Here is a 46,712-nt window from a genome sequence, read left to right as displayed (position 1 = left end):
CGCTCGTACGCCTCCGGGCTGGACTCGGTGAAGGACTCGCCGTAGGCGAAGTCCATCGACACGTCCCGGATCTCCATCGAGGTCCCCGGCACCTTGGAGCCGAAGCGCACCGTGACGCCCTCGTCCGGCTGGACCCGGATGACGACCGCGTTCTGCCCGAGCTCCTCGGTGGCGGTGGTGTCGAACGGCGAGTGCGGGGCCCGCTGGAAGACCACCGCGATCTCGGTGACCCGCCGGCCCAGCCGCTTGCCGGTGCGCAGGTAGAACGGCACCCCCGCCCAGCGGCGGTTGTCGATCTCCAGCTTCACCGCCGCGTAGGTGTCGGTCTTCGACTTCTTGTCGATGCCCTCTTCCTCGAGGTAGCCGATGACCTTCTCGCCGCCCTGCCAGCCGGCCGCGTACTGGCCGCGCACGGTCGAGGCGCCCAGGTCCCCGGGCAGCCGGACCGCGCCGAGGACCTTCTCCTTCTCCGCCGCCAGCGCGTCCGCGTCGAAGGAGGCGGGCTCCTCCATCGCGGTCAGCGCCAGCAGTTGCAGCAGGTGGTTCTGGATGACGTCACGGGCGGCGCCGATCCCGTCGTAGTAGCCGGCCCGGCCGCCGATGCCGATGTCCTCGGCCATGGTGATCTGCACATGGTCCACGAAGGACCGGTTCCACACCGGCTCGAACATCGTGTTGGCGAACCGCAGCGCCAGGATGTTCTGGACGGTCTCCTTGCCCAGGTAGTGGTCGATCCGGAACACCTGTTCCGGGGCGAACACCTCGTGCACGACCTTGTTCAGCTCCTCGGCCGACCTCAGGTCGTGGCCGAACGGCTTCTCGATGACCGCGCGCCGCCAGGAACCGCCCGTCTGCTCGGCCAGACGGTGCTTGCGCAACTGCTGGATGACTACGGGGAACGCCCTCGGCGGCACCGACAGGTAGAACGCGAAGTTCCCGCCCGTGCCCTGCGCCTTGTCCAGCTCCTCCATCCGCTCCCGCAGCCGCTCGAACGCCTCGTCGTCGTCGAAGGCGCCCTGCACGAAGCACATGCCCTGGCTGAGCTGCTGCCAGACCTCCTCCCGGAAGGGGGTCCTGGCGTGCTCCCTGACCGCGTCGTGGACCTCCTTGGCGAAGTCCTCGTCCTGCCACTCGCGGCGGGCGAAGCCGATCAGCGAGAAGCCCGGCGGCAACAGACCCCGGTTGGCGAGGTCGTAGACGGCGGGCATCAGCTTCTTGCGGGACAGGTCGCCGGTGACGCCGAAGATGACGAGCCCGGACGGGCCCGCGATCCGTGGCAGCCGCCGGTCGGCTGGGTCACGCAGCGGATTGCCGCTCCACTGGTTCATCGGTTCGGCCTCCGCATACGGCGGCTCCTTCTCGGCATCGCCCGGGCTTCACCGCCGCGGATGGCGAACTCCCGCGGCGGCACTGTTACTTCGGCGCGCTCCCGACCGAACTCGCCCGGCCGTGTCGCGCTTGATCAGCCTAGGGAACGGCGCCCCGCCCGGCATCCGTCATTCGACGGTCCGTACGAATTCATGACCCTCCGCGCGGACGCCGACGGTCCGCGCGGAAGGCCGTGCCCGGCTGGGTCCGGGTCAGGACTGGTAGTGCTCCACGACGGAGGCCGGGCGCACCCGGGCCTCGTCGGGGTCCTGGCCGAACTCGGTCCTGGCCCGCCGCTGCCGCAACAGGTCCCAGCACTGGTCCAGTTCGCGTTCCAGCTCGCCGAGCCGGCTGTGCTCCTCGGCGCCGCTGATCCGGCCGGCGCTCAGCGCGTCGCGCAGCTCGCGCTCCTGCGCGGCCATCTCCGTGATCCGGTGGAGGATCCGGTTGTCCTGCTCAGCCATGGTCTGTCCCTCCTCGGGTACTGCTGTCCTGGCGGTGCTCAGCCGCGGTTCTCGGCCTGGAACATCCAGCTCTGCTTCTCCAGTTCGGCGGTCAGGCCGATCAGCAGGTCCTGGCTGACGGCGTCCGCCCGCCCGGTGTCCTCGATGCGGGTGCGCATCCGCGCGATCAGGGCGGAGAAGGAGGCGACCAGCGCCTCGACGGCCGCCGTGTCGGCGACCCAGCCGGGCGGGAAGGCGGGCAGGCCGCTGCTCGCGGCGACGGTGCCGGCCAGACCGTCCGGGCTGATGCCCAGCGCGGCGGCGCGTTCGGCGACCTGGTCGGCGTAGTCGCGGGCCAGGGTCACCACCTCGTCCAGCTGCTGGTGGATGGAGCGGAAGCGCGGGCCGTAGAGGTTCCAGTGGGCCTGCTTGGCGAGGAGCGACAGGTCCAGCAGGTCGACCAGGGCCCCCTGGAGGGCGTTCCCGGTCACCTGGCGGTCGTCGTCCGCCAGGGGGCTGGTGATGATGGTCATGGCTGCGCGGCCTTCCCTTCCCGATGCGTGCCGGGCCGCGGGAGGCGACCTGGTCCTGCGAACGGCGGGGAGGTCTACCCGGAGCGGCCCACGGGGCGCTCCGCCGCACTGGCGGGCGCCTGTTGGTACGGCCCATTGTCGAGTCCGGCGCCGTCTGACGGATCGGTCGTTTGACTGGTGCTCCGCGTGGACCCGGCCGCCCAGGGGGCGCCGGGCGCCCCGCGCGGCGGGCGGTTACGGCTTCTCCGGCTCGCCGAGCGCGTCGCGCAGTCGGGCACGGGTGGTGACGGCCGGCTTGGGGAAGACCTGGTACAGGTGGTGGCCCACCGTGCGGGCCGACAGCAGCAGGCGTTCGCCGATCTGGCGGTTGGTGAGGCCGGTCGCCGCCAGCCGGGCGATCTGGAGTTGCTGCGCGGTCAGCCGGCCGGCGCCGTGGCCCGCGGCCCGGCCGCGGCGCACGCCGACCCCGCGCGCCCGCGGTTCGGCGGTGGCGCTCGGCCCACGGGCGGGCGCCGAGCTGTTCCAGGGTCGTGTGAGCTCGGGTCGGTTCCGCGCGGGCCTCGCCCGTGCGCCGCCGACGGCGCAGCCACTCACCGAACTCCAGGTGGACCAGGGCCCGTTCGAAGGGCCACTGTTCGCCCCCGGGGTCGGCCGGCGCGCCCGAACGCCTTGAGCAGGGCGTCCCGCTGGGGACCGGGCGGTTCGCGCACCTCGGGCAGGAGGGACCTGAGCGGGTGCAGGCCCGCGAAGACGAGTTCCCGCTCGCCCTCGTGGCCCGCGCACCGCAGCTCGAAGCGCGTCGCGCCCGGCGCGTCGGGCCGGCCGGGTGTCACCGCTGGGAGCCGATGACGGCGCAGTCGTCCCCCCGGGCGGCCTCCATGGCCTCCCGCAGCCCGGCCGGAGGCGGGGCGATCCTGCGCGTCTCGACGTCCAGCCAGGCGGACAGGCAGTGCGCGACGGCCGCCTCGGCGCCGTCCTCCCGGGAGATCACGTGCCGCATCCGCCAGCGGGAGCCGTCGGCGCTGAGGCCCACCATCTCGCACGAGACCTCGACCCGCTCGGCGAGATAGACCTCGCGCCGGTAGTCGATCTGCTCGCTCAGCACGATGGGCGCGAAACCCGTCTTCCGCAGCATGCGTACGTCCCAGCCCGCGGACATCAGGTGGTGCATCCGGGCGGTGCCCGCGTACTCCAGGTAGCGCGTGTTGCGCAGGTGGCCGTTGAAGTCGGTGTCGTCCCAGCGGACCTCGAAGGACTTGGTGAAGATTCGGGACATGGTGGGGGATCCGTTTCCGTTCGGGATGGTCGATGCCGTCCCGGGGATCACGGGCGGCGGCCACCCGGTGCCGCGGCGGGCCGCGTCCGTCCGTCGAGGAGCGGCGTGCGTCGCTCGTCACGGCGCTGGAGAACGCGGCGCGCACCGCGCGGGGCGGCCGTGCGTCCCCGGCCGCTCATCGGGCTCCGAACACGCCGTGGGAGGGACCCCGGGCACACGTGTGTCGAATGGTCCGGCACCGGGTGGTCCGGAGAGTGTATCCGGAACCGACGGGTCCCGTTCCGGGTGCGTCCGCAGGCCCGTTCGCACACCCCCCGCCCCGTCGACGTCCCGTCACCGCTCCGCCGGCGCGGAGGCCTTCCCGGTGCCCGCGCCGACGCTCCCGTGCGCGGAGGGCGGCGGGGATCCCTCGGGCAGTCGCCACACGTCGGGGTGGGCGGCGGCCAGGTCGCGGGCGGCGGCCCGGCAGGCGGCGACGAAGTCGGCCACCGCTCCGGAGTCGTCGTCCCCGCGCCACATGACGCTCATCCGGTTGAACAGCCCGGGCATCGGTACGTGGACCACCTGGGGGTGGCCGGCGAACCGGAACGACGACGGGACCGCCGACACCCCCAGTCCGGCCGCCACGAGATCGGCCACGGCGGAGGGCGCGGTCGGTATCGCGGTGAGTTCGGTGCGGGCGGCGAGCGCGGCGGTCCGCAACTGCTCCCAGCAGTGGCGGCGTTCGCGCAGCGGGAACAGGAAGGGTTCACCGGCCAGGTCGCGCAGCGTGATCTGCGCCGCCCGGGCCCTGGGGTGCGACCGGCCGAGCAGCGCGCTGGTGCACTCCTCCACCAGGGTCTCGCTCGCGCACCCGTCCTCCGTGGACTCGTCCCAGGTGAGCACCGCGTCGACGCGTCCCTCGGCGAGTGCCGCCGTCTCGTCGCCGTCGTCGAGGCCGGTCACCGACACCTGGACGTCGGGGCGGGTGCCGCGGAACCTCCGCAGGGCCTCGGCGAGCAGGCTTCCGGGCGGGCCGGGCAGCGGGGCGGAGACGGTCAGCACCACACCGCCTCCCGCGGCCGCCGACCGGGCTGCGTGCACGATGCGCCGGTTCTGCGCCAGCGCCCGTTCGGCGTGCGGGACGATCAGCCGCCCCGCCCCGGTGAGGACGGCGCCACGGGGTGTGCGCTCGAACAGCGCCACCCCGAGCAGGCGTTCCAGTTGCTGCACCTGCCGGCTGAGCGCCGACTGGGCGACCCGGAGCCGGTCCGCCGCGTGCCGGAAGTGCCCCTCCTCGGCGACGGCGAGGAACGCCCTCAGCAACCGGAGTTCGATGTCGGGCTCCGGGCGGGCCGCCGGTGGGCCCGGTTCAGGTGTGTGCACGGCGGGAAACTCCTCCGCGGTCGGGCCGCTGGGCGCGGCGGGACGACGTCCGCCCCGCGATGTCGGGACGGGGACACCCCGGCTTGCCGTCGGGACGGGGGCGCCCGGGCCTGCCGTGGCGACGGGCGCACCCCGGTATGCCGTGGCGACGGGGACACTCCGGTATGCCGTGGCGGCATCGGGTGATGACGAAACGGTCTTGGACCGCACGGGATTCCCTCTGTTCACATGGTCGGGCGACAGATCGGAAGCGAGGAACGAAGTGACGTCCCTTTCTGGCAACATCACCGCCCCCGTGCTGACGGACCCCGACACCCAGGGCGCGGTGAACTTCCTGGGCGGCCTGGTGCGGATGCGGGCCCGGGCCGCGCAGACCGCGGGAGCATACGCGCTGCTGGAGCACAGCGGCGAGCGCGGTTACATGTCTCCACTGCACCTGCACGAGAACGACGAGGAGACGTTCCTCGTCCTCGAGGGCACGCTGCGGGTCGAGGTGGGCGACGAGGTGCGCAGTGTGGGTTCGGGCGCGCTGGCCCTGCTGCCCAGGGGCCTGGCGCACGGCTTCGTCGTGACCTCGCCCCAGGCGCGATTCCTGACGCTGCACACCCCCGGAGGCGGTTTCGACGAGTTCGTGGCCGAAGTCGGCGTGCCGTTCGTGAACGGTGAGCCGCCGCAGGCCGGTCCCGGTCCCGACCCCGAGGAGCTCACCCGCGTCGCGGCCGCCCACGGCATCCGGATCGTCGGCCCGCCGCTGCTTCCCTGAGCGTTCGCCTTCCCTCCCCGCTGGCCCGCGAGAACCACGGGCCCGCCCCTGAGGCGGCTCGCGCACCACGCCGGCCCGGACGTGTCCGGCCCCGGCACGACGGGGCCGGTGTGCGCGAGCCGCCGCGCCGTGTTCCGGCGCGGCACACGCCCGCCCCCGCGAGGGCCCACCCAGGTGTTCAACCGGGGGAGCAGGTGTGCGTGAAAGGGCAGCAAGGATGCACCACCGGCCACGATGGGGCCGATCCGCGCCGGGGCGGGCCGCCGGGACGGCAGTATGAATGCGGCGGGTAGTGGATGACCCGCCCGGAGGGGAACCCGGTGCAGCAGCCGGCCGTTCCCCTCCCCTCCACTCTCCCCGTCCCGGGTCCGTCAAGGCCCCGGTGACACTCGATACGGCGGTTTTTCGCGCGGCTTTCCCGCCGCCCCGACCGGCCGAACACACCTCACCTGAGCACGTGGCCCGGGACGACGCGCGTTCGCGCCGCCCGCTACGTGCCTCCCGGGCCTCGGCACGGCCCGTACACCCCCAGTAGCATGCGCAGCGTCATCCACACAAAGGGAGTGAACGGCTGTGCCCATCAAATCAGCCACCGCCACGGTCCGGTCGCGCTATGCCGAGCAAGCGGCGGCGGATCTGGCCGAGAACCGCCGCCGGCAGAGCGAACTGACGCGTCAGCTGGAGGCCCTTCAGCAGGAGGAGGCGCTGCTGCTGAACATCCTGAGCATCGCCGAGCACCCTGCCGCGGTCCCGGAGCCTGCACACGTGCCGCAGCAGGCCCAGAACGAACCCGCCCTGGAACCGGCCGCCGCGCCCTCCGCCGTCACGCCGTCGCCTGCTGCCGACGGCACCCCGGCCGAGCGCCCGGCGCGGACCGAGGAGGGCGGGACCGCGCGCCCCAGGTCCACCGGGAGCAAGCGGGCCGCCAAGAGCGCCGCGGGGAACACCGGCAAGAAGGCCGCGAAGAACACCGGGAAGACGGAGGGGCGGCAGGTTCTGCTCCGTGACCTCCTCCTGGACCTGCTGAGCGGGCACAGCGAGCCGCGCCTCGCGGCGGAGCTGCGCGAGGAACTGCTGGAGAAGCACCCGGACCGCGAACCCACCCCCCAGGTCGTGCGCAACACCCTGGAGGCCCTGGTGGCCAAGGGGCGCATCCAGCGGCACAAGCAGAGCAGGTCGGTCATGTACACCGTGGTGGAGCCGGGGGAGGGGGAGGCGTCGGGCGCGCTGTCCGGCGCCTCGGTCGCCACCGCCTGAACCGGCGGTACGGGGGCGGCCCCGTGCGGCCGCGGCAGGCGTGTTCACACCTGACGCCGTGTAGGTGAGAGCGCATTCGACGTGACCGCGACCGGAGGCGGGTGCGGGCCGTCCCGGCACGGCCCGCACCCGCCTCCGGCGCGCATGGGCGTCCGACCGGTCGATCGACGAGGTGGATGACGCGGGGTCACTCGCGCGCCCCGTGCCCGCGCCCGTACCCGTGCGGGCGGCGCGCCCCGCCGTGACCGCCGCCGGCTCCCTCGCCCTTCCGGGCCGGCGCGCCCCGCCGTCACCGCCACCGGTACCCTCGCCCTTCCGGGCCGCCCGGCGGCGGCCGGGTGGACCAGGGCCGCGGGGGTTCCCTGGCCGGGGCCGCGGGGTCCCTTGGCCGGGGCCGGGTGGTGTGCGACGACTGACGTCCTCGCCGAGCAGGTTTCTGACGGCCCAATGGGGACATATGAGGAGCAACTCATCTACCATTCTTGCTTTCTAACGTGTCGCTGCGGCGCGTGATCAAGCACGTTAGTAAGGTGTCCTCCATGAGTTCGCCAGCCTCCTCCAGCGACCGCGAGAAGGTCGTCTCCAAACTGCCGGGATGGCTCCGGCAGAACCTCAAAGTGAGAGCCGCCCAGCACGGCATCGAGATCCAGGCCGCCGTGGAACAGGGCATCGACGCCTGGCTCGCCCTGGCCTCCACCCCCGCCACCGTCGACACCGCCGGAGCGGACTCCTTCTCCACCTTCCTGCCCGAGGGGCAGTGGGAGAGGTTCCGGGACGTGACCGCCGACCGGCGGGTCTCGCTCATCCAGGGCCTCGCGCAGTCGGTCCGGTTGTGGCTCGACACCACGCCCGCGCCGGACATCGAGCGGCCCGCCGTCACCCGCCGGATCGTCGTCTGCAACCAGAAGGGCGGCGTCGGAAAGACCGCCATCGCCGCCGGCGTCGGCGAGGCCCTGGCGGAGGACCCGGGCTCGCTGTACCCCGTGCGGATCGCCAAGGCGCTCTCCACCGCGCTGCGGGCCAGCGACCAGACCGGCGGCACGGGCACCGGCACGGAGAGCGACTACCTCGACGTGGAGAGCCTGCCCGGCCTCGGGCTGCGGGTGCTCCTGGTCGACTTCGACCCGCAGTGCCACCTGACCAACCAGCTCGGCGCGACCCCGCTGCCGATGAACGGCGACAGCCTCACCAACCACATGGCGGGCGACCCCAAGGGCGATCTGCGCGACCTGATCGTCTCCATCGACGACGACACCTTCGGCGGCCGCCTCCACCTGCTGCCCGCCTGCCACGACGCCTTCCTCCTCGACGTCCGGCTCTCGGCCGTGCGCGCCCGGGAGGCCGCGCTGGAGCGGGCCCTGCTGCCGCTGGAGAACGACTACGACGTCATCCTCGTCGACTGCCCGCCCAGCCTGGGCCTGAGCATGGACGCGGCCGCCTACTACGGCCGGCGGCGCGAGGGCGAGCGGCCCGGCCAGTCCGGCGCGCTGATCGTGGTGCAGGCCGAGGACAGCTCCGCCGACGCCTACGACCTGCTCACCAACCAGATCGAGGACCTCAGGGGCGACCTCGCCCTCGACCTCGACTACCTGGGCATCGTCGTCAACCTCTACGACGGCCGCCGGGGTTACATCGCGACGTCGTCGCTCCAGGGCTGGGTCGACATAAAAGACCCCCGCGTGGTCGGACTCATCAGCGACCTCAAGGAACAGAAGGAGGCCGTCCGCATGAAGCAGCCCCTCCTGTCGTACGCCCCCTCCTCGCAGCAGGCCGTGGGCATGCGGGCCCTCGCACGGGAGATCTCATGAGCAAGGCCGACCAGCTCGGGACGGGCCGTTTCGGCGCCACCGCACGACCGGTCAGCGCACGCCGGGCGGCGATCGGAGCGGCGACCGGCGTGCCCACGGAGGGCATCGCCCCGCCCACCCGGCTCCCCCTGGACCGTATCAGCGCGAACCCGGACAACCCGCGCACCAGCCTGGGCGATCTCGCCGAACTCGCCGGGAGCCTGCGGGAACACGGCCAGAAGCAGGCCATCACGGTGATGAACCGGGACGCCTACGTCAGGGCCAACCCGGACCGCGAACCGGAGCTGGCGGCCGACGCCACCCATGTCGTCGTGGACGGCAGCAGCCGGCTGGCGGCGGCCCGCGAGGCGGGGCTGACCCACCTCAACGTGATGGTGGACGACGACCAGGGGGCCGACGCGGAGGCCATCCTGGAGTCCGCCCTCGTCGCCAACGTGCACCGCCAGGAACTGGAACCCCTCGACGAGGCCCGGGCGCTCCAGCGCCTCCTGGCCATCCACGGGACCCAGACCCGGCTGGCGAAGCGGCTGCACAAGTCGCAGGGCTGGGTGTCGCAGCGCCTCGCCCTGCTCAACCTCGCGCCCGCGTTGCAGGAGCGCATCGGCGAGGAACGCATCGACCTGCTGCGCGCCGTGGGGAACAAGCCCGTCGAGGAGCAGGAGACGGCCCTCGAGGCGCTCAAGCGGGAGCACGCCCGCGCGGAGGCGGAGAAGGCGGAGCGGCGCAGGGAGCGGCAGGCGGCGGCGTCCGCCGAGCGGGACCCGGCCCCCTCCTCCGACACGCCCGGCTCTCCTCTCCTTCGGCAGGGACCGGCCGGGGAGGCCGACGAGCACGCCGGGACCGGGCAGCCGCAGAGCGCCACGCGGCAGCCGGACGGCCCGCCGGACCCGGACGGCGGGACGGACCCGGACGGCGATGCCGCCGCGGACGGCGGTGCGGCTGGGAACAACGGGATCGCCGCGGACAGCGGAGCGGCTGCGAACACCGCGACCGCCGCGGACAGCGGGACGGACTCGGACAGCCGGACGGACCCGGCCGGCCTGACGGCCGGTGCCACCGGGGCCGCGGTGGCCGGCGGGACGGACCCGGACAGCCGCTCGGACGCGGACAGCGCCGGAGAGCTGGACGGAGCGGTCCGGCCGTCCGGCTCGGCCGAGCCGGACGGCGCCGGGGCACAGCAGGGCCCTACGCACGCGAACGGCGCCGAGGGACCCGGCGACGGGTCGGAGCCGGTCGGCGGTGCCCAGGAGCCGGCCAACACGCCGGGACCGGCGGACGGCGACGCCCAGGAGAGGGACGGGGAGGAGACGGACGGTCAGTCGCCGGCTGGTTCATCGGCGCGCCTCGCTCCGGTCCCTGCCACGCCCCCCGCCGCTGCCCCCGCGACGGCCCCCTCCTCCGCCGTTCCCACCGCCCCGCTGACCGCGCCGTCGCCGTCCGCGGCCCCCGTGGCGGCTGCCCTGGCGGAAGGCGTCCCGGTGCCCCGGGCCGCGGCGGCCGAGGCGGAGAGGGAGCAGGCAGGGACCGACGCGTACGCCCCGCCCAGGCTCCCGTACGACGACGGGGTCTTCCTCGCCCACCATCTGATCCGCAAGATGCCCGACGCCGCGTTCGACAAGATGCTGGACCTGCTCAACGAGCACCAGTGGAAGCGGGACTCGGAGCGCGAGGAGAGCATCTGACCGACACAGGGCACGGGTCCAGGGACCGAAAGCTTTTGGGTCCCTGCCCGGTCCAAGACCGACCACAGGGCGTTCTCCCTGGTCAGAGCCCTTCTACTGATACGGTCAGGGACCGGAGGGACCGGACATCGAAATGGACTCCAGCACTCCGTACCGATTTCGGGGACCGGCGGGGGCGGGATGCCCCACTTGCCCCTCAGCAGGGTGAAGAAGGCCCGATTCACCCACCTGATCCCTCCCACCCAGGGACCAAGGGACTCAAGGGACCGAGAAAACTGATAGAAACGGCACGCGGAGGGACTACGGGACTCCTGAGGCCGGTGAGCTCTACACTCTTATTCCAACTACAGTCCCTTCGGTCCCTGACAGGGCGTCACTACCCAGCCGGGCCGCCGGGAGTGACCGAAGACGAGATGTGACGAGGACGATTCGCGTGCCGCGCCATGGTGAGATCAGCGAACGCACCGCTGCGGGCGGCCCCGTGCCGCCGCGCTCGGTCGCTCGGTGGTGCGCTGCTCAGGGCTGGCCGGTTCACCCCCTGGCCCCGGGCCGGAAGACCCCCGCGGCCAACTGCCCGGACTGCCGTCGGGTCCGGCACTCCCCGGCGGACTGCCCGTGCCTGCCCGCCGGGCGTCCCTGCCATGGTTTCCACGCGGCCACGACGGACGTGCGGCTCATCGACCGCTGGTGGTCGGCGACTCCCTCGGCGGGGGTGGGCGTCTCCTGCGGCCCGGCGGACCTGGTCGTCATCGACGTCGACGCCCACACGGCTCAGGTGCCGGACCGCGGCCGCCTGCTGCCGGGCATCCCCATCCCCGAGCAGGTGACCCTCGACGGGCTGGCGTCCGGCTTCGACACCCTGGCGCTGCTGGCCGCCTTCCGGGGCCGGCCGGACCCCGCGCGGGACGAGGACACGCTGCGGGTCCGTACGCCCTCCGGCGGACTGCACATCTGGTACCGCAACCCCGATCCGGCCACCCGGCTGCGCTGTTCCACCGGCTCGGGGCGCACGGCGGCCCTGGCCTGGCAGGTGGACGTCCGCGCGGACGGCGGTTACATCGTGGCGCCCACCACCCGCACGGCGCAGGGCGTGTACCGCGCGATGGGCTCCGCCCGGACGCCCGCCGCCCTGCCCGAGTGGCTGCGGGACGAACTCGTCCGCACCGGCCACCTCGTCACCGCCGCCACCCCCGCCGTGCCCGCGGGTCCGCCCGGACCCGCGGGAGCCGCCGGACCCCGGCCGCACCCCGGTCCCTCCTCCCGGACGGGGGAACCGGCGTCGGGCGGACCGGCGGGGCCGGCAGCGCGCCGCCGGGCCCGTCCCGGGGCGGCGCACCGGATCCTCGACCCCTTGATCGCCCAGGTCGCCCGCTGCGCCGACGCGCCCGAGGGCACCGCGTTCACGGAGAAGCTCAACCGGGCCGCCTACACCGCGGGCGGACTGGTCGCGGCCGGGCACCTCGACCACGCCGGGGTCCGCGACCGGCTGGTGCGCATCGCGCACCACGCCCGGCCCTGGCAGCCGGTCCGCAACGAGGCGATCGTCGACGATGCCCTCGCCGTGGGGTCCGCCCGCCCGCTCCACCTCGAAGGACGTTCATGAGCAGCGCCGAGAGCACGCCGCGGTTCGACCCCCAGGCCGCCGCTCAGCAGATGCTCGACCTGCAGATGCTCGAGCAGACGGTCGAACAGCCGAGCGTGCCCGCCCTGGTGCCCCCGCAGGCCTCCCCGGACGCCACGGCGGCCGCGTCCCGTACCCTGACCGCGGCCGGACCCGCGCCGACGGCTCCCCTGCCGCCCTCGCTCTCCGACCGCGGCAACGCGCGGCTGTTCGTACGGATGCACCGCGACCAGTTCCGGCACGTGGAGGGCCTGGGCTGGTTCGTGTGGGACGGGTACCGCTGGAAGCGCAGCGGCGGGGAGAAGGCCGCGCTGTGGGCCGCGGGCGAGATGGCCGAGGACATGCCCGACAGCGACCCGCGCGGCGTGTTCAGCGAGCGGGAGATCGCCCACCACAAGCGGCGCACCCTCTCGACCGCCGGGATGAAGGCGCTGCTGACCCAGGCCAAGGCGTCCCCGGACCTGTCCGTGGACCCCGACGAGCTGGACGGCGACCCGTACGCCCTGTGCACCCCGGCCGGCGTCGTGGACCTGCACAACGGTCACATGCGCAAGGCGGACCCGACCCGGGACTTCCACTCCCGCGCCACCAGCGTCGCCCCGCAGCGCATGGAGACGCCGCGCTGGCACACGTTCCTCGCGGACACCTTCGGCGACGACGCCGAGGGCCGGGAGATGATCGACTTCCTGCACCTGATGCTGGGCTACTCCATCACCGGCGACGTGGGCGCCCAGGTGCTGCCGTTCCTGCACGGCGAGGGCAAGAACGGCAAGTCCGTGCTGCTGGACACGATGATCCAGATCCTCGGCGACTACGCGGACGCGGCCCCGCCCGGCTTCCTGATGGACCGCGGCGCCTTCTCCGAGCACTCCACGGAGCTGACCGAGCTGCACGGGCGGCGGCTGGTGGTGTGCAGCGAGCTGAAGCCCAACGACAAGTTCGACGAGGCCCGGGTGCGGCTGCTGACCGGCGGCGACAAGATCAAGGCGCGGCGGATGCGGCAGGACTACTTCTCCTTCACGCCCACCCACCACCTGTGGCTGCTCGGCAACCACCGGCCGGAGGTGTCCACGGGCGGTTTCGCGTTCTGGCGCCGCATCCGCCTGCTGCCCTTCACCCGGACCGTGCCCGCCGAGCGCCGGATCGACAACCTCGCCTTCGAACTCGTCCGCGACGAGGGTCCCGGCATCCTCCAGTGGCTGATCACGGGCGCCCAGCGCTACCTCGCCACCCGGGACCCGCTCGAAGGGCCCGACCGGGTGCGCATCGCGACCACCGCCTACGCCACCACCGAGGACCACATCGGCCGGTTCCTCGCCGAGTGCTGCACCCGCGACGCCGAGAACGCGCGCGAGCTGCGGGTCGAACAGGGCCTGCTCTACACGGAGTACAGCTCCTGGTGCCACGCGGGCGAGGGAATCCGGCCCGCCACCCCGCGCACCTTCGCCAACCGGGTGCGACAGGAGGTCGGAGTGGCCTCGCCGGCCGACATGATCAAGTCCAACGGACGCAAGTACTACCCGGGCATCGCCCTGATGGAACAGGCATGATGACAGCCGGATTCGGGCACTCCCTGGCATGCGGCCTACACCACCGCCCGCATGCGCTCTACGATGGAAGCCAGGCCCGGCATGCGGCGGCCCCCACAGGACGGCCCGCCACTGGCCGGTGCGCAGGCCACAGTGACACGCACAGAAGCCGGGCCACGTCCCCGACAGCGGGGGCCGAGCCGACGAAGGAGGGGCTGCAGCCATGAGTTCGCTGTTGACCGAGAGCGACCTCATCCACGAGGAAGAGGTGGTGTGGCTGGAGAACCCGGAAAACCTCGACTACGTCCGTCAGGCTCTCGACAAGACCAAGCGCCGCAACACCAAGCCGCCCTACGCCCGGGACGGCCGGATGGTGGGCTACGCCCTCCTCGACGACGAGGCCGCCCCCGACCCCGACAGCGGCCTGTACAAGCGGCGGGTCTTCTTCCTGCTGCCGCACGACCGCGACAGCCTGCCCAACGGCCTGTACCGGGAGGGCGCTCCGGGAGAGGCCATCGACCCGCGGACCATCCAGCCCGGCAAGCCCGGCGCGAAGACGCCGCGCTCGCAGCGCGGCCCGGTGGCGATGGCGTCCTCGACGCCCTGACGGCTTCCGGACCACGCCCCGGTCCCCCGCGACATCCCCACGCGCCGCTCCGGTCCTCCGGGCGGCGCGTTCCGCCGCCCGGAGGACCGCGGAACGCGCCGGGAGACCGAGGACGATGACGGAAAGCCGACGCGCCGAGGGAGACCGGGGACGGCGCCGCGAAGCCGAGGACGGCGGCGGAAAGCCGGGAGCCGGGACGGCGGCGAAAACCCGGGGACGGTGACAGAAGACCGGAGACGGTGACGCAGGACCGGCAAGGCCACGGTAGCCGGGCGTCCGGCGCCCCGGCCGCCGCTACCCGGCGTCGGACTCCTGGATCTCGTCGATGTGGTTCTCCACCCAGTGGCGGAGCCCGGCCAGCGGCTCGGCCACGCTGCGGCCGAGTTCCGTGAGCTCGTACTCGACGGTGCAGCGGTACCGCCGGGTAGATGGTCCGGTCGACGAACCCCCTGCCCTCCAGCCGGCGCAGCGTGTTCGTCAGGACCTTGGGGCTGACTCCCTCCAGTCGGCGCTGGAGCGCGCCGAAACGCTGCGGCCCCGGCGTGGTGCCGTTCCTGCTCCAGCCCCGGCTGGAGGAAGTGGGCGCCAAGCACACCGGTGCGAGCCCGTGGAAGAGCCATGCCGTCACCGACGGCCGACTGGTCACCGGGCAGAACCCGGCCAGCGCCGCCTCCGTCGCCGAGACGTTGATCGCGGTCGTCGACGCCGGGCACTGAGCGTCCGGCAGCCGTACGGCACGGCTGGGAACCCGCGTCCTGCGTCCCGCTCGGACGCCGAACCGGAGCGCAGAACGGACCGGGACGGTGGACGGACCGGAACGGACGACGGACCGGGACGGACGACGGACGGGATCGGGTCAGCGGCGGGCCGGGCCGCTGCCGATGGGCAGGCGGTACAGCACGTACGGCTTGCGCCTGAGATCCGTGCCGCCGTTGTAGGCGGCCTGCCGGTTGAGCTGGTTGGCGACCACGTAGAGGTTGCGGTCGTAGCCGATGGAGAAGGTGTCGGGCCAGATCAGCCGGTCGTCGCGCACCAGCGTGCGGTAGGTGCCGTCGGGGTCGCGGCGCACGATGGCGTTGCGCTCGATGTCGCCCGCGTAGATCCGGCCGGCGCGGTCGGTCTCCAGGCCGTCGGACATGCCCTTGACGCCCAGGTCGTGCACCCGCACACGGGTCTCGCGGGAGCGGGTGAGGTCCTTGGTGCGGACCGCGTACAGCTTCCGGCTGGAGAGCGGGCAGTAGTACAGCCACTCGCCGTCGGGGCTCAGTGCGATGCCGTCGGAGCCGATGTCGATGGGTGTCCCGGCGGAGGAGCCGTCCGGCCGGTTCAGCATGGGCCGGCCCTCGACGACGGGCACGAAGTCCGGGGCGGGCAGGGTGGACGGGTCGTCGTTCAGGCGCCGCCACGACTCGCCGCTGGCCAGGTGCACGACGATGATGCCGTTGGGACCGTCGGGCGTGGCGTCGGTGAGGTAGGCGTAGCCGCGGGTCAGGTCGAAGCGCACGTCGTTGACGAAGCTGCGCGGGCCGGCCACCGAGGCGGGCAGCACGATGGTGCGCACCACCTTGTCCGTGGCCAGGTCGACGGCGACCAGCTTGGGGCCGCCGTAGGGGGCGTCGGCCCACTCGATGCGGCCGGTGTCCACGACCCACAGCCGCTCAGCGGCATCGACGACCACGCTCTGCACGCCGAGGAAGTGGCGGCGCGGGTCAGCGGTGTCGGGCTCGTTGATCTCACGGCTCGGGTAGGCGACGGCCTCGCCGTCACGGATCTCGGCCACCGAGAAGGGCACGTCGTCGCCCCAGCGGGGGAAGTTGACGAAGATCCGGCCCGAGCGGGAGACCGTCACACCCGTGGGCATCGCGCCGTCGAAGGCGGCGACGGCCTCCAGCCGCGGCGCGCGCTCGTCGGCGCCCGGCCGCGTGCGGGCCTGGGCCGGCGCCGCGCCCACCGCGAGGGCCGCGCCCACGGCGAGCGGCAGGGCCAGGACCGTACGCCGGCCCGGACCTGCGGGGACCGGTGCGGAATCGGGGGTACGCATGGGGAGGGGCTCCCGTCTCTTCTGGGTCATGTGGCGGCACGCGCGGTGCGGCTCGCCCGCGCGGCGAAGGCGCCACGGGTCTCAATCTGACGACCAGTCCACCCCACCGCCGGGCACGTGTGCTTCCGTCGAATGACTGACCTCCCCGGAGCTGAGTCGACTGACGGATGTGACGGCGCGCGGGTTTCCGGAGGATCTGCGGCAGCAGCACGACCCGGCCCACCGGTCCGGTGCGGCGGCGCGCAGCACTGCGGGCGGACGCCGTGCCGGGGCGGCGGGAGGACGGGAAGAACCGGGAGGATTGATGAGAACACCCTCGCTGACACCGGTGTCCGACGTGTGGGACTGGCAGCGCGAGGCCGCCTGCCGGGGCATGTCCAGCTCCGTCTTCTTCACCGCGACCGGCGCCCGGGGCGCCCGGCGCAGGGAGGCGGAGCGGCGGGCGCAACAGATCTGCCTGGCCTGTCCGGTGCGGCAGCGCTGCGCCGAGTTCGCCCTGGCCACACGGGAGACGTACGGGATCTGGGGCGGTCTGACCGAGGCCGACCGCTCGAACCGGCCGGACCGCCGCCGCCCCCGCCCGCCGGTGGCCGAGGCGCCGGCACCGCTGTCGTGAGCCGGTGCCGCACGCCTCCCGGTCCCCGCGCGCCCCACGGGCCCAAGGGACCCAAGGGACCCAAGGGACCGGGGTTTCACCCTGCGGCCAGTTCGCACCAGACGACCTTGCCCCGGTTGCCCTGCCTGGCCAGCGGCTGCCACCCCCACAGGTCGGCGCACGCCTTTACCAGCGCCAGCCCCCGCCCGTCCTCCAGGTCCGCGGCCTGCTCCAGCGGCACCGGCGGCTCCGGCGGCGTGGGGTCCGCGTCCCACGCCCCGATCCGCAGCACCCCGCCCGCCCAGCGCACCCGCAGGGCGGCCGGGCCCTTGGTGTGCCGTACGGCGTTGGAGACCAGCTCGGTCGCGAGGAGTTCGGCCGTGTCGACCAGACCGATCAACCCGTGCATGGTGAGGATCAGACGGAGGGTGCGGCGGCTGACGGTGACGGCCCGGGGGTCGTTGGGGATGTACAGGCAGTATTCCCAGGATTCGTGCGCTGCGGTCTCGGACATGCGTCAACTCCGGTCGGTGAACGGGGGGATGGACAGGGTTCGCGGCCCTGGCGGGCGGTGGCATCGCCGCGTCCGTCATGGCAGGACGGAGCGGTGCGCTTCCGGGGTCCGGGAGTGCCGCAACGTGTGCGTCGCGCTACTGACGGTAGGGGCCAAGTTTGGTCCTCTGCAAGCTGTTGCGTAACCTGCCCCTCGAACGAGGCACAGCTGCAATGCCGTTGGACCGAGGAGAGGCCATGCCACGTAGGAAGCAGGCGAACGCACGGCAGGAGCGCCTCGGTGCCGAACTGCGCAAGCTGCGTGAGGCGGCAGGTCTCAGCGGCCGGGCAGCCGCAGAACTGATCGGGACGGACTCGGCGCGGGTGAGCCAGATGGAAGCCGGTCTCGCGGGTGTCAGCGAGACCCGCCTGCGCCAGATCGCAGCTCACTACTCCTGCACGGACCAGGAGTTGATCGACGCCCTGGCAGCCGTGGTCACCGACCGGACGCGCGGCTGGTGGGAGGAGTACCGAGGCCTACTTCCCACATCGTTCCTCGACCTGTCCGAGCTCGAACACCATGCGACGTTCCGATGGGACGTGGACTTCCTGCACGTCCCGGGTCTTCTGCAGACGGAGGAGTACGCACGGGCGCTGTTCTCACGCCGGGTTCCCGAGCTCCCGGAGCGGGATCTCGATCTGCGTGTCAGCCACCGGATGCAGCGGCGCGTCATCCTCACGGGCAACCGCCCCGTTCCGTACGAAACCCTGGTCCACGAGGCGGCCCTCCGCATCAGAGTCGGTGGCCGCGCAGCTTCGCGAGCCCAGCTCCTCCGCATCCTCGAACTCTCCGAGGCGGACCACGTGACCGTTCGCGTGATCCCCTTTGAACTGGAGGAGTTCGGCGACATCACGGCGGCGATGGTGTACGCCGGGGGCAGCGTGCCGAAACTGGACACCGTCGTACGTGACGGTCCCCACGGCACGGTCTTCATCGACGCCGAGGCCCAACTCGGCGTCTTTCGCACACTCTTTCGTAGAGTAGAGGCCGCATCACTCGAACCCGAACGCTCGCGTGACTTCATCCACAGGCTGGCAAAGGAACTGTGAGGCCTCCGGTGAACACTCCCGACAACTGGCAGAAGTCCTCCTACTCAGGCAGCGGCGACGGCAACGCCTGCGTCGAGGTCGCCGACCGCCGCTCCCGCATAGCGGTCCGCGACTCCAAGGCTCCCGCCCGGGCCGCCCTCTCCTTCCCGGCCGCCGCCTTCACCGCCTTCGTCGACGGCCTCAAGGCGGACGCCCCGCACGGGTCCCGCGGGCCGGACCGCGGGTGTGCCGCCTAGCCTTCACCCGTGACCCAGCAGCCCAACTAGCCTTCACCCGTGACCCAGCAGCCCAACGGCCCGGCCCACCCGAAGCGCCACGACCACCCGGACCGCCACGACCACCCGGACCGCCACGACCACCCGGACCCGTACGACCTCGGCGGCGAACTCCACGACGCCATCGGCCTGATCGCCCGGCGGCTGCGGCACAGCCGGACGCCGGGCGAGCTGTCGTTGCCGGAACGCTCGGCGTTGTCACGGCTGGACCGCGCGGGGCCGGCCTCGGCGGCCGAACTGGCCCGGGCCGACCAGGTCACCGCGCAGGCCATGGGAACCGTCGTCAACGGCCTTCAGGCGCGCGGGTTCGTCGAGCGCCGGCCCGACCCCCACGACGGCAGGCGGATCATCCTGTCGCTCACCGGGGCCGGCCGGGAGGTGCCGCGGCGCAGGCGCGGGGCCCGCGGCCGGCAACTGGCCACGGCGCTCACCGAGCGGTTCACAGCGGAGGAGTTGCGGACCCTGGCAGCGGCGGCGCCACTGCTGGAGCGGCTGGGCGAAACCCTCTGACGCCCCCGGGCGGGGCCCGGCGCGCCCGGGTCGCCGCGAGGCGGCGACGCACGGGGCGTGCCGGGCCCCGGGTGGACCAGAGCCCCGGCACGCCGCCGGCTGCCCCGACGCTCCCGGGGCGTCCCGCCCCGCCGGGCGGTTTCCGGCGAGGGCTGTCCCGGTGCGGTCACGCGCGCCGGCGTCCACTGGCCTCCCCTGGATTGACTACCGTCCGTCTTCCTACGGACACGGGGAGGTCGGGCAGTGTCCCGCGGCGCGCGGCCGTGCGTCGGCCGTGACCGATCCTGCCGCGGGGACGCCGTGGCGCCATCCGTCATTCGACCGACGGCGTCGGCCGCCCGGTCGCGCAGTCGTTCTGCCGATGCCTGCCGGGGAGCCGGCGGCGCATCGTTGCCGGTGACGCCGGCGCGGGAGCGATCACGTGGGCGGCCAGGGGCCGTTGCCGATCCGTTGCCCATGAACGGCGGCGGAGCGGGCAGACGCGAACAGTTGAGGAAGCGGCCCGGCACGACACGCACGGACGCGAGTGGCGGCGCGATGCGCCGGGCCCGCCCGGCGTACCCGCCGACGACACACCTTGGGACGACGATGATCACGGCGCCTATCGGCGATCGACTGCGGGAACTGCGCGTCGCGGACGGCCTCAGTCTGCGCGCCCTGGCCGCCCGGACCGGCCTCTCCCCCGCCCTGCTCAGTCAGGTGGAACGCGGCGTCACCGACCCGAGCCTGGCCACCCTGCGCCGCCTGGCCGACGCCCACCGCGTCCCGCTCGCCGGCCTCTTCGCCCCCGGATCACCGCGGACCCGCGCGGCCTCCTGTCCCACCGCCGCCACTCCCGGCGTCCCCCACGAACGCCTCACGCCCGCCGACTCCGGCCTCGGGGTGTTCCGTACCGCCCTGCGCCCCGGGGAGACCACCGGCCACGCCTCCACCGGCTGCGCCGCCACCGCGTGCGTCTACGTCCTCACCGGCACGCTCACCGCCGACCTCGACGGCGCCGCCCGGACACTGCGCGCCGGGGAAGCCCTCACCGTCGCACCCGGAGTTCCCCGCCGTTATCTCAACGGCACCGACACCACCGTCGAATTCCTGATCATCACCGGTCCGTCCATGACGTGACGACAGGCGCCCCGGGCAGGGGCGCCGCCGCGGCTTCCGGAACGGAAAGTGGCCGACATCAGCCCCTGCCGTCCGTTTATCGGTACGACCGCGCCGAATTACGGGAAAGGGGCTCCCGGTCATGCCGGCGCCGAAGTGTTCACCGATCTGCACGATCGGGCACTCACTCTGCCCATTCCCTCCCTCGACCCTGCGAACTCCCAGGTCAGCCCCGGTAAATCGAGGGGCAATCATCCCTTCGCGCAGACTTTTCCGTGGTTGGCCATCCCGGCTGTGTATAGTCTGACTGCACGCCGGACGCAGATCCTGTTCGCTCATCAGCGTTCATTTTCCGCCCGCCGTGCCATGGAGGAGAACGCAGCGGACGACGTGGTCCGTACCACCACGTGCAGACATCGATTCTCACTTGTCCGTGGGTTCGAAATCCCGGACCGAATATCTCTCCGCACGGCCGGGTCGTCGCCAGAGAACTGGCGGATTCCCACATTCCGAGGAGGCGGCGAGTGCAAGGACTGTACAGCGACATTCAGTCGATTCCCGGGAGAGCGGCGGGCAGGGCCCGCACCGGCGAGGACACCGGCGCCCGCGCCGGTCTCGACGCCGCCCCGGGCCCCGGCGCTCCGGCCGGCCCCGGCCGCGGCAGGCCCGTCGCCGGCCGGCTCCTCGACGAACGGGGACGGCACCGCTTCACCGACAGCGCGCTTCTCGGCCGGGACCGCGAACTGCGCGCGGTGGACCGCTTCCTGACCCGGATGTGCGAGGGCGCCGACGTCCTCGTCCTGTCCGGCGACATAGGCGTGGGCAAGTCCGCCCTCCTCCAGGAAGCCGCCCGGGCGGCGCGGCGGGACGGTTTCGTGGTCGTGGAGGCCAGGGGGCGCCGGACCGAGGCCGACCTGACCGGAGCCGGGCTGACCCAGGTGCTGCTGCGACTGGACGCGGCCGTCCACGGACCGTCGCGCTGCTCGGCCGACCAGAACGGCCGGCTGAGCCGGCTCGTGGCCACCGACGACGGTCCGCACGCGGCGAGCGCGGCGGCCCACGAGGCGCTCACCGCGATCTGCGCTCCCGGCACCCCCGTGCTGCTGACCCTGGACGACTCCCAGTGGTTCGACACCCAGTCGCTGAAGGCGCTCGTACTGGCGCTGCGACGGATGGCCGGACACCGGGTGGGGCTGCTCGTGGCGGCCCGCGCCGGCAGCGCGCGGTCGGCGGAGCTGCCGCTGCTCTCCCTCGGACCGCTGGACGCCGAGGCGGCCGAACGGCTGCTGCGCCGCACCGCCCGTTTCCTCGCGCCCCCTCTGTTCCGGCGGGTGCTGACCGAGGCCGCGGGGAACCCGGCCGGAATCATCGGGATCGCCCGCGGCCTCGACTCCCAGGAGGTTCCGCCCGCCGCGCTGCTCGCGCCCCGGCTCCCGCTCGGCGAGCCGCTGCGGGAGAAGGTCGCCGGGCTGCTGGACGGCGTTCCGGACGCCGCACGGGACTTCCTGCTGCTGGCAGCCGAGGCGCACACCGACCGGATGGACGTGCTACGCGAAGCGGCCCGGCTCGCCGGGCTGCCCGTGGACGGCCCGGCCGGCGCCGAATGGACCGGTCTGGTCACGGTGCGGGGCGAACGACTCCGCTTCCGGCACCCGTTGCTGCGCTCGGCGGTGCACTGGAGCGCCTCGTTCGCGCAGCGGCGGCGGGCGCACCTGGCCCTGGCCGGGGCGCTGACCGGCGACCCGTACCACCGCGCCCTGCACACCGCGGCCGTGTCCGGGCGGCCGGACGAGGCCACGGCCGCCGCGCTGGAGGAGGGCGTCGCCGACGACCTGCCCCAGGCCGCGACCGTCCTGGAACTGGCCGCCGACCTGAGCCCCGAGCGGCACGACCAGGTCAGACGCCTCGTCCTGGCGGCCCGGGCGGCCGAGCGGCGCGGACAGACCGGCGTGCTGCGCCGTCTGGTGGGCCGGATCACGGACCTGCCCGTCGACCCCGACCTCACCGCGGCCGCCACCGCGCTGGAGGCTCGGGTCGCCTACCAGAGCGACGGCGTGCCCACCCACGCCCTGTCCCTGCTGATGCGGTCGGCCTCCTCCCGCAACACCGAGTGGCCACCGCCCTTCCTGCCACTGACCAGCGCCATCTCCTCGGCGCTGTGCGAGCCGGCGCTGAACCGGGCGCTCACTCCGAAGCTGGAGGCGATGCTCGCCGAGAACCCGGCCCGGCAGCGGTGCGCCTACCTGCTCTCCGCGCTGTGCTGGGCCGACCGCCCCACCTACGCCCCGGCGGGCCGGGCGCTGCTGGACCTGTCCTTGCGGGACCGGCCGGAGCACGAGGTGGACGACCCCTCCCGGGAGGCCGCGCTGGCGGTCGTCGCGATGGCGCTCGACGACCCCGCCGCCGCGCACACCCTCGGCAGCCGCGCCCTGGAGCCGCTGGTGGCCCGCGGCCACTTCGGCACCGCCCGCCAGGTCCTGGCGTTCCTCCAGATGGCGCACGTCCACCTCGGCGACCGGACGGCCGTGCTGAGCGACGCCGACCTGGGGCTGCACTGGGCCCGCACCGCCGACGACACGCGCGCCAGGCTGGTGTTCGAGGCGGGCGTCGCCCAGGTCCAGGCGTGGGAGGGCGAGCAGGACGGCCACCGGACGCTGACGGACGGCATCCTGTCCTTCGCGCTCCCCCGCCGGCTCACCCTGCTCGCGGCGCGGGCCCGCTGGTCGCGGGGGCTGATGTCGTTGGCCCACGGCCGGCCGGAGGAGGCTTACGAGGAACTGCGCATGCTGTGGCACGCCGACGGAGACGCCCGCCATCCGTTCGTGGCCCGCTGGGCGTTGGGCGACGTGGTCGCCGCGGCGGTCGCGTCGGGGCGTGACAACGATGTCCGCCCGTACATGGAGCAGGTCGCGCGGGAGGACCGGCAGAACCGCTCGGCACCGCTGGAGCACCTGGTGGCCCGGTCCCGGGCGCTGCTGTCCGAGGACGGCGAGGAGGCCGACGGGCACTTCACCCGGGCGCTCTCGCTGGGCGGCGAGGAGACGCGGTTCGAACGGGCGCGGACGCACCTGGCCTACGGCGAGTGGCTGCGCCGGCAACGGCGCGTCCTGGAGGCCCGGGTCCAGTTGCAGCGGGCCCGCGACATCTTCGCGGCGATCGGCGCGGGCATCTGGTCCCGCCGTGCCGCCTCCGAGCTGCTCGCGGCGGGAGAGGCCGCGCCCAGCGCGCACCCGGCGTGGGCGGAGCAGTTCCGGCTGACCCCGCGGGAGGCGGAGGTGGCGCGGCTGGCGGCCTCCGGGCTGACGAACCAGAAGATCGGCTGGCAGCTCGGGCTCACCCACCGGACGGTGGCGAGCCATCTCTCCCGGGTCTTCGTCAAGATCGGGATCGGCTCGCGCAAGCAGCTTCCGTCGGTCCTGCGGGCCTGACCCCGGCCCAGCGCCCGCCCCGGGGGCCGGCCGGCCCGAGGACGAAGGCCGCGCCGGAGACGTGCAGGACGCCCTCAGCGGGCGCATCACCACAGGTGAGAAGATGTGACGGGGCGCGGAGACGGGCCGTTGGCCTGTCGGTGTCCTGGCCTGGCGAGGTCTCGGCGCCCTGGTCCCCCGGCCGGACGGCCGCCAGGAACCCTGCCGTCGAACTCCCGCCCGCCCCGCGACGCCGTGCACGCTCCGCTCCCCCGGCCCCTTCGCGCCCAAGGGGAGCCGCACTCGCCGCACCGGGCCCTGGCCCGGGTACGTCCGACTCAGGGCCCGGCACTCCCCCGGCCCCTTCGAGCGGGGAACCCCCGGAGCACGCACCGGACACCGCGGGACCCGCCCCTCCCCCGGGCGGATCGCCGCCGCCGAGCCGCGCGTGTGCGGGCTGGTGGTGCCGCGGAGCGGGCAGGAACCGGCCGGCGGTCTCGACGCCCTGACGGGCCGGCAGTCGCGGATCGTGCGCCTGGCGGCGACCGGGCTGACCAACCGGCAGATCGCCGAGCGTCTGCTGCTGTCCGCCCGCACCGTCGGCTTCCACCTCCACCAGGCGTTTCCCCAGCTCGGCGTCACCGACCGCGCCCAGCCGCGCGACGCCCTGACCCGTCTCGAGGACGCCTGACGCGTCACCGGGGCGGGACGAGGTCCGCGCGACTCGGTCCGGGGCCGGCCAGCCCCCCAGCTCCGGGCGGCCAGTCCCGCGCGGGTCGGCCCGAGCGGGTCGGCCCCGGACCGGTCAGTCCCGTGCGGGTCATCCCCGGGCAGCCCCGGACCGGTCAGTCCCGCGCCGGTCGGCCCGGAGCGGGTCGGCCCCGGACCGGTCGTGTCCGGGCGGTCAGGTCCGGCGGTCGGTCCCCCGTCGGTCAGTCCCGGGCCGGGCGGTGGGCGGGGCGGTCGGTGACGCGCAGACGCCGGGCGACATGGGACGGCATCAGGGGCGCGTGCTCGCCGAGGGTGTCCAGGAAGGAGGAGGTGACCGGGTCCGGGCTGGTGCGGGTGTATCCGGTCAGCTTCCGGCGCAGGGGCGGGTCAGGGCGCAGGAACGCTCCCCCGAAGTGCGGCGGGATGGTGTTGGCGGGCACCAGGGTGGGTCCGAGCCCGGCCGCGGCGTACCCGATGGCGGAGGGTGCCTGTTCGGTGCGGACCGCGATGCGGGGCCGGAAACCGGCGGTCGTACAGGCCCGTTCGAGGATGTCGGAGAGGCCGCTGTCAGGGGTGAAGTGCACCCACTCCCGCTCCGCGAGGTCGGACAGCCGTACGTTCGGGGCCCGGTCCGAGGCGGCCAGCGGATCGTCGGCGTGCGTGACGACCAGGAATTCCTCGGCGCCGACGTGCCGCGCGGTGCCCTCCCAGTCGTCCGGCAGCGGGCCCACGGCGACGTCGGCCTGGCCGGCCCTCATGGCCTGCGCCAGCTCGTCGCCCCGGCGGTGCTCGAACAGCCGGATGCGTACCCCCGGGTGCTCCCGCCGCCACAGGCCGAGGACCGTGGGCAGCACACCCGAGCTGACCGAGTAGAGCGTCGCCAGGTGCAGTTCGCCGGTGGAGACGCCGGCGGCGCGGCGGGCGGAGACGGTGGCCCGGCCGGCCTCGGCCAGCGCCGCCCGCGCGTGCGGCAGCATCGAGCGGCCGGCCGGGGTGAGCCGTACGCCCCGCGGCAGCCGCTCCAACAGCGGTCCGCCGACCTCCCGTTCCAGTGCCTGGAACTGGTGGGAGAGCCCGGGCTGGGTGACGTTGAGGCTCTCGGCGGCCCGGGTGAACGACCCCTCGTCCACGATGGCCACCAGGTATTCGAGCTGTCGCAGCGTTGCCATGCGCTCAGCATATAGAAAGGATGCCAAAGAGTTCTTGGACTTATGGGTGGTCGCGGGAGCACGATGAACGCGTGCCGGGGAGCGGACGACCCGAACGGGGCCGAAAGCGCCGTGGTTCCGGCCATGCGTGACGGAAGAACCGCAGCTCAGGCTGTTCGCACCCAAGGAGTCGTCGTGTCCCCCTCCCCCACCCCTTCCGGGTCGGCCATCACCGTGGGCAACATCGCCCTCTCCTTCCACCGCGCCGCCGCCGCGATCACGCGCCGCGTGCTGGAGGCCCACGGTCACCGGGTGAACAGCGTGGAGGCACCGCACGAACAGCTCTTCGGGCTCCAGGAGCAGGGCGAGATCGACGTCCTGGTCTCCGCGTGGCTTCCCTCCAGCCACGACACGTATCTCTCCCGCTACCGGGACCAGGTTCGGGTGCTCACACCCCACTACCATCCGTACTGCGTGTGGGCGGTGCCGCCCTACGTACCCGAGGACGAGGTGCGGGAGGTCGCCGACCTGGCGCGGCCGGAGGTGGCCGAGCGGATGACGACGGCCGTCGACGGCATCAACCCGGGCGCCGGCATCAGCCGCTTCTCCGCCCGGATGGTCCGGGAGTACGGCCTGGACGAGCTCGGTTACACCTTCACCCCGGGCAGCGAGCCGGGCTTCCTCTCCCGGGTCGAGCGCGGCATCGCCGCACGGGAGTGGTTCGTCGTCCCGCTGTGGCGCCCGCAGTACCTCAACCGCCTGTACGGTCTGCGCCCGCTGACGGAGCCCCAGGGCCTGCTGGGCACCGTGGACGACGCCAGCCCGGTGATCAGGCTGGACGCACTGGACCGCATCCGCCCCGAGGCGGTCGCCCAGTTGGACGAGCTGCGTCTGGGCAACGAAGGTGTCGAGGAGATCGACGTCATGATCAACGTGGACGGTCTCACCCCCCTCAAGGCCGCCGACCGCTACCTCGCCGCTCACGGTCGGGCACTGCTCGTCTGACCCGGTCCCGTGACGACACGGACGACACACCCACAACCTGTACACCCACACCCCGTACACTCGCACACTCGCGACACCGCACACCTGATCCAACGTGTGCAACGGCTTTCACACCGAGCAACTGACAAGGAAACCGGAGTTCTTCCCATGAGCAAGACCACCATGCGCGCCGTCGGCTACCGCAAGAGCCTCCCGATCAGCGACGAGGAGAGCCTGGTCGACCTGGAGCTGCCCGTCCCCGAGCCCGGCCCGCACGACCTGCTGGTGAAGGTGGAGGCCGTCGCGGTCAACCCGGTCGACTACAAGATCCGGCAGAACGGCGACCCGGGCGGTGAGCCGAGGGTCCTCGGCTGGGACGCGGCCGGCACCGTCGTCGCGGTCGGCGAGAGGGTCGAGAAGTTCAAGGCCGGTGACGACGTGTACTACGCCGGCGCCCTGAACCGGGCCGGCGCCAACTCCGAGTACCACACGGTCGACGAGCGCATCGTCGCCCTGAAGCCCGCGAGCCTTTCCTTCACCGAGGCCGCCGCCCTGCCGCTGACCTCGCTCACCGCCTGGGAGGGCCTGTTCGAGAGGATGGGCCTCGAGAACGGCGGGCTGAACCAGGACGGCGCGCTGCTCATCACGGCCGCGGCCGGCGGAGTCGGTTCCATCACCGCCCAGTTGGCCCGCGCCCTGACCAGCCTGACCGTCATCGGCACCGCCTCCCGTCCGGAGACCGTCGAGTTCGCCGGCCGCATGGGTGTGCAGCACATCGTGGACCACCGCAAGCCGCTGGTGCCCCAGCTCGCCGAGGTGGCCCCGAACGGCCTGACACACGTGTTCAGCACCACCAACACCGACCGCAACCTCGGCGACTACGCCGAGGCGCTGCGGCCCTTCGGCCAGATCGTCGCCATCGACGACTTCGACTCCCTGCCCATCGGTGTGCTGAAGGCCAAGAGCATCTCCTACCACTGGGAGTTCATGTTCACCCGCTCCATGTTCCAGACCCCCGACCAGGAGCGGCAGCACCACATCCTGACCCAGGTCGCCCGGCTGGTGGACGCGGGCATCCTCACCACCACCGCCACCCGGGACCTCGGCCCGGTCAACGCGGCCAACATCCGTGAGGCGCACCGCATCCTGGAGTCCGGCACCGCCATCGGCAAGATCACCCTCACCGGCTTCTGATCCCGCCCCTCCACTCGGACCGCCCGATCCACCCCCCACCGGCGGGCCCCGGCACGACGACCGGGGCCCGCCGTCCGTCCGCGCCCGTGCCGAGGACCGGGGGGCGGCGGACCGGCGGGGCGACTGCGTCATGAGGCAGGGAATGTGCCCTCGAGTGCGGTGGACGCGCCATACGACCGGGAGACGCAAGCCCGGCTTCCGCGCATGGTTCAGGATGCTGACCACGACACGGTCGGCCACGCGCACGGCCGGATCCACGGCACTTGCGACGGAACGGAATGCCGCACTCACGGGCGGAAGGCGTCTCGGACTCACGGTGCCGCCTCGGACTCACGGTGCGGACCAGCATGGCCGCCGCACCGCCGGGAGGGGCGCACCCGGTCACCGGGAGAGCGGCCGACCCCCGCCGGCCCGGCGGCGGTTCCTCCGGCGCCGCACCCGGCCCCGCCACCGACCCGGCCGGCCTCCCCGCCACGATGCCGGTGCCTGCGGGCCCGGCGTCCGGAGCCGTCCTCGCGCACCGGACGACGACCACCGCTTCGCCGACGATCACCGCTTCGCCGACGACCACCGCTTCGCCGACGACCACCGCTTCGCCGACGATCACCGCTTCGCCGCCGGGGCCCTCGCTCCGGCCAGGGAACGCCGGCAGAGGAGGCCGCCCGCACCGGGGCCGCCCGAACCAGGGGGCCGGAAACCGGTCTCTGCCCGTCCCGGCACCGAACCAGGTCGAATGACCGATGTCAGCGTCACGTCCGATACGTAAGTTGGTCCGTGCCTCCCGTTTGACACAGACCCGACAGGTTTTGTCCCGTTCTGCCCGTCTGGCGGAGGGTCCGCCGGCAGCCGACACACGGACCGGCACCGCAACACCTCGAGGGTGGCACCGTCTCACCGCCGTACCCGGAGAAAGCCCATGACAACGACCTCCCTTCCCCGTCCCGAGACGTCCGTCGTCCGGGACCGGCCCCGAGCCGGCGACACGAACACCGGTGAGCGTTCCGCGGGAGCCCGGCCTCCGCGGGGCCGGGACGCCGTGCTCGGCGCCCTGCTCGACACCCTCGACCGAGCCCTGGAGCACGACGGCCGCGCGGTCGTCGTCCAGGGCGAGGCCGGCGTCGGCAAGTCGGCCTTGCTGCGGTGGACGACCGGCCAGGCCCGCCGCGAGGGCTGGCGGGTACTGCGGGTCACCGGCGCGAACGGGGGCGCGCGGCGTGGTTTCGCCGCGCTGGGACAGCTCGTCCGCCCCGTCCTCGACACCCCCGTCGGTCTGTCGGCCCCGCTGCGCACCGCCCTGCTGCGGGCGCTGGAGGGCGAGGGCCGCCCCGAGGACACCCTGCTCGCCTGCGCGGCACTGCGCCAGGGGCTGGCCGCGCTCGCCCAGGCCCGGCCCCTGCTGGTGACGGCCGACGACTGCCAGTGGCTGGACCCGGCCGCGGTCCGGGCGCTCGCCTACCTCGCCAACCGCCTCACCGGAACCCGCATCGCCCTGCTCGCCGCGGCGGGCGCCGGGGGCCCCGGCCCCTTCGAGGGCTGGGAGGCGAGCACGGTCGAACTCACCGGCCTGGACGAGGAGTCCGCGCGGCTGCTGCTCGCCGATCACTTCCCCGGACTGGCCCCGACGGTCCGCTCCGCGGTGCTCTGGACCGCGGAGGGCAACCCGCTTGCCCTGATCGACCTGCCGCACGCGCTGACGCCGGCGCAGCGCGACGGCCGGGCGCCGCTGCCCGACCCGCTGCCGGCGGGGCCCACGCTGGACGCCGTCCTGGGCCCCCGCTTCTGCGGGCTGCCCGACGACACCCGTGCCCTGCTCGCCGTCCTCGCCACGGCCGACGGGGAACTGACCGCCCGGGACGTCGGCTGGGCGGCGGACGACCTGCTGGGCGTGGGACTCGAAGCGCTCGGACCGGCCGAGGAGGCCGGCCTCGTCACCGGTGACCGCCTGCCGCGCTTCACCCGGCGCGTTCACCGCTGCCTGGCCTACTCCACCGCGCCCGCCGCCGCCCGGGGGCACGCGCACTCCGCCTGGGCGGACTTCGGCGCCACCGGCCCGGCGCCGTCCGTCCTCCGGCCGGCGGCCGACAACGTTGCCAACGACGACGAGGCGGGCGACCGGATCGGCCGGCTGGACGCACTGGCCCAGACCGCCATCGCCCGGGCCGATTACGGTGCGGCGATACGCGCCCTGCAGCGGGCGGGCGAGCTCAGTGTCCCGCCCGCCGAACGGGTCGGCCGCTTCACGGCGGCGGCCGCCACGGCTCTGCGGTGCGGTCGGCCCCACCTGGCGCTCGCCCTGACCCGGGACCTGGACGCCCACGACCGGCCCGAGACCGCCCGCACCCTCCGGGTGGTGCGGGCCTCCGCCGGATTCGACACCGCGTTCGCCGCCGAGGACGGTCACCGGGCACTCGCCGCCGCGCTGGTCCCCGGACCGGTGCTGGGCCCGGAGGGGCGCGACTGGGCCGCTTTCCAGCTGGCCACGCTCAGCTCGCTCACCCACCGGCCCGAACCCGCCCGTACGGCCCTGAACTGGCTGGACGAGGACGGCAGGGACGACGAGCCGCTGCGCGTCGCCATCACCGCCCACCTCGACCCGGTCGGCCGCGCCGACGAGATCCGGCGGCGGCTGCGCGCACTGGCCGACACGACGGTGCGCTCCCCCGACGTCTTCGGCGCCAAGGGGCTGGCCTGGCTGGCCGACGCGGCCTGGCGCGTCGACGAGACGGCCCTCGCCAACCGTCTGGTGGCCACCGTTCTGCGGCGCGCGGGCGCGGACGAACGGACCGCGGTGCGGCACTGCCGGTCGTTGCAGGCCGCGCTGATGACGGCCGGCGGACGCTGGGCGGAACTCCACGAGACGGTTCCGGACCTGATCCGCGAGGCGGACGACGAGGGACTGACGGGATCCGCGATCGACCTGAAGTCCCAGTTGCTGATGGTCTGCGCGTACCAGGGCCGCCGGGACCAGGCTGGCCCGCTGCTGCGGGAGGTCCGCCGGTGGGCGCGGGAACACGGTTCGGCGCACCACACGCACCTGGCCGAACACGCCGCGCACCTGCTGGCCCTGGCCGGCCGCGAGCCCTCCGCGCACGAGGGGACCCGGCTGCTGCTGCCCGCCGCCGATCCGGTGCGGGACCTCGTCGCCCGGCACGCCTACGTCGACGTGCTGCGCACCGCGCTGGACCAGGGCGACCTGCGGGAGGCACGCGCGCAGGACGCCCGGGCGGCACGCAGCGGACTCGGCTCCTTCTCCTGCGACATGGCGCTGCCGGTCCGGCACGGCAGGGCATTGCTGGCCGCGCACACCGAGGCCCAGGACACCGCCGAACGGTTCCACGAGGCGCACGAGGCCGCGACCGCCTCCGCCCGCCCCTTCGACCGGGCCCGTCTGGCGCTGGACTACGGAACCTGGCTGCGCCGGCAGCGGGACACCACGGCGGCCCGCACCCGACTGCGGTCGGCCTACGACGGGTTCACCCGGCTCGGCGCCCTGCCGTGGCGGGACCGGGCCCGGGCGGAACTGCGGGCGGTGGGTGTGAGCGTGCGGGAGTACGGACCGGACGCCCAGCCCGCGGCCGAACTGCTCCTGCTGTCGGCGCAGGAACACCGCATCGCCCGCCTCGCCGCCTCGGGACTGTCCAACCGGGAGATCGCCGACCGGCTCTACATCTCGCCCCGCACGGTGGCCTCGCACCTGTACAAGGTGTTCCCGCGGCTGGGCATCAGTTCGCGCCAGGAACTGGACCGGGCGCTGCAGGAAATGGGTGATGGCGCATGACGGGGAAGACGACTGCCGGGACGGCCGCGGCCGCGGGGCCGGCGGCGGAACGCGGGGCACGCCAACCGCGCGAGCGTACGCGTCTGACACCCGTGCCGGCCCCGGCCGGAGCGGTGCGGATACACGCCCTGCGGCCGCACGGCGGACGGGACGGCGTCCCCGAGCCGGCTCCCGTCACGATCGCGGTGACGGCGAGCGACCTGCTCACCCTGGAGGGCGCCAGGGCCTGTCTCGGCGCGGCCGAGGGGGTGGAGGTGGTGCCGTGGGAGGAACGGGAGCACGCACAGCTCGCCCTCGTCATCGCGCACGAGGTCACCGCGCGCACCCTGGCCCGCGTCGGCGAGGTCTCCGGCGCCTCGGACGGAGGAAGTCCGCCGGTCCTCCTGGTGGCGGACGACATCGGCGAGCGGCAGTTGCTCGAGGCGGTCGACCGGGGCGTCGTGGGAATCCTGCTGCGCGCCGAGGTCGGCTACGCGGACATCCTGCGCGCCGTCCACAGCTCGCTGGACGGCGAGTCGCCCATGCCGCCCGCGATGGTCCGCTCCCTGGTCGACAGGTTGCAGTCCCTGCAGGCGGCGGGCCGGCCGGAGCCGGGTGCCGCCCTCACCTCCCGGGAGGTGGACGTGCTCGGGCTGCTGGCCGACGGGTTGAGCACGGCCGAAGTCGCCGACCGGCTCAACTACTCGGAGCGGACGATAAAGAACGTGCTCCACGACGTCATCGTGCGGCTGAAACTCCGCAACCGCACCCAGGCCGTGGCGTACGCCATCCGCAGCGGCGCCCTGTGACCGGTCGCCCTGTGACCGGTCGCCCTGTGACCGGTCGCCCTGTGACCGGTCCCCCGCCCCGGCTCCGACCGCGTCCGGCGGGCCGGGCGGCGATCCACGCCGGGCCGCCTCCTTCTCCCCGATGGTCCGGCTCGCCTCCGGGGACTCGCGAACACATCGCGGCGGGGGCGGCCGAGTTCCCGGCGGCGGGACCCCCCGGCCGGCCGTGACCGGCGCTCGGCCGTAGGCCACGCGCCGTGAAGCGACTCGGCCGCCGTGCCCCGCAACCGTGACCACTCCCCTCCCCCACCCCTTCGCCCCGCCCCGGCCACGCCGCCGGCCCCCTCCCCTACCCCACCCCGTCCACGTCGCCCGTTCCCTCCCCCCACCTCACCTGGCCTCGCCGCCGGCCCTCCTCCGCCTCACCGCCGGCCCTCCTCCGCCTCACCGCCGGCCCTCCTCCGCCTCACCGCCGGCCCCCTGCCTCACCTCGCCCCGCCACACGGCCGGTCCCCTCCCCCACCCCTCACCCCGGCCCGACTACACCGCCGGCCCCACCTCCCATTTCGCCCGGTCACGCCGCCGGCCCCTCCCCCACCTCGCCCCCGTCACGCCGCTTGACCCCTCCCCCACCTCGCCCGACCCCGACCACGTCGCCGACCCCTCCCCCACCTGACCCGGTTACGCCGAGCGTGGCGTCGGCGAACCCGACCCGACCACCCGGCGCCGCCTCGTCGGCGCCCCTCCCGCAGGACAGCGGCATCCGGTTGAACCCCGGCCCGTCCCGGTCTCGTGCAGCCGATGTCCTGTCGTGCGGGACCGCACGAGCGGAGGAACCCGGAAGATGTCTGCCGACACCGTCAACGACCCGGTGGTGTGGCTCCCGTACGAGCCGAAGGAGCTGGACGACCTGCCCGAGGGGCTCACCTGTCTCTACTGGGACGGCACCGACGTGTACCCCAGCGCTCCCGAGGAGGTCCGCTTCCTGACCGGTTTCCCGGGGACGAAGGGGTACGTTTCCCTGATCGACGCGCTCTCGCGCACCCGCGACCTGGACGTGCTCCAGGTGCTCAGTTCCGGCTACGACTACCTGCTCCCGCGTCTGGACCTGCTGCCGCCCGGCGCCCGGCTGTGCACCGGGCGCGGGGTGCACGCGGGCCCCACCGCCGAACTGGCGCTCGGCCTGCTCATCGCCTCCGCCCGCGACATACCGGGCTTCGCGCGCGCCCAGCGCGAGCAGCGGTGGGCGCCGCGCAGCCTCACCACCCTGGGCGGCAAGCGAGTCCTGGTGGTGGGGCAGGGACCGGTGGGGGCCCTGCTCGCCGACCGGCTGGAGGTGTTCGGCTGCACCGTGGTGCGGCTGGCCCGCACCTTCCGCTCCGCCTCGGGCGTCGTGGTCCACGGCGCCGACGCCCTGCCGGATCTGCTGACGACCGTGGACGCCGTCGTCCTGTGCGCGCCGGCCACCGACGAGACGTACCGGATGTTCGACGCGGCGGCGCTCGCCCTCCTGCCCGACGGCGCGATCCTCGTCAACGTCGGCAGGGGCGAACTCGTCGACACCGACGCCCTGACGGCCGAGGTGGCCGCCGGCCGGGTGCGGGCCGCCCTCGACGTCACCGACCCCGAGCCGCTGCCCGTCGGCCATGCGCTGTGGCGACTGCCCGGCGCGCTGCTGACACCGCACGTCGGGGCGTTCACCGACGCCTTCGAGGAAGCCTCCCGGAGCTTCCTGATCCGGCAGCTGCACCACTACGCGCGGGGCGAGGCCCTGCCGAACACGGTACTGACGGCGCCCGGGCGCACCAGGCACTGACCGCTTCCGGGTGCCGCCCCACGGCCACGGTCACCGCCGCGGTGCGGGCGTTTTCGCCATGCGGATGCCGCGGGGCGCTCCACCGGCATCCGCGTCCGCGGGACTGACTCCGCCGCCGCGGTCACCGCGTTCCTCGCCGGTCCCTCCCCCGCGCACCCGTACAGAAAGAAGAAGGCGCCTGGGTGCGATCGACGCCGCCGACCTGCGGGAGGGCCACCGCCTCCCGGAGGTCGGCGCCGCCATCGGCAAGACCGCCCTCGCCGGCTTCCGAACCCGCCCGGCCTGCCCCGACGGGACACACGTTTCTCAACATGTTTCCCGTCGTGGCCATCTGCGCACACCGCGCCGTCGTTGAGACACGTATTCCTTGAGTACTCTCGGAAACGCAGCGTCCGGACCGCGGCACACCTGTCAGGTGGGTGGCCAACCCCGGCCGGACCGAGGGCTGTCGAAAGGCCGCAGGCGGTGCGGGGGAACCCGGGAACCGGGCCGGGCCGGATGAGCGGCAGCACACTGAGGAGGATGGGCCGTGGCACGCACGACACTGACCGTGGGCCAGGACGGTGAGTATCCAACCATCGCGTCGGCCCTGGCACGTGCGCGTGCGGGAGCGGTGATCCGGGTCGGCCCGGGCTCGTACGCCGAGAGCCTGACCGTACGGGCCCAGGTCAGCATCGTGGCCGACGGCCCGCCGGGTTCGGTGGAGATCGCCCCGCGTACCGGCAGTGCGCTCACCCTGGCCGCGGACGCGGTCCTGCTGACGGATCTCGTGCTGCGCGGCGGCGAGGACGACCTGCCCGTGGTGGACGCCGTGCGCGGCCAGGTCGCCCTGGACGGCTGCCAGGTGATCGGCACGGGCTGGACGGCGCTGCTCAGCCGGAACACCGGTTCCCTTGCGATGCGGGGCTGCCGGGTCAGCAACCCGACCGGAGCGGGCGTCGTCGAGACCGGCTCGGCCGGAAGTGTCCTGGAGGACTGCGTCCTGGAGGATCTGGGCACGTCCGCGGTGGTCGTCAGCGAGGGCGGCCGGGTCGTCGTACGCGCGTGCGTGCTGCGTGACGCCCGGGGCAACGGGGTGCTGGCGAACGGCCACTCCACCGGCTCGGTCGACGACTGCGAGATCCACTCCACCGGCAAGCCCGGCATCGCCCTGGAGGGCGCCACCAGCGTCGCCGTCAACCGGACCACCTTGGACGACTGCGCCCTCGGCGTCTACCTGGCGTCGTCCGCGCTGACGGAACTGACCCGGGTCCGGGTACGCGGCGCCACCGGGCACGGCTTCGCGGTGGCGAGCCGCAGTGATCCCCGGCTGACCGGCTGCGTCACCGAACGCACCTCAGGCAGCGGCCTGTTCGTCACCGACCGGGCGCGTGGCCGGTACACCGGTTGCGTCTTCACCGACGCCGAGCAGCCTGCCGTACAGATCGGGCAGTCCGCCGCGCCCGTCCTCAGAGACACCAGGGTGACCGGCGGCCAGGCCGCCGGAGTGCTGCTCTCCGAGGAGTCCCAGGCGGAGATCGACGGACTGAGCGTCCAGGGCGCCCGCGGGCCCGGGGTGGTGGTGCGTGCGAACGCCCAGCCGCTGCTGCGCAGGCTGCGGATCTCGGACGGCAACGGCACCGGCATCCTGGTCCAGGACGGCGGCCGTGGCCGGTTCGAGGACTGCGAGGTGCACGGCGGCTCCGGACCCGCGCTCCGCGTCGAGCAGGGCGGACGCCCCCAGTTCACCGGCAGCGCCTTCCGGTCCGCGGGCCGCGCGGGCGTGTCCGTGGGCGCGGGCGGCAGCGTGTCGCTGCGCGACAGCGAGGTGGCGGGCAGCTCCGGTTCGGGCGTGGCGGTGGACGACGGCGGCGAAGCCGGCCTGGTGCGGGTCCGGGTCACCGGCTCTAGGGCACACGGCGTCCTGGTCACCGCGGGCGGCAGGGCCACGCTGCGGGACTGCGTCTGCACCGGCAACACCGGGGACGGCATCCGCCTGGACGGCGCCGAACCGATCACGGTGAGCGGCTGCACCGTCCACTCCAACCAGGGCGCGGGACTGCGTCACACCAAGTCCGGCCCGACCCTCACGGTCGAGCGCCTGGAGAGCTCCGACAACGGTCTGCCCGACGCCTGGCAGACGCAGTCGCCTGCCGACGGAGCACACCGTCCCGAGGGCGCGGCCACCGAGAGCGGGGCGGGCTCAGCCGCCGCCCCGCCGGAGGGCCCGTTCGCCGAGCTGGACGCCCTGGTGGGTCTGGCCGGCGTCAAACAACAGGTCAACACCCTGGTGAGTCTGGGGCGCCTGACCCAGCGCCGCGCCCAGCTCGGCATCCCCGCCCCGCCGATGAGCCGGCACCTCGTCTTCGCCGGCCCACCCGGAACCGGCAAGACCACGGTGGCCCGCCTGTACGGCTCCATCCTCGCCGACCTCGACATGCTGCCGTCCGGGCACATCGTCGAAGTGTCCCGCTCCGACCTGGTCGCCCAGGTGATCGGCGGCACCGCCATCAAGACCACGGAGGCGTTCCGCAAGGCGCTCGGCGGTGTGCTGTTCATCGACGAGGCCTACACCCTGCTCTCCGACAGCAAGGGTTCGGGCGCCGACTTCGGCCAGGAAGCCATCGACACCCTGGTCAAGCTCATCGAGGACCACCGGGACGAGGCCGTCGTCATCGTCGCCGGATACTCCAAGGAGATGGAGGACTTCCTCAGCGCCAACCCCGGTCTGGCGTCGCGCTTCACCCGCACCATCGAGTTCGAGAACTACTCGACCGACGAACTCGTCACCATCACCGAGAACATGTGCGCCGACCACAGCTACGTTCTCGCCCCCCTCACCCGGCAGGCGCTGCACCTGCACTTCTCCCGGATGCGGCGGGACGCCACCTTCGGCAACGGCCGCGCCGCGCGCCGGGTGTTCGAGGAGATGGTGGACCGGCAGTCCTTCCGGCTGGCGTCCATGCCCGAGGCGGGCGAGACCGACCTGACCCTGATGCTCCCCGAAGACGTCGGAGACGACGAGGCCGCCCAGGTCCGGTCCGGGTCGGCCCAGTCCGTCGAGAACTCCGACGCGCTCGCCCGGATTCGCGCCATGACCGGCCTGGAAGCCGTCAAGCGCGAGGTCGGCGGCATCGTGGACCTGCTCTCCGCCTACCGGCAGCGGGCGGCGGTCGGCCTGCCCACCCCGAGGATCAGCCACCACCTGGTCTTCTCGGGTCCGCCCGGCACCGGCAAGACGACCGTCGCCCGGCTCTACGCGGAGCTGCTGCGATCCTTCGGCATCCTGCCGCGTGGACAGCTCGTGGAGGTGGCCCGCGCCGATCTGGTGGGGCGCTACATCGGTCACACCGCCCAGCTCACCACGGACGCCTTCGAACGGGCCATCGGCGGTGTGCTGTTCATCGACGAGGCGTACACCCTGGTCCCGGAGCACTCCCCCCAGGACTTCGGCCGTGAGGCCGTGGACACCTTGCTGAAGCTGATGGAGGACCACCGCGACGAGGTGGTCGTCATCGTCGCCGGCTACCCGGACGAGATGGCTCGCTTCCTCGATTCCAACCCCGGTCTGGCATCCCGCTTCACCCGCCGGATCGAGTTCGAGAACTACTCGACGGACGAGTTGCTGTCGATCGTCGCCGAACAGGCCGCCGCCGCCGAGTACGAGTGCGCGCCGGAAACCCTGGCGGCCCTGCGCGGATATCTGGACGCACTCCCCCGGTCCCGCTCGTTCGGCAACGCGCGGCTGGCCAGGCAGCTCGTCGAGCAGATGATGACTCGCCAGGCGGGCCGCCTGGGCACCATGACGGACCCCGACCGGGAGGCACTGACCACATTGCTGCCGCAGGACCTCCCGTTCTCCCTGGAAGGGTCTCCGAACCCGGCCTGAACGGGGCCGGCCGGTGGCGGCACGTCCCCCGCGCCACCACCGGCCGAGAGGGACATCGGGACCCCGCGAGCTATTACGCCGTAATAATGCGAAGCCGGTCGGTCGAGCGACCGACCGGTCGCTGACGGCTGCCTGGGCCGGCTTGGGGACCGTCTCGATCGGCGGTCCGGCTCACTGGTGCAGGTGAGTCAGAACCCCTTCGTTCACGAGATAGGGGCGTTCGCGGGGCAGCAGTCGCCGTGCGGCGTCGAGCTCTCCGTCCCGTACATGCGCGTGAACGGTGTGGGCCAGCGGTGTGACGTCGGTGATGGAGACGATCCACTCGTCGGCGTAGCGGCGTGCGGCTTCGCCGGCGAGGCCGAGCTGGAGCGATCGGTGGGCAAGTGGCTGGAGGTGCAGATCGCGTTCGGGGTCCCACTGCACCCGGGCCGGAGCCCGCTTCACATCGCGCTTCCACGTGGCGTGGTCGGCATGGAGGCCCTGCTCGTAGTGGGACAGGCAGGAGTGTGCCAGTGCCCACTCGAAGCCTTCACGGGAGATCTCGACGGCGAGTACGGTCTCCTGTCCTTCTTTGGTGCCCCACCCGCAGCGGTACATCATCCACAGGAACGACGGCTTGATCCATGTCATCCGGTTCCGCCGCCACACCTCCGGGAAACGGCCCTTCTGGGCGGCCGGCACGCCGATCTCAGGGGCGTACGCCTGGTAGACGGTGACCGTGGAAGCCGTGTGCAGGGCTCGAATCTGGTATTTGGGTTCTGCCACGGGGACCAGGGTGAACGCACCGGTTCATGTGCGCCATCGAATTACCACGGCGGCGGGCCGGCGAGCCTGCGGGAGCAGATGAGGGTGACGAAGTTCGGTGCCTGGTTTGTGGCAGGTGGCCCGCCGGGCGGCGCGGTCGGACGCCCGCCCCTTCGCCGTACATGGCGTCTGGACTCGCAACACGCTCACCGGTGTGGCGCGAGTTCTTCGACCGGCTTGCCGAGATGTCGGTGCGAGAGACCGCAGAAGGCGCGATGAGCCGCGGCCCCGCGACCTGCTTGGGGGGGGGCACACCGCAAGAACCCGCGCGGCCGACGTCATGTCACTGCTGCCGCCAGCCGAACACGCGGGTCGGCCCGTTACCAGCGCACTGCGGTGAAGTCGACGGGTCGGGGCCGGAGCTCTCGGGTACGCGCTGTCAGCCGTCGCAGCCGCCGTGCCATGTCGTCGCCGGGGAGTCGACGACGGTCGCCATGGCCCGGCAGCAGCCACTCAAAACGCAGCCGGTCAGCGGTCCGGGCCATAGAGGCGGCCAACTCCCCGATGGAGTACCAGGTGACAGTCTCGGTCACCTCGATGTCCGCTGTCGTGCGCGACCAGTAGAAGCTGTCGCCGCTGAAGCAGTACCGCTCGTCAGCGAGGTAGAGCACGCTGCCCCGCGTGTGTCCGGGGAACGGAAAGACGGTCACCCCGTCGGCGATCTCTGCCGGGTCGGTGCCACGGAGCACACGGTCGGCGTCCGGAGCTGCGTCAAGGTCACCCTCATGGATCCACAGCCGGGCGCCGAAGCGGTCGGCGTAGCGACGGCCGTGCGCGGCATGGTCGCGGTGGGTGAGCAGGACATCGGTGACACGGCCCAGCGCCTCGTAGCGCGTGGCCAACGAAGTGCTCCAGCGCGGCGTGTCCACCATCATCGCGGTGCCGTCGGGGCGGCGTAACAGGTAGGAATTGGCTCCCGCGGTGTGCGTGGAGTTGTGCCCGCACAAGTACACGGTGTCGTCCAGGGCCATGGGAAAGGGGTCCAATGCTGTATCCAGCGGCCCGGCCGGGGGACGGATCGACCGAGTGGGACAGGCATGCGCGGCAGCATGGAGCTGCCGGAGCTCGGATTGGCCAGTTGGCTGGCGCAGGACGACCGAGCGGCCGCCGACCTCACCGACCAGGCCGGGCGCGAGCTGCCGGGCGACGTCGCAGTTCATACAGCGCTCGTCCACATGCCAGCCGCCATCGATTCGTCCATCGCCCATGGCCTGCTCCCCTCCGCACTGCGCCCGCCGACCGGCCGCTCATCATCAGGGATATCCCGCGCGGCGCGAGAAAAGGAAGAGAGCCTGGATCTTGTGCTTGCGGCATCGCGCTGCTCTGAGAGTCCGCCTCGGCTCGGACGGATCGGTGGGAGCACGGAGCACCGGCATCCGCACACCGGCCTCGCCCGTCGCACACCGTTCTTCCAGACGCGGGCAGGAGCGGCACGTCTCCGGTCGCCGCAAGTCACTTGACCGATGCGGACGCTGGACGGATGGAGGAGCCTGACGGAAAAGGGGGTCCGGCAGCCGCCGGAAGCACTCCCCTCACCGTGGAACGGAAGAAGGGCTCACTGTCGTGGTCGGTTCGCAGGACGTGGAGGATGTCGACCTGCTGGTCGTCGGGGGCGGCAAGGCAGGCAAGACGCTGGCCATGGACACCGCCCGCGCCGGGCAGCGCGTGGTGATGGTGGAGCGGGGCATGATCGGCGGCACCTGTATCAACGTCGCGTGCATCCCCACGAAGTCGCTGGTCACCAGCGCACGGCTGCTGCGCAGGGCGACGGGTGCCGAGGCACTGGGGCTGCGGCTGGGGCAGCCCGAGGTGGACCTGGAGCTGCTGCGCTCCCACAAGGAGGATGTCGTCTCGGGCATGGTGGAGGTCAACCTCCGCCAGTTCCTCGACAGTGGCATGGACCTGGCGATGGGGACCGCGCGCTTCATCGGGGAGCGCACCGTCGAGATCGCCCTCAACGACGGCGGCCGCCGCGTGGTGCGGGGCCGGGACGTGGTGATCAACACGGGTACGGTCCCACGGATCGCGCCGATCACCGGGCTCGCCGAGGCCAAGCCGCTCACCAGCGAGTCCATCATGGACCTGCATCACATCCCGCGGAGCCTGGTGGTCATCGGCGGGGGTTACGTCGGGCTGGAGTTCGCCCAGATGTTCGCTGCCTTCGGCAGCCGGGTCACCGTCCTGGAGAGCGGAGGGCGACTGCTGCCGCGGGAGGACGCCGACGTCGCCGAGGTCCTGCTCGGGCATCTGCTCGAGGACGGCGTGGAACTGCTCACCGAGGTGACGGTGAAGGAGGTCTCGCGTCAGGACGGCAAGGTCGCGGTGCTGCTGGGCGACGGCCGGACCCTGACCGCGGACGACGTGCTGGCCGCCACAGGGCGTACGCCGGTCACCGAGGGGCTCGGCCTGGACGCGGCGGGGGTGCGGATCACCGAGAAGGGGTTCGTAGCGGTCGACGACCGACTGGCCACCAGCGCACCGCGCACCTGGGCGGTGGGCGACGTGGCGGGCAGCCCCCAGTTCACCCATGTCTCCCTGGACGACTACCGCATCGTGAAGGCCAACATCGCGGGAGGCAACCGCAGCACCAGCGGCCGGCTCGTCCCGTGGAACCTCTTCACCGACCCCGAGCTGGCCCGCGTGGGACTCACCGAGGACGAGGCCCGCCGGGCAGGACACCGCATCAGGGTCGCCAGACTGCCCGTGGCGGCCATTCCGCGGGCACGGACCCTGCGGGACACCCGGGGCGTGTGGAAGGCCGTCGTGGACCGTGACAGCGAGCAGATCCTCGGTGTGGCCCTGCTCGGCCCGGAGGCGGCAGAGGTCGTCACCGTCGTCCAGACAGCCATGCTGGCCGGCCTGCCGTACAACGCACTGAGGGACGGAATGATCGCCCATCCCACGATGGCCGAGGGGCTGAACGCGTTGTTCACCGCCTGGCTGGACTGACGGTCCCTGGAAAAGCCCCTCCAGGGACCGAAGCTGTGAGGGACTGACGGATCCGACTCGGGCGGCTCCCTTCGGTCCCTGCACAAGCTTGGGTCCCTGGAGGGACTGAGAGCCGCTCCCGGCTCTTGCCCCTGCCCTCAAGGCTGCTCCCGGCCTCGACAGGGCCTGAGAGGGGCCAGGGACTCGCCGCAGGGGCGGAAGCAGGGTCTGCGAGCTTTCGGTCCCTGAGCCTCAGTCCCTGGTGTTTTTGCAGGTCAGAGGCTTGCGGAGCTTTCATGAGGGACCGGAGGGACTGAAATCGCCAATTATGACGTGCTCAAGTACTTGTTTGTATGCGCGCGTGCATATGAACACACAAGAAGAATTCTGCTTATAAATAGGAGGTTGGGTCCCTACAGTCCCTTGTTCTCTGGGTAATAAGCCTCTGACCTGCGAAAATGGCTCAGGGACCGAAGCGGGACCCAGACCCTGTCGGCCCCTGTCTTTTGGTCCCTGGTCTCTGTAAGTCCCTGGGGACCGTGCGTTTTCCGCCCTCGACGGCCGCCGAGGGCCACTGGCTCCGCGCTCCCGTTCCGATCCCTGTTGGTCCCTACCCCGTTTCGGTCCCTGCGCAACGGCTTGTCCCCCATCCCGCCCTGTCCCAGGTCCGGAGCACCAGTCCCTGTGGTCCGTTCCGTGTTCCGGCTTTTGGGTCCCTCAGTCCCTGTCCCCCAGCTTCTGGTGCTCGCGGAGTCTTTTCACGCGCTCTCCGCACTCACTCGGGATCCCAGTCACTCGGGTCCCTCCGTCCCTGCGGGGGCACCGCTTCGCCAGGAGGGCCGGACCGGTCGCTTCGGTAGATTGGGCGAGGTGAACACACTCCCCCCGCATGTGCGTCGCGCCCGGCGTCCCGCGCACAAGGAACTCAGGCTGGCCTCGATCATCGAGGCGGCTCGGTCCCTCGCCCTGCACAAGGGAGTGCGTGAGGTGACGCTGACCGACATCGCGGCCGAGGCGGGCCTCGCGAAGTCTGCCGTTCTGCGGTACGTCGAGACACGGGAGGAGATCTTCCTGCGCTTGACGGCAGAGGGCTGGTCCCAATGGGCCACTGCCGTCGGTCAGTCCCTGGGGGACAGGACCGACGGCACCGTCGAGGAGCTGGCCGAGCTCCTCTGCCGGACCTTGGTCGATCAGCCGCTCTTCTGCGATCTGCTCGCGCATGTGGCGCTCAATCTCGAACGGCATGTGTCCATGGAAGCCGTGCTCGGCTACAAGCTGGCCACCCTCGACGCGCTCAACGACCTGACCGAGATCTGCGGGCGCTTCCTCCCCGAGCTGCCCCAGCCGGCTGCTCGGGAACTCATCGGAGACCTCAGTCTGCTGGCGGGCGCGCTGTGGCAGATCGCCACTCCCCCGCCCGCACTGGCCCGTCTCTACGCGGAGGAGCCGAAGCTCGCCCATATGAAGGTGGACCTGCTGCCCCGCCTCACCACCGCGGCCCGTGCCCTGGCGACGGGTCTGGTGACCGGGGGTATTACGGCGTAATACCCCCGGAGTTCCGGTGTGCGGGGAAGGGCTCCCCGCCCCCTACGGCCGCCGGGGGACCGGCAGCCGTAGCAGTTGTCCAGGAGCTTCCAGGCCGTCGCGAGATCCTCCCTGCCCCGCCCCGCCCCGCGCCAGAGCACCGGCATGAAGAAACCGGCAGGTCAAGCGGCTATTACGCCGTAATACCCGGGAGCCCGGAGGACTGCCCGGCCGGCTCGCGCTTACGGTGTTTCACATTGTGTGAAACACCTCCCGTGCAGCACACTCTCCTGCATGGCAAAGCGCAGGCAGACGGCTGACCGCTCCACAAAACCGCTGGTCAAGACGCCCATCCGGATCGGTCCTCTGGATGCGAAAGCGTTGATCGCCGAGTTGCGGCAGCTCCACGAGGCCGCGGGAGACCCGGACGTGGAGCGCATGCCCGAGGACGAGGAGATCTACGCGGCTCTCCTCTACGCGGAGAAGCACGCCTCCGCACTGCGGCGCGGTACTCCGGAAGCGCAGTGTTCCGCCGCCCTCCACCGGGTGCGGTTGTGGGAGTACCTGAGAGAGCAGACCGACCTCCATCAGCTCCGGGCCGTGACCGACGCACGCGGAGCGGGTGTCCCCTGGGCCCGGCTCGCGCCCGCCCTGGCCGTCGCGGCCCCGAGCGCTGCGTACAACAAGGCGAAGCGCTTGCAGGCGGTCACACTGACCGATGACACCCCGGCGGCGCGCCCGGTGCGCCGAACCCCCGAAGCGGTTCTGGAGGCCGAGCGCCGCAGAGCCCTGGAGGCGGAGGCGGAACGGCGCCGGCAGGAGGCCGCGGAACGAAGCCACCGGCTGCTGCTTCCCGTCGCGCGAAGGCTCCTGGAACAAAGGAGCGCGCTGGTGCTGGACGAGGACGCCGAGTACTGGCTGGACGAGATCTCCGCCGTACTCCCCGACTGTGCCACCCCCACCCAGATGGTCAGTCTCGACCGCTATCTGGGTGCCGCCGTACGGTCCCTGCGAAAGCTCGAACAGCGAACGGCCTCCCCCGTCACCACGAACAGGGAAGCTCATGCGGCCTATCTGGCGGCAGCCGCGCTGCAGAACGAGGAGGGGGGCCATGAGCCGCCTTCCCCGAGCCGGGGGTCGCGATCTATTACGGCGTAATAGAGCAACCCCGGTAAACGAAAAAGGGCCGGGTCGACGCCTCATGCGTCGACCCGGCCCTTTTCGACAGCGCGTCCCCTGGAGGATGTCGCGTCCTGGTCCCGACGGAGCTGGTCAGTCGGTGCCGAACTCCATCGCGGCACGGTCCAGCATCTCGTCGTCGCCGGACACCTCGCCGCGGGAGGCGATGGCCTCGGCGCCGCCCTCCGGCATGGTGCCGATCAGTCCGGTCGCTGCCGCCTGGGCAGCCCCGATCGCGGGATTGGCGGTGCCGATCAGACCGATCGCGGCGTACTGCTCCAGCTTGGCGCGCGAGTCGGCGATGTCGAGGTTGCGCATGGTGAGCTGACCGATCCGGTCCACCGGGCCGAACGCCGAGTCCTCGGTGCGCTCCATGGACAGCTTGTCCGGGTGGTAGCTGAACGCCGGACCCTTGGTGTCGAGGATCGAGTAGTCCTCACCGCGCCGCAGCCGCAGTGTGACCTCACCGGTGATGGCCGCGCCGACCCAGCGCTGAAGCGACTCGCGCACCATCAGCGCCTGCGGGTCGAGCCAGCGGCCCTCGTACATCAGCCGGCCCAGCCGCCGTCCCTCGTTGTGGTACTGGGCGAGGGTGTCCTCGTTGTGGATGGCGTTGACCAGGCGCTCGTACGCCGCGTGCAGCAGCGCCATACCGGGGGCCTCGTAGATGCCGCGGCTCTTGGCCTCGATGATCCGGTTCTCGATCTGGTCGGACATGCCCATGCCGTGCCGGCCGCCGATGGCGTTGGCCTCCATCACCAGATCGACGGGGGAGGCGAACTCCTTGCCGTTGATGGTCACCGGGCGGCCCTGCTCGAAGCCGATCGTGACGTCCTCGGTGGCGATCTCGACCTCGGGGTCCCAGAACCGCACGCCCATGATCGGCTCAACGGTCTCCACCCCGGTGTCCAGGTGCTCCAGGGTCTTGGCCTCGTGGGTGGCGCCCCAGATGTTGGCGTCGGTGGAGTACGCCTTCTCCGTGCTGTCGCGGTAGGGCAGGTCGTGGGCGAGGAGCCACTCCGACATTTCCTTGCGGCCGCCGAGCTCGGTCACGAAGTCCGCGTCCAGCCAGGGCTTGTAGATCCGCAGCTGCGGGTTGGCGAGCAGACCGTAGCGGTAGAACCGCTCGATGTCGTTGCCCTTGAAGGTCGACCCGTCGCCCCAGATCTGCACGTTGTCCTCGAGCATCGCCCGGACCAGGAGGGTTCCCGTGACGGCGCGGCCGAGCGGCGTGGTGTTGAAGTAGGAGCGTCCGCCCGAGCGGATGTGGAAGGCCCCGCAGGTGAGCGCGGCCAGGCCCTCCTCGACGAGTGCCGCGCGGCAGTCGACCAGGCGCGCGACCTCGGCGCCGTAGCTCTTGGCGCGGCCGGGCACCGAGGCGATGTCGGGCTCGTCGTACTGGCCGATGTCGGCGGTGTAGGTGCACGGGATGGCGCCCTTGTCGCGCATCCATGCGACGGCGACAGAGGTGTCGAGGCCGCCCGAGAAGGCGATGCCGACGCGCTCGCCGGCCGGAAGGGAGGTAAGGACCTTGGACATAGAAAGAGTATGCAGAACAACGCATGGTCATGCAAAGTGGGATGCGGATTTTGTGTCGTCGGATTCGCCGTCCGGCACCGCCCGGCCACGCGTCGCCCATGAGGAACCGCCCGCGATCTATTACGCCGTAATAGATCGCGGGCGGTTCCTCCGCGTTTCTTCCGGTCAGGCCAGCCGGCCGCCGCCGTCCACGTGGAGGACGGTGCCGGTGACATAGGGGTTGCCCATGGCGAACAGGACGGCGTCGACGAGGTCGTCCGCGGTGCCGACGCGACGGGCGGGGTTCTTGCCGGCCACCTCCCGCAGGAAGCCCTCCTTGTTCACACCGAGCTTGTCCCAGGCGCCGCTGTCGACGATGCCGGGCGAGACGGCGTTCACGCGCAGCGGGGCGATCTCCACGGCGAGCGCCTGGACGAGGAAGGCAAGGGCTCCGTTGGTGGTGGCCATCACGGTGCGCTCGGGAGCCGGACGCCAGGCGGCGACACCGGAGAAGAAGGTGAAGGAGCCACCTTCGTTGGCCTGGCCGGACAGGTGCTTGGCCAGGAACAGCGGGCCGGTCACCTTGGCCGCCATGGCCCGCTGGACGTCTTCGGGCTCGAGGGTGGCCAGCGGACCGTTGGCGGGCACCGCGGCCAGCGAGACGAGGTGGTCGAACCGGCCGACCCGCTCGGCGAGGGCCGCGATCGAGCTCT

The 46,712-nt window shown here is 72.7% G+C and carries 37 protein-coding genes and 1 pseudogene (1 of these 38 cut by a window edge); 23 read left to right on the top strand and 15 right to left on the bottom strand.

The features are described from left to right. From zwf to ACF061_RS13675, 6 genes are all read right to left on the bottom strand, one after another. A partial coding sequence (gene zwf / locus ACF061_RS13700; RefSeq protein WP_392267030.1) for a glucose-6-phosphate dehydrogenase occupies positions 1 to 1,328 on the bottom strand: 1,328 nt, incomplete at its 3' end. Positions 1,329 to 1,580: 252 nt separating this feature from the next. Then, positions 1,581 to 1,832, bottom strand: coding sequence for a DUF2630 family protein (locus tag ACF061_RS13695; RefSeq protein WP_392267029.1), 252 nt, complete (start codon positions 1,830 to 1,832; stop codon positions 1,581 to 1,583). 38 nt (positions 1,833 to 1,870) lie between these two features. Continuing rightward, on the bottom strand, positions 1,871 to 2,344 hold the full coding sequence (locus tag ACF061_RS13690) for a Dps family protein (protein WP_392267028.1): 474 nt from the start codon (positions 2,342 to 2,344) through the stop codon (positions 1,871 to 1,873). Between the two features lie 234 nt (positions 2,345 to 2,578). Further along, positions 2,579 to 2,803 carry a helix-turn-helix transcriptional regulator gene (locus ACF061_RS13685; RefSeq protein ID WP_392267027.1) on the bottom strand — a complete coding sequence of 75 codons (225 nt, stop codon included), beginning with the start codon at positions 2,801 to 2,803 and terminating at the stop codon, positions 2,579 to 2,581. A 370-nt stretch (positions 2,804 to 3,173) separates the two neighbouring features. Beyond that, a complete protein-coding gene (locus ACF061_RS13680) occupies positions 3,174 to 3,620 on the bottom strand; it encodes an acyl-CoA thioesterase (RefSeq protein ID WP_392267026.1) in 447 nt (148 codons plus the stop codon). 333 nt (positions 3,621 to 3,953) lie between these two features. After that, positions 3,954 to 4,985 (bottom strand): LysR family transcriptional regulator, encoded by a 1,032-nt coding sequence (locus ACF061_RS13675; RefSeq protein WP_392267025.1) that lies wholly within the window; start codon positions 4,983 to 4,985, stop codon positions 3,954 to 3,956. A gap of 262 nt (positions 4,986 to 5,247) precedes the next feature. Between ACF061_RS13675 and ACF061_RS13670 the strand changes: the two genes are divergently transcribed. The 7 genes from ACF061_RS13670 to ACF061_RS13640 all read left to right on the top strand — a co-directional run bounded on the left by ACF061_RS13670 (position 5,248) and on the right by ACF061_RS13640 (position 14,252). Next, positions 5,248 to 5,748, top strand: a complete 501-nt coding sequence (locus ACF061_RS13670; protein ID WP_392267024.1) for a cupin domain-containing protein — start codon at positions 5,248 to 5,250, stop codon at positions 5,746 to 5,748. A 573-nt stretch (positions 5,749 to 6,321) separates the two neighbouring features. Then, positions 6,322 to 7,005, top strand: coding sequence for a hypothetical protein (locus ACF061_RS13665; RefSeq protein WP_392267023.1), 684 nt, complete (start codon positions 6,322 to 6,324; stop codon positions 7,003 to 7,005). Positions 7,006 to 7,544: 539 nt separating this feature from the next. Then, on the top strand, positions 7,545 to 8,813 hold the full coding sequence (locus tag ACF061_RS13660) for a ParA family protein (RefSeq protein ID WP_392267022.1): 1,269 nt from the start codon (positions 7,545 to 7,547) through the stop codon (positions 8,811 to 8,813). Continuing rightward, a complete protein-coding gene (locus ACF061_RS13655; protein WP_392267021.1) occupies positions 8,810 to 10,495 on the top strand; it encodes a ParB/RepB/Spo0J family partition protein in 1,686 nt (561 codons plus the stop codon). The genes ACF061_RS13660 and ACF061_RS13655 overlap by 4 nt, the downstream gene beginning before the upstream one ends. A gap of 481 nt (positions 10,496 to 10,976) precedes the next feature. Then, entirely contained in the window at positions 10,977 to 12,098 is a 1,122-nt protein-coding gene (locus ACF061_RS13650; RefSeq protein WP_392267049.1) for a bifunctional DNA primase/polymerase, read from the top strand. Beyond that, positions 12,095 to 13,666: a phage/plasmid primase, P4 family gene (locus tag ACF061_RS13645; protein WP_392267020.1), complete on the top strand. Its 1,572-nt coding sequence runs from the start codon at positions 12,095 to 12,097 to the stop codon at positions 13,664 to 13,666. Before ACF061_RS13650 ends, ACF061_RS13645 begins: the two co-directional genes overlap by 4 nt. Before the next feature lie 202 nt (positions 13,667 to 13,868). Beyond that, on the top strand, positions 13,869 to 14,252 hold the full coding sequence (locus ACF061_RS13640) for a DUF6009 family protein (protein WP_392267019.1): 384 nt from the start codon (positions 13,869 to 13,871) through the stop codon (positions 14,250 to 14,252). A 294-nt stretch (positions 14,253 to 14,546) separates the two neighbouring features. Here ACF061_RS13640 and ACF061_RS13635 read toward each other — a convergent pair whose 3' ends face one another. The 3 genes and pseudogenes from ACF061_RS13635 to ACF061_RS13625 form a co-directional block, all read right to left on the bottom strand. Next, positions 14,547 to 14,624, bottom strand: coding sequence for a hypothetical protein (locus ACF061_RS13635; RefSeq protein WP_392267048.1), 78 nt, complete (start codon positions 14,622 to 14,624; stop codon positions 14,547 to 14,549). 97 nt (positions 14,625 to 14,721) lie between these two features. Next, positions 14,722 to 14,847: pseudogene (locus ACF061_RS13630) on the bottom strand (hypothetical protein); the annotation flags it as partial. Between the two features lie 261 nt (positions 14,848 to 15,108). Beyond that, positions 15,109 to 16,293, bottom strand: coding sequence for an L-dopachrome tautomerase-related protein (locus ACF061_RS13625; protein WP_392267018.1), 1,185 nt, complete (start codon positions 16,291 to 16,293; stop codon positions 15,109 to 15,111). A gap of 304 nt (positions 16,294 to 16,597) precedes the next feature. On the opposite strand from ACF061_RS13625, the gene ACF061_RS13620 reads away from it, so the two are divergent. Continuing rightward, complete coding sequence (locus ACF061_RS13620; protein ID WP_392267017.1) at positions 16,598 to 16,909, top strand: WhiB family transcriptional regulator; 312 nt, start codon at positions 16,598 to 16,600, stop codon at positions 16,907 to 16,909. A 76-nt stretch (positions 16,910 to 16,985) separates the two neighbouring features. On the opposite strand, the gene ACF061_RS13615 is transcribed toward ACF061_RS13620, so the two are convergent. Next, positions 16,986 to 17,402: an ATP-binding protein gene (locus ACF061_RS13615; protein ID WP_392267016.1), complete on the bottom strand. Its 417-nt coding sequence runs from the start codon at positions 17,400 to 17,402 to the stop codon at positions 16,986 to 16,988. Positions 17,403 to 17,638: 236 nt separating this feature from the next. Between ACF061_RS13615 and ACF061_RS13610 the strand changes: the two genes are divergently transcribed. From ACF061_RS13610 to ACF061_RS13585, 6 genes are all read left to right on the top strand, one after another. After that, positions 17,639 to 18,490, top strand: a complete 852-nt coding sequence (locus ACF061_RS13610) for a helix-turn-helix domain-containing protein (protein ID WP_392267015.1) — start codon at positions 17,639 to 17,641, stop codon at positions 18,488 to 18,490. A gap of 8 nt (positions 18,491 to 18,498) precedes the next feature. After that, complete coding sequence (locus ACF061_RS13605; RefSeq protein WP_392267014.1) at positions 18,499 to 18,726, top strand: DUF397 domain-containing protein; 228 nt, start codon at positions 18,499 to 18,501, stop codon at positions 18,724 to 18,726. A gap of 39 nt (positions 18,727 to 18,765) precedes the next feature. Further along, entirely contained in the window at positions 18,766 to 19,275 is a 510-nt protein-coding gene (locus ACF061_RS13600) for a MarR family winged helix-turn-helix transcriptional regulator (protein ID WP_392267013.1), read from the top strand. A 588-nt stretch (positions 19,276 to 19,863) separates the two neighbouring features. After that, a complete protein-coding gene (locus tag ACF061_RS13595; RefSeq protein ID WP_392267012.1) occupies positions 19,864 to 20,394 on the top strand; it encodes a helix-turn-helix domain-containing protein in 531 nt (176 codons plus the stop codon). Positions 20,395 to 20,897: 503 nt separating this feature from the next. Further along, complete coding sequence (locus ACF061_RS13590) at positions 20,898 to 23,801, top strand: AAA family ATPase (protein WP_392267011.1); 2,904 nt, start codon at positions 20,898 to 20,900, stop codon at positions 23,799 to 23,801. Positions 23,802 to 24,240: 439 nt separating this feature from the next. Then, positions 24,241 to 24,471 (top strand): helix-turn-helix transcriptional regulator, encoded by a 231-nt coding sequence (locus ACF061_RS13585; RefSeq protein ID WP_392267010.1) that lies wholly within the window; start codon positions 24,241 to 24,243, stop codon positions 24,469 to 24,471. A 241-nt stretch (positions 24,472 to 24,712) separates the two neighbouring features. Here the strand turns inward: ACF061_RS13585 and ACF061_RS13580 are convergent, their stop codons facing one another. Further along, complete coding sequence (locus ACF061_RS13580; RefSeq protein WP_392267009.1) at positions 24,713 to 25,660, bottom strand: LysR family transcriptional regulator; 948 nt, start codon at positions 25,658 to 25,660, stop codon at positions 24,713 to 24,715. Between the two features lie 174 nt (positions 25,661 to 25,834). On the opposite strand from ACF061_RS13580, the gene ACF061_RS13575 reads away from it, so the two are divergent. From ACF061_RS13575 to ACF061_RS13550, 6 genes are all read left to right on the top strand, one after another. After that, positions 25,835 to 26,644, top strand: coding sequence for a glycine betaine ABC transporter substrate-binding protein (locus tag ACF061_RS13575; RefSeq protein WP_392267008.1), 810 nt, complete (start codon positions 25,835 to 25,837; stop codon positions 26,642 to 26,644). Between the two features lie 147 nt (positions 26,645 to 26,791). Then, positions 26,792 to 27,817 (top strand): zinc-binding alcohol dehydrogenase family protein, encoded by a 1,026-nt coding sequence (locus ACF061_RS13570; RefSeq protein WP_392267007.1) that lies wholly within the window; start codon positions 26,792 to 26,794, stop codon positions 27,815 to 27,817. 916 nt (positions 27,818 to 28,733) lie between these two features. Further along, on the top strand, positions 28,734 to 31,595 hold the full coding sequence (locus tag ACF061_RS13565; protein ID WP_392267006.1) for an AAA family ATPase: 2,862 nt from the start codon (positions 28,734 to 28,736) through the stop codon (positions 31,593 to 31,595). A gap of 113 nt (positions 31,596 to 31,708) precedes the next feature. Then, on the top strand, positions 31,709 to 32,383 hold the full coding sequence (locus tag ACF061_RS13560; RefSeq protein WP_392267005.1) for a LuxR C-terminal-related transcriptional regulator: 675 nt from the start codon (positions 31,709 to 31,711) through the stop codon (positions 32,381 to 32,383). 823 nt (positions 32,384 to 33,206) lie between these two features. Continuing rightward, the gene (locus ACF061_RS13555; protein WP_392267004.1) at positions 33,207 to 34,178 is read left to right on the top strand and encodes an NAD(P)-dependent oxidoreductase; all 972 of its coding nucleotides are present in this window, start codon (positions 33,207 to 33,209) and stop codon (positions 34,176 to 34,178) included. A 529-nt stretch (positions 34,179 to 34,707) separates the two neighbouring features. After that, entirely contained in the window at positions 34,708 to 38,046 is a 3,339-nt protein-coding gene (locus ACF061_RS13550; protein WP_392267003.1) for a right-handed parallel beta-helix repeat-containing protein, read from the top strand. Positions 38,047 to 38,217: 171 nt separating this feature from the next. On the opposite strand, the gene ACF061_RS13545 is transcribed toward ACF061_RS13550, so the two are convergent. Beyond that, positions 38,218 to 38,811: a DUF4291 domain-containing protein gene (locus tag ACF061_RS13545; RefSeq protein WP_392267002.1), complete on the bottom strand. Its 594-nt coding sequence runs from the start codon at positions 38,809 to 38,811 to the stop codon at positions 38,218 to 38,220. A gap of 359 nt (positions 38,812 to 39,170) precedes the next feature. Then, positions 39,171 to 40,058: an MBL fold metallo-hydrolase gene (locus ACF061_RS13540; RefSeq protein WP_392267001.1), complete on the bottom strand. Its 888-nt coding sequence runs from the start codon at positions 40,056 to 40,058 to the stop codon at positions 39,171 to 39,173. Positions 40,059 to 40,413: 355 nt separating this feature from the next. On the opposite strand from ACF061_RS13540, the gene ACF061_RS13535 reads away from it, so the two are divergent. The 3 genes from ACF061_RS13535 (at position 40,414) to ACF061_RS13525 (ending at position 44,460) form a co-directional block, all read left to right on the top strand. After that, complete coding sequence (locus ACF061_RS13535) at positions 40,414 to 41,799, top strand: dihydrolipoyl dehydrogenase family protein (protein WP_392267000.1); 1,386 nt, start codon at positions 40,414 to 40,416, stop codon at positions 41,797 to 41,799. An 849-nt stretch (positions 41,800 to 42,648) separates the two neighbouring features. After that, entirely contained in the window at positions 42,649 to 43,323 is a 675-nt protein-coding gene (locus ACF061_RS13530) for a TetR family transcriptional regulator (protein ID WP_392266999.1), read from the top strand. 273 nt (positions 43,324 to 43,596) lie between these two features. Then, entirely contained in the window at positions 43,597 to 44,460 is an 864-nt protein-coding gene (locus tag ACF061_RS13525) for a hypothetical protein (RefSeq protein ID WP_392266998.1), read from the top strand. Positions 44,461 to 44,574: 114 nt separating this feature from the next. Here ACF061_RS13525 and argG read toward each other — a convergent pair whose 3' ends face one another. Next, a complete protein-coding gene (gene argG / locus ACF061_RS13520) occupies positions 44,575 to 46,020 on the bottom strand; it encodes an argininosuccinate synthase (RefSeq protein WP_392266997.1) in 1,446 nt (481 codons plus the stop codon). Between the two features lie 165 nt (positions 46,021 to 46,185). Beyond that, positions 46,186 to 46,712 carry the 3' portion of an SDR family oxidoreductase gene (locus tag ACF061_RS13515; protein WP_392266996.1) on the bottom strand. It continues 199 nt past the right edge of the window, so 527 of the gene's 726 nt are visible here — the last part of the coding sequence; the start codon falls outside the window, past its right edge — the gene reads right to left on this strand; its stop codon occupies positions 46,186 to 46,188.

Origin of the sequence: Streptomyces sp. NPDC015220, assembly GCF_043079345.1 — a bacterium.
GTDB lineage: Bacteria > Actinomycetota > Actinomycetes > Streptomycetales > Streptomycetaceae > Streptomyces.
The sequence above is the reverse complement of the archived record's forward strand: the minus strand, read 5'-3'. Positions and strand labels throughout refer to the sequence as shown.

Bases quoted from the DNA above. Each gene is read 5' to 3' on its own strand.
- ACF061_RS13680 (WP_392267026.1), bottom strand. From the start codon at position 3,620: ATGTCCCGAATCTTCACCAAGTCCTTCGAGGTCCGCTGGGACGACACC.
- ACF061_RS13610 (WP_392267015.1), top strand. From the start codon at position 17,639: ATGCCACGTAGGAAGCAGGCGAACGCACGGCAGGAGCGCCTCGGTGCC.
- ACF061_RS13565 (WP_392267006.1), top strand. From the start codon at position 28,734: ATGACAACGACCTCCCTTCCCCGTCCCGAGACGTCCGTCGTCCGGGAC.
- argG (WP_392266997.1), bottom strand. From the start codon at position 46,020: ATGTCCAAGGTCCTTACCTCCCTTCCGGCCGGCGAGCGCGTCGGCATC.
- ACF061_RS13690 (WP_392267028.1), bottom strand. From the start codon at position 2,344: ATGACCATCATCACCAGCCCCCTGGCGGACGACGACCGCCAGGTGACC.
- ACF061_RS13620 (WP_392267017.1), top strand. From the start codon at position 16,598: ATGAGAACACCCTCGCTGACACCGGTGTCCGACGTGTGGGACTGGCAG.
- ACF061_RS13555 (WP_392267004.1), top strand. From the start codon at position 33,207: ATGTCTGCCGACACCGTCAACGACCCGGTGGTGTGGCTCCCGTACGAG.
- ACF061_RS13615 (WP_392267016.1), bottom strand. From the start codon at position 17,402: ATGTCCGAGACCGCAGCGCACGAATCCTGGGAATACTGCCTGTACATC.
- ACF061_RS13595 (WP_392267012.1), top strand. From the start codon at position 19,864: ATGATCACGGCGCCTATCGGCGATCGACTGCGGGAACTGCGCGTCGCG.
- ACF061_RS13640 (WP_392267019.1), top strand. From the start codon at position 13,869: ATGAGTTCGCTGTTGACCGAGAGCGACCTCATCCACGAGGAAGAGGTG.
- ACF061_RS13570 (WP_392267007.1), top strand. From the start codon at position 26,792: ATGAGCAAGACCACCATGCGCGCCGTCGGCTACCGCAAGAGCCTCCCG.
- ACF061_RS13655 (WP_392267021.1), top strand. From the start codon at position 8,810: ATGAGCAAGGCCGACCAGCTCGGGACGGGCCGTTTCGGCGCCACCGCA.
- ACF061_RS13580 (WP_392267009.1), bottom strand. From the start codon at position 25,660: ATGGCAACGCTGCGACAGCTCGAATACCTGGTGGCCATCGTGGACGAG.
- ACF061_RS13660 (WP_392267022.1), top strand. From the start codon at position 7,545: ATGAGTTCGCCAGCCTCCTCCAGCGACCGCGAGAAGGTCGTCTCCAAA.
- ACF061_RS13695 (WP_392267029.1), bottom strand. From the start codon at position 1,832: ATGGCTGAGCAGGACAACCGGATCCTCCACCGGATCACGGAGATGGCC.
- ACF061_RS13540 (WP_392267001.1), bottom strand. From the start codon at position 40,058: ATGGGCGATGGACGAATCGATGGCGGCTGGCATGTGGACGAGCGCTGT.
- ACF061_RS13525 (WP_392266998.1), top strand. From the start codon at position 43,597: ATGGCAAAGCGCAGGCAGACGGCTGACCGCTCCACAAAACCGCTGGTC.
- ACF061_RS13645 (WP_392267020.1), top strand. From the start codon at position 12,095: ATGAGCAGCGCCGAGAGCACGCCGCGGTTCGACCCCCAGGCCGCCGCT.
- ACF061_RS13625 (WP_392267018.1), bottom strand. From the start codon at position 16,293: ATGCGTACCCCCGATTCCGCACCGGTCCCCGCAGGTCCGGGCCGGCGT.